The sequence below is a fragment of the Cupriavidus sp. Agwp_2 genome (assembly GCF_040784895.1).
Classification (GTDB): domain Bacteria; phylum Pseudomonadota; class Gammaproteobacteria; order Burkholderiales; family Burkholderiaceae; genus Cupriavidus.
This window is the reverse complement of sequence record NZ_CP088084.1, coordinates 345,212-401,987: the sequence shown is the minus strand read 5'-3', so window position 1 is coordinate 401,987 and position 56,776 is coordinate 345,212. Positions and strand designations below refer to the sequence as shown.

Below are 56,776 nucleotides of genomic sequence, written 5' to 3'. Positions count from 1 at the left end.
GCGTCGCTGTCGTGCCCGTGCAGCGCCTCGACCAGCATGTCGTGATGCCTGACCGCGACGCGCTCTTCCACGCGGCGCGATCCGGAGCGCAGGTCGTGGTTCAGGATCGGCCCGATGCGCAGCCATTGCGACTCGATCATCTGCAGCAGGATCGGCATTTGCGCCGCCGCGTAGACGGCAAAGTGGAACGCCTGGTTGGCGGCGATGACCGCGGCGCCGTCGGGCCGGGGCTTCGACATCTCGGCCGCGAACCGGCCGCGCAGCGACTCGACCTGCGCCAGTTCGGCATCGGTGATGCGCTCCGCGGCGGTGGCCGTCGCCAACCCCTCCAGCTGGATCCGGATCTTGGTGATTTCCTCGAACTGGCTGACGCTCATGCGCGGCACGCGCAGCGCGCGGTTGGGCGTCAGTTCCAGCGCCTGCTCGGCGACCAGGCGGTGGACCGCCTCGCGCACCGGCATCACGCTCACGCCCAGCGCGGCAGCAATATTGCGCAGCGAAATCTGCTCCCCCGGCATCATCTGGCCGGTGATCAGCAGTTCCCGCAACTGGGTGTAGACGTCACGGCTCAGCGTTTGGCGGGTCAGCGGCGTTACGAGTTCGTTCAGTGGCATGCGGTGAAGCATATCACATAGGGTTATCCGCTATATGCGATCTGTGATCACAGTTTTAATCTTGCTTCTGAAGGCAGGCGAACGCCTGTCGCGAGAACTTTCAAGCACGGGAAGCAAGGAGACCGGAAACATGTGGAAGGATGAATCGCTGGTGGGCAAACGCGTATTGGTGACCGCCGGCGCCGACGGGATCGGCCTGGAGATCACACGGGCTTTCGTGGAAGCCGGTGCCCGCGTTGCGGTATGTGACGTCTCGGGCGCGAGCCTGGAGCGGATTGCGGCGGAGTTGCCCGGCGTGCTGGCGCTCAAGGCCGATGTATCCCGCGAGGACGATGTCGACGCGCTGTTCCAGGCGCTCGATGCGGGACTCGGCGGCCTCGATGTGCTGGTCAACAACGCCGGCGTGGCCGGCCCGACCGGCGGCGTCGAAACGCTGTCACTGGCCGACTGGGAGCGCTGCCTCGCGGTCAACATCACCGGCCAGTTCCTGTGCACCCGCGCCGCGGTGCCGCGCCTGCGCCAGGGACGCGCGCCGGCCATCGTTAACCTGTCATCGGCGGCCGGCCATCTCGGCATGCCGGGCCGCTCGGCCTACTCCGCGTCGAAATGGGCCGTGGTGGGTTTCACCAAGTCGCTGGCGCTGGAGCTGGGCGCGGATGGTATCCGGGTCAACACGGTGCTGCCCGGCGCGGTCGACGGCCCGCGTATCCGCGCGGTCATTGCAGCCAAGGCGGAGTCGCTCGGCAAGCCGCTCGACGAAGTCACGCGCAACTACACGTCGCAGGCGGCGCTGGGCCGCATGGTGACGATGCGCGATATCGCCAACATGGTGCGCTTTGCCTGCAGCGACCAGGCAGCCAACGTTCACGGCCAGGAACTGGTCGTCGACGGCCTGACCCAGGCGCTCAGCTAAGGCGCCCTGCCCTGCACGCGCCGCCCGCATCCCCCAAACAACGCCAGACAAAAGGAACCACCATGGCCAAGCGAGCCAAAGCCATCATCACCTGCGCGCCGACCGGCGCCATCCACACCCCGAGCATGTCGCCGCACCTGCCGGTGACCGCCGACGAGATCGCACAGGCGGCCATCGACGCCGCGCGCGCCGGCGCCGCCATCCTGCACCTGCATGCGCGCGACCCCAAGGACGGGCGCCCGTCGCAGGACCCCGAGCTGTTCCGCCCCTTCCTCGCCAAAATCAGCGCCGAGACCAACGCGGTGATCAACATCACCACCGGCGGCAGCCCGCACATGACGGTGGAAGAACGCATGCTGCCGGCCACGACCTTCAAGCCCGAACTGGCCTCGCTCAACATGGGCTCGATGAACTTCGGCCTGTTCCCGATGCTGGAGCGCTTCAAGGACTTGCGCCACGACTGGGAGCGCGAACATCTGGAGAACAGCCGCAACCTGATCTTCAAGAACACCTATCAGGACATCGAGAACATCCTGCGCATCGGCAATGCCAACGGCACGCGCTTCGAGTTCGAGTGTTATGACATCAGCCACCTGTACAATCTGCGGCACTTCCTTGACCGCGGCCTGGTCAAGGGCCCCGTGTTTATCCAGTCCGTATTCGGCATCCTGGGCGGCATCGGCCCCGATCCCGAAGACCTGATGCACATGCGCCGCACCGCACAGCGCCTGTTCGGCGACCAGTTCCGCTGGTCGATCCTCGGTGCCGGACGCGGCCAGATCCCGCTGGCGACGATCGGCGCGGCGATGGGGGCCAACGTGCGCGTCGGCCTGGAAGATTCCCTGTGGATCGGCCCGGGCCAGCTGGCGGCATCGAGCGCCGAGCAGGTCACGCGCATCCGCGCCGTGCTGGAAGCGCTGAACATCGACGTGGCCACGCCGGACGAAGCCCGCGACATCCTCGACCTCAAGGGCGCGGCAGGCACCGCGTTCTGAACGCCGGCGGGGCCGCAGCGGGCCGGCTCCGCGCCACCATCGACACCCGCCATCCACTGGCGGGCACCGAACACATCAACCAGGCAGGACGGCAGCCGCGCGGCCCGCGAGGCGCAGCGCCGTATCCGCCAATGGAGACCACGCTCATGCAGACCGTACCCGCTCCCGGCGCGCCATCGCTGGCCGCGCCGACAGACCGCCCGCTGACCGGGCTGCTGTTCCGCAAGCTCATGCCCTTGCTGGTGCTGTCGTACGTGATCAGCTTTCTTGATCGCACCAACATTGCCCTGGCCAAGACCCATATCGCCGTCGACCTGAACATCTCGGCGGCCGCGTACGGCCTCGGCGCAGGCCTGTTCTTCCTGAGCTACGCCCTGCTCGAAGTCCCGAGCAACCTGATCATGCATCGGGTCGGGGCGCGCTTCTGGATCACCCGCATCATGGTGACCTGGGGCTTGTTGTCCGCAGCAATGGCCTTTGTCCAGGGCGAGACGTCGTTCTACATCATGCGGGTGCTCCTTGGCGCGGCCGAGGCGGGCCTGTTCCCCGGCGTGATGCTGTACCTGACCTACTGGTTTGGCCGCGAGGACCGCGCGCGGGCAGTCGGCTATTTCCTGCTTGGCGTCTGCATCGCCAACATCGTCAGCGGCCCGCTCGGCGGCGCACTGCTGGGCATGGACGGCATGTGGGGCTTCAAGGGCTGGCAATGGATGTTCGTGCTCGAAGGCCTGCCGGCCGTGTTCCTGGCCGCGGTAGTGTGGAAGAAGCTGCCCGATGGCCCGGAAAGCGCGCCGTGGCTGACGCCGGCGCAGGCGCAGCAAGTCCGGCGCCAACTGGCCGCCGAAGCCGCAGACGGCAGCGCGGGCGCTGGTGGCCACTCGTTCCTGGGCGCCATCCGCGATCCGCAGGTCTGGCTGGCGATCTTCATCTACTTCTGCCACCAGATCGCGATCTATACGGTGATCTTCTTCCTGCCGGGCATTATCGGCACGTACGGCAAGCTCACGCCGCTGGAGATCGGGCTGCTCAACTCCCTGCCGTGGATTGCCGCCGCTATCGGTGCGGCCTTGCTGCCGCGCCACGCCAACACCCCGCAGCGCGGACGCCGCCTGCTGTGCCTGGGCCTGGTCGTGATGGCGGCCGGCCTGCTGATTGCCGCGTTCTCGGGCCCGGTGCTGGCACTGGTCGGCTTCTCGATGACGGCGCTGATGTTCTTCGTGGTGCAGTCGATCGTGTTCCTGTTCCCGTCGTCGCGGCTCACCGGCGTGGCGCTGGCGGGCGGGCTGGCACTGATCAATACCTGCGGCCTGGTCGGCGGCTTTATCGGGCCGTCGACGATGGGCCTGATCGAGCAGGCGACCGGCAGCACGCGCAATGGCCTGGTGATCATGGCCGTGCTGCTGCTGGTAGCCTGCGCGGTGGCGCCGCGCCTGCGCCAGGGGCAGGAACGCTGAGTCTTCAGCGCGCGGGCCCGTCAGGGCTCGTGCGTTGCTGCAGATCCTGCGCCTGCCGGGTGAAACACCGGCAGCCGGAACATGAATTCGCTGCCGCCACTGCGGCGGCGCCTGGCCACCAGCGTACCGCCGTGCGCCTCGACGATCGAGCGGCAGATCGCGAGCCCCATCCCCATGCCGTCGACCTTGGTGGTGAAAAAGGCGTCGAAGACCCGCGGCAGCACGTCTTCGCCAATGCCGGTCCCGTGATCCTGCACGCTGACCACCACGTCGTCCTGCTCGCGGCAGGAAGCCACCAGCAGCTCGCGCTGTTCGACCGGTGTGCCGGCCATGGCGTCGAGCGCGTTGGTGACCAGGTTGAGCACCACTTGCTGGAGCTGCACGCGGTCCGCTTCGACCTGCGCGGCGCCTGCCGCCAGCCGGGTCACCGCCCTGACGTTGTGCGCGTCCAGCTCGGGCCGCACCATGACCAGCACCTCGCGCAGTACCTCGTCCGGCGACAGCGCCGCGAGCACCGCGGGAGTCTGCCGCGCCAGTGCGCGCAGTGCGCGCACGATGTCGGCGGCGCGCAGCGCGTGCTGGCGGATAAAGGCAAAGCCCTCCAGCGCCTCGCCGAGTTCCGGCTGCGGCCGCTTCAGCCAGCGCACGCTGGCATCGACGGTCGCGACAATGGCCGTCAGCGGCTGGTTGACTTCATGGCCGATCGACGCTGCCAGCGTTCCCATCACGGTGAGGTGCGAGGTGCGGGCCAGTTCGGCGCGCGCATCGCGCAGGCTGATCTCGGCGGCCACGCGGCGGTTGTTCTCGCCGATCAGCTGCTCATACAGCCGCGCCGTTTCCAGCGAGAGCGCGACCTGCGGCGCCAGCATTTCCAGTTCGGCGACGTGGTTGGCGCCAAACACGCCGGGGGCGTTGTTGTTCTCCAGGTAGACCGCGCCGATCAGGCTGTCGCCGCGCACCAGCGGCAGGCACAGTACCGAGCGCACCCCGGTGGCAATGGCTGCCTTGGTGCGGATCGACGGGGCGTCGACCATGGCGTCGGCGAGCACCAGCGTCTGGCGCGTACGCAGCACGCTGTTGAGCACCCCCAGCGGCAGCGCATGCTCGGTGGGTGGCGCCGAACCAAGTGCCACCGTCACCTTGCCGTCGAGCACGCGGCCCGAGGCCTCGATCATCGGCTCGCCGTCCCGCATCAGCACCAGCAGGCCGTAGCGGGCACCCGCGTGCAGGATTACGGTGCTCAGCAGGCTTTCGACCAGGCGATCCATCACGATCTCGCTGGACAAGGCACGCGCCGCCTGCCTGCCAAGTTCCCAGCCGACGGCTGGCGGCGCGTACAGCGTGTCGCCGGCCCCTGTCGCGTCGAGCTGCGGATATTGCGCGGCCAGCAGCGTTGCCTTGTGATCGGCGCCCCAGCGCTGGTAGCACGCGCGCGCCAGCCGCAGGTGCTGCCGGGCCCCCGTATGCAGGCCGTGCCCTGCGCACAGCATGCCGGCCAGTTCGTGCGCCAGCGCCTGCTCATGCACGAAGCCCGCCGCGGCGGCCGCCTCCGCCGACTGCTCGTAGCAGGCCAGCGCGCGCAGCGGATCGCCATCCGCCTGTGCCAGCGCGGCATCGACCAGCAACAGCTTGCTGCGGAACGTCAGCGGATTGAGTGCGGCCCAGCGCGCGAAGCAGGCGCGGTGTGCCGCGATGCCGGCGGCGGCCTGCGGTGCCTGCGCGTGCGCCAGCGCAATGCTGAGGAACAGGCGGCAGTCGGCCACGTTGATATGCGCGGGCGCGGACCAGACCAGCGTCTCGGCGTGGCGCAGGCTGTGCACCGCCTGCGCCCACTGCCCCAGGAACGCCGCGGCCATGCCGTCGTACAGGTAGATCCAGAAGCGCGTCGGCAGCGAGTTGCTGCGTGCCAGCCGCTGCGCGGCGGTCCCGCAGTGCGCGACTTCCTCCTGCCACCCGCCCTCGCCGCCCGCCTTGCCGTCCCCGCTGCCGTCCCCGCTGCCGCCCCCCCTGCCGCTCTCCCCACGTTCATCGCCCACGCGCAGCCGCTGCACGAAATGCAGTTGCGAATGCAGGATCAGCTCGATGTCCCGGTACTGGACCTGGCGCGTCAGGGCCAGGCCGCGCGCGATTTCTTCCGCCACCAGGCACAACTGCTCGCCCATGACCAGCAGGTCGGAGGCGATATGGTTGCAGGCATAGCAGGCCATGCCGATATCGCCGGAAGCCCGGCCCAGCGTCACGGCTTGCTGCGCATGGCCAAGGGCATAGGACAGCGGACGCGTCCAGGCGCTGACCTGGTCCACCGCGACCAGCGTTGCGATGCGTCCCGCTTCATAGCCGTGGTGGTCGATCAGCGCCATCGCCGCCTGCCCGTAGGCGAGCCCGTCCTCATACGCCTCGTACAGGCTGGCGATAAACACGCCATACCATGACAGCCCGTACGGAGACTCCGGCGTGGCGCCGTGATTGAGCGTCAGCTCGACCATCTTTGCCACATGCAGGAAGCTGATGCCATCGCGCACGAACAGCGAAGAAATCAGCGTCGACAGCAGCCCCATCACGGCGTGGATGCGCGGGTCTTCGGTGGCGGGCAGCGCCGCCAGGCTGGCGATCGGGCGCGTGCCCAGCGCGGCGCGCACGGCGTCACAGGCGTCGCGCATGCGCTGCGCCGACGGCGCGCGCTCCAGGTGCACATCGAGCAGCGCCAGCCCGGACAAGGCGGCGTTGATCGCGCCTTCGTAGTCCGAGCGCACGGTCTGCAGGCTCGCCCGGAGACGGTACACAGCGGCCTGGTCCAGCGCGTTTTGCGCGCGCGCCAACAGCGCGTCGATCCCGTCCGAGGCCGCTTCCACCCGGGCCTGTGCCAGCAGGCATTCGCAACGCAGCAGGTTGACGGCATAAGCCAGCGCATAGTGCGTTTCCCACCAACCTGGCAGCATCAGCGCCTGAGCCGTGCCCGTGTAGTGCAGCGCCTGGCCGATGGCGCCCGAGCGCCAGGCGCGCCGCCCCGCCACCAGCAGCACCTCGACGAAGGCTTCGCGCTGCGGTACCGGCAACGCATGATTGGCGCGGACGGCCACGCGCTCGATCTGGTTGCAGATCTCGAACGCATGGTCCGCCAGATCGCCTCGCCAGTGTTCGATCATGATCTGCGCGATGCGCGCGTGCTCGGCCGGGCGCGCATGCGGCTCGATCATCGAGTACGCGGATTCCAGCACGCGGTCATGCTGGAACGCGTAGCCGCTCGGCACCTGCACCAGCAAGCCGGCCTCGACGAACGGCTGCAGCTGGCTGGCCAGCTGTGCGGCACTGATACTGGCCACGCGGGCCAACAGGCCGGCATCGCCGCGCAGCCCGACGCAGGCCAGCTGCTGCAGCAGTTCGGTGCCGGCGCGGGGCAGCCTGGCAAAGCGGCGGATCATCAGATCGACGACGTTGCCGGTGTAGTGCTGGTCGTCGACCTCGTCCGCGCGCCAGTCCCAGCCGGCGCCGCCGGCACGGCGGGTCAGCACGCCGTCGTCGACCAGTGTGCGCAACAACTGGTAGGAAAAGAACGGGTTGCCCGCGGTCCTGTCGTGCACGGCGTGCGCCAGCGCAGCGATGCGCGTAGGCGGCTCATCGAGCGCTGCACCGACCAGTTTGGCCAGGTCATCGGGTGCCAGCGGCCTGACGGCGATGCGCGTGACCGCCAGCGCGCCGCTGCGGTTGGCATGCAGCAGCCACGAGAAGCGCTGCTCGACGTCCTGGCCGTGGTCGCGGTACGCGGCGACCAGCAGGATGCCGCCGGGACGCTGCACGGTGAAGGCCTCCAGCAGCGCGATGGTAAAGGCATCGGCCCATTGCAGGTCATCGAGGAACAAGACCAGCGGCATGCCCGGTGCGGCAAAGGCGGCAAAGGTCGCCAGCAGCGCAGCCTGCGCGCGGGCCTGCGCCTGCTGCGCGGGCACGTTGGCCAGCGGCGTGGTGCGGCCCAGCACATGCTCGACCTCGGGCACGAGTTCTGCCACCGCCTTGCCCTGCCCCGCCAGCGCGCCGAGCCAGCGCTCGCGCATCGGCGCCAGCGTGGCCGGCGGCGCGTCCAGCAAGCCGAGCGTGAGCGCGTGGATAGCCTGCGCCACTGGCGCGTACGGAATATCGAGCTGGAGCTGGTCGCTCTTTCCGGCGGCAGTGCGGGCGCCGCTCTGCGCGGCGGCCTGGCGCGAGAATGCGCTGGCCAGCAAGGACTTGCCGGTGCCAGCGGCGCCGGCGATCAGCACCAGCTCGGATTTGCCGCCCTGGCACACGCGGCCCAGCGCGTCGGTCAGCAGCGCCATCTCGCGGGCGCGCCCGACCAGGTGCACAGGCGCTTGCAGCGCCGGCTTGTCCGTCACTGCCCGACCTGGCAGAGGCCGAGTTGCTGGGCCATCAGCACCAGTTCGGCAAAAGTGCGCGCCTTCATCTTGCGCATGGCGTGGCCACGATGGATCTTGACCGTCACCTCGCTGATGCCGATCTCCGCCGCGATCTGCTTGTTCAGCAGGCCCGACACCGCCAGGCCCATGACCTCGGCCTCACGCGGCGAAAGGGTCTCGTAGTTGATGCGCAAGGCGTCGGCCTTGCGCGCGCCTTCGCGGCGCAGGCGGTCCTTGGCGAGCGCGGCGCCCACGGCGTCGAGCAGGTCCTGGTCGCGGTACGGCTTGGGAATGAAGTCCACGGCGCCCGCCTTCATCGCGGCCACGCTCATGGCGATGTCGCCATAGCCCGTCATGAAGATGATGGGCAGCGGCACGCCCATTTGCGCCAGCCGGCCCTGCAGGTCCAGGCCGCTGGGGCCGCGCAGCCTGACATCGAGTAGCAGGCAGCATGGCGTATCCGGCAAGGGAAAGGCGAGCAGTTCGGCGGCGGACGCGAACAGCACCGCGTCCAGGCCGACCGAGCGGAACAGGTTGCCCAGCGCATGGCGCACGCCGGCATCGTCGTCGACGACCAGTACGGTCGCGTCATCGCAGGCACTGTCGTCGGCAGGCTCCAGGCTTTGGGATGTCACGGTCTGATCTCCAGTGCATGCGTGCGTGGCCGCACGAGCAGCGGATTATAACCAGCAGACCGCCATCGGCAACGACCGCCATTCCAGCATGGGGAGATGTACAGGTCACTCATACCATTGTGTTAGTCCGACGCGCGCCGGTGCCGAACCGTGCGCCCGATTCCGGTGCAATCCGGTGCAATCCGGTGCAATCGGCCGGTGCAATCGTGTCCGGGCCGACTAATACCATCATGCAATGGCGATCCCTGCGCTTGCCGTCTAGTCTTCTATCCGGGCTGCGCTGCCGTGCCGTCCGCCGGTCGAAGTCCTGACCCCGCAAAACAGCGGTCACCCCGGCGGCGCGCAAGCCGGCTCCCCCGGCACCCGCGAGGTGCCTTCATCCTGCTTCCCGATTCCAGGAGGGATTGATCGATGAAAACCATCACCACCCAAGACGGTACCCGCATCTTCTACAAGGACTGGGGCGCGGGCCAGCCGGTCGTGTTTTCGCATGGCTGGCCACTGAATGCCGATGCATGGGACGCGCAGATGCTGTTCTTCGAGCGCCAGGGCTTCCGCGTGATCGCCCATGACCGCCGCGGGCACGGCCGCTCGGACCAGCCCGCGCAGGGCAACGACATGGACACCTACGCGGACGACCTCGCCGCGCTGATCGAGGCGCTGGACCTGCGCGATGCGGTGCTGGTCGGCCACTCCACCGGTGGCGGCGAGGTGACGCACTACCTCGGCCGCCACGGCACCGGGCGCGTGGCGAAGGCAGTGCTGATCGGCGCGGTGCCGCCGCTGATGCTCAAGACCGACGCCAACCCGGGCGGCCTGCCGCTGGACGTGTTCGACGGCATCCGCAAAGGCGTGGCCGATAACCGCTCGCAGTTCTACCAGGACCTGGCGCTGCCGTTCTTCGGCTTCAACCGTCCGGGCGCCAAGGTCTCGCAGGGCACCATCGATGCCTTCTGGGCGCAGGGCGTGGCCGGCGGCATTGTCGGGCAGTACGCCTGCATCCGCGAATTCTCTGAAGTCGATTACACCGAAGACCTGAAGAAGATCGACGTGCCCACGCTGATCCTGCATGGCGACGACGACCAGATCGTGCCGATCGACGCCTCGGCCAGGCGCGCCGCCGAACTGGTCAAGGGTGCGACGCTCAAGGTCTACCCCGGCGCGTCGCACGGCATGTGCGTGGTCAATGCCGACCAGGTCAATGCCGACCTGCTCGCCTTCGTGAAGGGCTGAGCAACGATGTCGTTGAGAACGGTTACCCGCCGGCAATTCATTGGCACCGCGGCCGCGCTTGGCGCGGCCGCATCTCAGGATATCTTCGGCATGCAGCCCGGCACCGCACCCGACCTCATCCTCGTCAACGGCAAGTTCACCACGCTCGACAAGTCCAACCCGCAGGCAGACGCCGTGGCCGTCCGCGACGGGCGCTTCGTGGCCGTCGGCACGCGCCAGGACGTGATGAAGCTGGCCGGCGCGCAGACGCAGGTCGTGGACCTGAACGGCCGGCGGGCCATCCCCGGGCTGATCGACAGCCACATGCACATCATCCGCGGCGGCCTGAACTACAACATGGAGCTGCGCTGGGACGGCGTGCGCTCGCTGGCTGACGCCATGCGCATGCTGAAGGACCAGGTCGCGCGCACGCCGGCACCGCAGTGGGTGCGCGTGGTCGGCGGCTTTACCGAGCACCAGTTCGCCGAGAAGCGGCTGCCGACCATCGACGAACTGAACGCGGTGGCGCCCGATACCCCGGTGTTCATCCTGCACCTGTACGACCGCGCCATCCTGAACGGCGCAGCACTGCGCGCGGTCGGCTATACCAAAGACACGCCCAACCCGCCAGGCGGCGAAATCGTGCGCGATGCGCGCGGCAACCCGACCGGGCTGCTGCTGGCCAAGCCGAACGCCACCATCCTGTATGCGACGCTGGCCAAGGGCCCCAAGCTGCCGCCCGAGTACCAGAAGAACTCGACGCGCCATTTCATGCGCGAGGTCAACCGGCTGGGCGTGACCGGCGTGATCGATGCGGGCGGCGGATACCAGAACTATCCCGAGGACTACAGCATCATCGAGGAACTGCACAAGGACGGGCAGCTGACGGTGCGGCTGGCGTACAACCTGTTCACGCAGAAGCCCAGGGAAGAACTGAACGACTTCAAGACCTGGACCGCCAAGGTCAAGCCGGGCCAGGGCGACGACCTCTACCGCCACAACGGCGCGGGCGAGATGCTGGTCTACACCGCGGCCGACTTCGAGGACTTCCGCGTCGAGCGCCCCGACATGGCGCCGTCGATGGAAGCTGACCTGGAGCCCGTGATCCGCCTGCTGGCGGAGAAGCGCTGGCCGTGGCGGCTGCATGCCACCTATGACCAGACCATCTCCCGCGCGCTCGATGTCTATGAGAAGGTGGCCAAGGACATTCCCTTCGACGGCCTGAACTGGTTCTTCGACCACGCCGAGACCATCTCCGACCGCAATATCGACCGCATCGCCGCGCTCGGCGGCGGCATCGCCGTGCAGCACCGCATGGCCTACCAGGGCGAGTACTTTGTCGAGCGCTACGGCGCACGCGCCGCCGAGGCCACGCCGCCGGTGAAGAAGATGCTGGAAAAAGGCGTCAAGGTCGGCGCCGGCACCGATGCCACGCGCGTGGCCTCGTACAACCCGTGGGTTTCGCTGTACTGGCTCACCACCGGCAAGACCGTGGGCGGCATGGCGATGTACCCGCAGGCCAACCTGCTCGACCGCGAGACCGCGCTGCGGCTGTGGACCGAGGCGAACACGTGGTTCTCCTCGGAAGTCGGCAAGAAGGGCCAGATCAAGGCCGGCCAGCTCGCCGACCTGGCGGTGCTGTCCTCTGACTACTTCAGCGTGCCCGGCGACGAGATCCAGGACATCACCTCGGTGCTGACCATCCTCGGCGGCAAGGTGGTCTATGGCGATTCGGACTTCAGCAAGCTGTCGCCCGCGCTGCCTCCCGCCATGCCGGACTGGTCGCCGGTGCGGCACGTCGGCGGCTACCAGCCGCGGCCGGAAGCGCGCAAGCTGGCGCTGAACACGGCGTGCGGGTGCGCGAGTTCGTGCGGTGTCCACGGCCACGCGCATGCCAAAGCCTGGACCTCGGGCGTCCCGACCTCGGACGAGAGCACGTTCTGGGGTGCGCTGGGCTGTTCCTGCTGGGCGTTCTGACCTGCTGCCGACCGCAGCCAACCGAGACCGGCCATGCCTGAACCGATGACTTCCCTTCCCCTGGCGCCAGCCAGTGCCGCCGGATTGCCGCGCTGGATGCGCTGGATGCGCTGGATGCGCTGGCTGCGCTGGCTGCGCTGGGTAGGCCTGCTGCTGCTGTGCGCGGCCTACCTGCAGGGCGGCCTGTTCAAGCTGGCCGACTTTCCCGGCGCGGTGGCCGAGATGCGGCACTTCGGGCTGAACCCGCCGGTGCCGCTGGCAATCGCCACCATCGTGCTCGAGCTGGGCGCGTGCGCCATGATCCTGCTGGGCTGGCGGCGCTGGCTGGGCGCGCTGGCGCTGGCGGCGTTCACGGCCGGCGCGACCTTCATCGCCAACCGCTTCTGGGAAGCGCCGCCAGAAGCCCGCTTCATGATGACCAACGCGTTCTTCGAACACCTGGGCCTGGCCGGCGGCTTCCTGCTGGTCGCCTGGCACGACCTGCGCGAGCGCGCAACCCGGCACGGCTGACCAAGATGGCAGAGCAAGCAACGCACTCCCCTTCCCGCCCCGCCGACGGCGGCACCTTCGCGCCGCTGGCGCAGGCGACGTTTGCCGTGCTGTGGGCGGCGACCATCCTCGGCAACGTCGGCAGCTTCATGCGCGACGTGGCCAGCGCCTGGCTGGTCACCGACCTGTCGTCGTCGCCGGCCGCGGTCGCCACGATCCAGGCCGCGGCAACGCTGCCGGTGTTCCTGCTGGCGATCCCGGCCGGCGTGCTGTCCGACATCCTCGACCGGCGCCGCTTCCTGATCGCGATCCAGGTCGGGCTGGCGCTGGTCAGCGGCACGCTGATGATGCTGGCCTGGCGCAATGCGCTGACGATCGAGATCCTGATCGGCATGGCCTTCCTGGGTGGCATCGGGGCGGCGCTGATGGGGCCGACCTGGCAGTCGATCGTGCCTGAGTTGGTGCCGCAGCAGGAACTCAAGCGCGCGGTTGCACTCAACGCGCTGGGTGTCAACATCGCCCGCGCCATCGGCCCGGCCGCGGGCGGCCTGCTGCTGGCGGCGTTCGGCGCGGCCGTTACTTATGGCATGGACCTGCTCAGCTATGTCTTCGTGGTCGCCGCGCTGCTGTGGTGGAAACGCCCGGCACGCGCCGCCGACCCGCTGCGCGAGCATTTCCTCGGTGCGTTCCGCGCCGGGCTGCGCTTTACCCGCGCCCACAGCAAGCTGCATGTCGTGCTGGCGCGGGCCGCGGTGCACTTTGCCTTCGGCAGCAGCATCTGGGCGCTGTTGCCGCTGGTGGCCAGGCAACTGCTGAAAGGCGGCGCCAGCCTCTATGGCGTGCTGCTGGGCGCGGTCGGGCTGGGCGCGATCCTCGGTGCGCTGGTCATGCCGCGGCTACAGCGGCGCCTGGACGCGGACGGGCTGATGTTGCTCTCTGCCTGCACCACCGCGGTGGTGATGGCCGGGTTATGCGTGGCGCCGCCGGTCTGGATCGCGCTGTTGCTGCTGCTGTTCCTGGGTGCGGCATGGATCATCGCGCTGACGACTTTGGGCGGCGTGGCGCAGGCGATCCTGCCCAACTGGGTGCGCGGGCGCGCGCTGGCGGTCTACCAGATGGTGTTCAACGGCGCGATGGCGGCGGGCAGCCTGGTGTGGGGCTTTGTCGCGCAGGCACTGGGGACGCCCGGCGGGCTGCTGGTGGCCGCGGCCGGCATGCTGGTGGCAGCGCTGCTGCTGCACCGGCTGCGCCTGCCCCGCGGCGAAGAGGACCTGGGACCGGCGCGGCACTGGCCCGAACCCGAAGGCGCCGCGGATATCGCGCATGACCGCGGCCCGGTCATGATACTGATCGAATACTGCGTGCGTGCGCCCGACCGCGACGCCTTCCTGCGCGCGGTGCACCAGCTTTCCGAAGAACGGCTGCGCGACGGGGCCTTCAACTGGGGCGTGATGGAAGACCCGGCCGACCCGGAGTTGCTGACGGAGTGGTTCCTGGTCGAATCGTGGGCCGAGCATTTGCGCCAGCACGAGCGCGTGCCCCACGCCGATGCCGACCTGCAGCGCGAGGTGACGCGCTTCCATGTCGGCGACAAGCCGCCGCGCGTGCGGCACCTGCTGGGCGTCGGATTGCCGCCGGCTCCTGCGGCGCGCCACTGATTCCCATGCTCTTGTTGTCACGCGCCTGCCTCAGGGAATCCGTGTGAATGCCATCCCGGTCATTGCCATCGTCGACGACGACGCTGCCGTGCGGCATGCAATGGGCGGGCTGGTGCGCGCCTTCGACATGGCGGTGGAGTTGTACGCGGGTGGGCCGGCGCTGCTGCAGTCGTCATCGATCGACTGCATCGACTGCGTGATCACGGATGTGCAGATGCCCGGCATGAATGGCTTCGCACTGTGCGAAGCGCTGCGTGGGCGCGGGTTGCGCATGCCGGTCATCTTCATGACGGCGTACGACCTGCAGGACCTTGCGCGGCGCGCGCAGGCCGTGGGGGCGGCCTGCTTCCTCAGCAAGCCGTTTGACGATACCGAGGTACTCCGGTGCATCGAGCGTGCGCTGGCGATGCACCGGGGATCATTACGCCCCGGGCCGGATCAGGCCAGCGCCGGATAGTCGACGTAGCCATGCGGGCCGCTTCCGCCATAGAGCGAAGCGTCCTCGAACGGCTTGTTCAGCGGCTGGTTCTCGCGGAAGCGGCGCGGCAGGTCGGGGTTGGTGATCATCTTGCGGCCGAACGACACCATGTCGGCGCGGCCGCTGCGGATGGCTTCCTCGGCCATCTCCTTCGAATAGCCGTTGTTGACCATCCACACGCCGCTGTACAGGCGGTGCAGCGCTTCGTAGTCGAACGGCACGTTGTCGCGCGGGCCGCCGGTGTGGCCTTCCACGACGTGGATATACACCGGGTGCAGCTTTTCCAGCTCGCGCACGACATGCTCGAACAGCGGCTGCGGGTTGCTTTCCAGCGCGTCGTTGACCGGCGACACCGGCGCCAGGCGCACGCCGACGCGTTCGGCACCGATCTCCGCGATCACCGCGGCCATGACTTCGAGCAGGAAGCGCGCGCGGTTTTCGATGCTGCCGCCATAGGCGTCGGTGCGCTTGTTGGTGCCGTCGCGCAGGAAGGCGTCGAGCAGGTAGCCGTGGGCGCCATGGACTTCCACGCCGTCGAAGCCGGCACGGACGGCGTTGGCCGCGGCGGTGCGGAAGTCATCGACGATGCCGGCGATCTCGCTCGCCTCCAGCGCGCGGGGCAACGAGCATTCGACGTAGCCCTGGCCATTGATAAAGGTCTTGGCATTGGCCGCGATGGCCGACGGTGCACCGGCGCCTGGTTGTCCGGCTGGAAATGCGTGTGCGACATGCGTCCGGTGTGCCAGATCTGCAGGAAGATCCTGCCGCCCTTCGCGTGCACCGCGTCGGTCACCTGCTTCCACGCTGCAATCTGCTCGGGCGTGTAGACGCCCGGCGTATTGGTGTAGCCCTGGGCCGTGGTCGAGACCTGCGTGGCCTCGGCGATGATCAGGCCCACGCTGGCGCGCTGGCTGTAGTACTCGACCACCATGTCGGTCGGCACCAGGTCGTCGTCGGCGCGGCTGCGCGTGAGCGGTGCCATGGCCATGCGGTTGGCGAGTTCGAGCTTGCCCAGCCTGGCCGGCTGGAACAGCGCATCTGCGAGAAAGGCTTCGTTCTGTGCACCCATGAATCGCTTACTCCGAGGTTGGTGAATGGCCGGCCGCAGCAGCATCAGCAGCAGCGGCCGGCTGGAACAGGTGGTTGAACATCAGGTCGACGCTGCGGCGCAGCGGCTCGACCGAGCGTTCGAGCTTCATGCGCAGCAAGGCGCCTTCCCAGGTATCCCAGGCCAGGCCGGACAGTTCGGCGGCCGCGATATCCGTGCGGATGGCGCCGTCCGCCTGGGCTTCGGCAATCATCCCGGCCAGGCGCTCGCGCCAGGCCAGTTGCGCGGCCTGCAGCGCGGCACGGCAGGTCTCGCTCGACGAGGCGATCTCCGCCGCGAAGTTGCCGACCAGGCAGCCGGCCCGCTCCGTCCTGGATTCATGGTGGGCAACCATCTGGTCGAACACATAGCGGATTGCCGCCATCGGCTGCGGGGGTGCCGCTTCCATCATGGCTTCCCACGACCGCTGCAGGTACGCCGCGTACTGCGCGATGATCGCCGCGGCGAACGCTTCCTTGCTGTCGAAATGGTTGTAGAACGACCCTTTCGGCACGCCGGCATGGTCGGTGATCTGCTGGATGCCGGTGGCGTTGTAGCCATGGCGCGAAAACAGTTCGCGCCCCGCCTTGGTCAGGCGGTTCGGGATGTCGGTCTTGTCTGCGGTGCGGGCCATGGGATGAATAATATGACCAGTCGTCTTAAAAAGTCAAACACCAGAAAAGCGGCGAATTCGCCACCCAAAATGCAGTCTGTCTGGTGAAGATGCCGTTCCCTCTACCTTGGTTCGGCAGGCCGCACTTCATAGAATGAAGTTGCCTCTTGGAAAAAGCGGCCCGGATCCCGCCGCAGCAACCGCCATGCAAGCTGTCGCTTATCCCTACCAGCCGGTGCCGGAACGGGGCACCACGCGCTGCTTCGTGCTGGCCCTGCTGATGCACCTGTTGCTGGGTGCCCTGCTCTACTACGGCGTGCGCTGGCGCAACGCAGTGCCCGAGGGTGTGACAGCCGAATTGTGGGAAGCCGTGCCCGAAATCGTCATGCCCCCGCCCGCGGTCAAGCCGGCGCCGACGCCAAAGCCGGTCGAGGAAGACGCCGATATCTCCCTGCAGGAAAAGCAGCGCAAGGCCGAACGTGCCGCCCGCGACGACGCCCAGCAGGCACGCCAGCGCGAAAACCAGGCCCGCGCCGATGCGGCCCGCAAGGGGGCACAACGCAAGGCACAGGAAGAACAACGCCAGGCCGACAGCACGCGGCGCCAGGGCGAACTCGCGCGCCTGCAGGCCCAGGCAGGCCACGCCAACGCGGGAACGGGTTCGGGCACGTCCGCACGGCCTTCGTCCGGCTATGCCGAGCGGGTCCGGCAGCGGGTCAAGCCAAACATCATCTTCAACGAGGATGTCCCCGGCAATCCGGCGGCGGTGGTGGCGGTGCATATGGCGCCGGACGGGTCGGTGCTGTCGACGCGGCTGGCCAAGTCAAGCGGCAACGCCGGCTGGGACAACGCCGTGCTGCGCGCCGTTGCGCGCTCGGACCCGCTGCCGCGCGACGAGAACGGTGTCGCGCCCTCTAACATCAACATCACGTTCTGGCCCAAGGACCAGGGCGGCTAGCCGCGGCGCCGTGCGCAACGAAAGGGAAAAACAGAAGGGGAAACAAGAGGGGGTGGTGCCCATGGGCAGGATCGAACTGCCGACCTCTCCCTTACCAAGGGAGTGCTCTACCACTGAGCCACATGGGCATACACGCTCCGGCGAAAACCGGAAGGATTTGGAGCGGGAGACGAGTCTCGAACTCGCGACCTCAACCTTGGCAAGGTTGCGCTCTACCAACTGAGCTACTCCCGCGTACTTTGGCTCCCCGACCTGGGCTCGAACCAGGGACCTGCGGATTAACAGTCCGTCGCTCTACCGACTGAGCTATCGGGGAATTCATCGCGTTTTCAGCGAAGCGCGGATTCTACAACAACTTTGACGCATTGTGTAAGGGGGTAGCGAAAACTATGCGATGGACACAGCGATTGCGCATCCGGCAACTGCACGTCCTTGTCGAACTGCACCGCATCCGGAACCTGAGCCGGACCGCCGCGAACCTCGACATGACCCAGTCCGCCCTGTCGAAGTGGCTGGCTGAACTGGAGGACGACCTCGGCGTCCCGTTGTTCGAACGGGAGCCCAAGGGCATCAGGCCGACCGCGTGGTCGCCTGACGGTTCGCCCGCCAGGCGGACGCATTCCATGAATGCCCGGCGCGGTCCGTAAGCCTCGTCGTCAGCGCGCGTGAGAAGGCCGATGTTGCCCCTGCCGGCATGAAAGAACGCAGTCCGGTTTTTCGACGAAGTCGCCGCCGCACCGCAAGCCGAAGCCGAAGCCCCCAGCCCGTCGGCTGTGCATAATGTGCACAATTGACGCCGGCGCCCTTGTCCCCGCGGACCCGATACGCTTGAATCGGGTCACCCTTCCGGCAGAGGAAGGATGGAGACAAAGATGCCTATTCCCAACACGGCGCGGCCACCGGTACGCGCCGATCGCACCGCACTGGCGCAGCTGCTTGAGCCCGCCTCGATCGCCATCATCGGCGCCTCGCGCGATACCAGCCGCATCGGCGGCGTGGCGCTGGACCACCTGCAGCGCCTCGGCTACCAGGGACAGGTTTATCCGGTCAATCCGCGCTATGCGGAGATCGCCGGGCTGGCCTGCTATCCCGATGTAGAGTCCCTGCCGGCGGTGCCGGACGTGGCGGTGCTGGCGCTTGGCGCCGACGAAGTGCTCCCGCAGCTGCAGCGCTGCCATGTCCGCGGCATCCGGGCCGCCATCCTCTATGCGTCGGGTTTTGCCGAGGCCGGAGAGGCCGGTGTCGCGCGCCAGGCCGCGCTGACCGCCTTCGCGCGTGAAAGCGGCATGGCCATCGCCGGGCCCAACTGCATGGGGCTGGCCAACCTGACCACGCGCGCCATCACCGCCTTTGCCACCACCTTCCGCGCCTACCCGCCGCAGGACGGCCCCGGCGCCGTCAGCCTGCTGACGCAGAGCGGCAATGTCTGCGCCATCGTCTATGCCACCGGCCGGCAGATGGACGTGGGCTTCCACCAGTTCATCAATACCGGCAACGAAGCCTGCCTGGACTACGCCGACTACCTCGACTACCTGGCCGACGACGCCCGGACCGGCGCCGTGGTCGGCTACGTGGAGGGCCTGCGCAGCGGCCCGCGCTTTATCGACGCCGCGGCGCGGCTGCGCGCGGCGGACAAGCCACTGGTCGTGCTCAAGGCCGGCGAAAGCGAGGCCGGTTCGGCGGCCACGCAGTCGCACACGGCCGTGCTGGCCGGCAACCAGGCCATCTACCGCGCCGCCTTCGCCCAGGTCGGCGCGATGCAGGCGACCGATCCCACCCACCTGACCGACCTGGCCTACCTGTCGGGCTTCCGCCAGCGCAGCGCGGGCCGCCGCGTGGTGGTGGCGTCGGTGTCGGGTGCGATGGGTGCGCTGTCCGCCGACCTGCTCAGTGCCGCCGGACTGGACGTGCCGTGCCTGGCCGAGCCGGTGCAGCAGCGCCTGCAGGCGGCCGTGCCGGAGATCGGTTCGGTGGCGAATCCGGTCGACCTGACCGGCCAGCTGTTCAACCGCAGCGGCCTTGCCTATACCGTGCTCGACAACCTGGCGGCGGTCGACGGCGTCGACGTGATCTTCCTGTACGCGACCGCCTACCTGCTCGACCGCGTGGCGGACGAACTGATCGACGTGGCGGGCAAGACCGGCCGGCTGATCGTCGTCGCCACCACCGGCGAGCCGGCCAGCCGCGCCCGGCTGGCCGCGGCCGGCGTGGCGCTGTTCCCGGATGTGGCGCGTGCGGCCAAGGCCCTGGGCACGTACGTCGGTTGGCTGGGCACGCGGGCCCCGACCGCGCATTGGATGGCGTTGCGTGCGCAGGCCGCCGGCCACGCGCCGGCCAGCGACGCGCCCGGCGCCGCCATGGACGAGTACCAGGCCAGGCACTGGCTGGCCGGCTTCGGCGTGCCGACAGGCGTGGAAGCGGTCGCCGCCACTCCCGCCGATGCCGCGCGCGCCGCCGAGAGCCTCGGCTTCCCGGTGGCGGTCAAGGTGCTCAGCCCCGACATCGCCCACAAGACCGAAGTCGGCGGCGTGCAACTGGGACTGCGCGACGCGCAGCAGGTGCAGGACGCCGCCGCCGAAGTGGTCGCCGCCGCGGCGCACGCCAGGCCGCAGGCACGCCAGCGCGGCGTGCTGGTGCAGCAGATGGCCAGCGGCGTCTGCGAGCTGATCGTCGGCGTGACGCGCGACCCGGTGTTCGGCCCGGCCATGACGGTCGGCCTGGGCGGGATCTTTACCGAAGTCTTCCACGACGTCGCGCACCGCTTGCTGCCGGTAGACCGCGCCATGGCCCGCGAGATGCTTGCCAGCCTGCGCGGCTACCGGCTGATGACCGGCTTCCGCGGCAAGCCCCCAGCCGATATCGACGCGGCCGCGGACGCCATCGCCGCGCTTTCCGACGCTGCAATGGCGCTCGGCGACTCGCTCGCTGAACTGGAAGTGAACCCCCTGCTGGTGCGCGAGGCTGGCCGCGGCGCGGTCGCGCTTGACGCGCTGGTGCTGACGCAGCAACCGAACCACGACGGAGACCGGCAATGAGAGACGACACCATCGACACCCGCCGCCGCGACACGCTGGGGCTGCTGGGCCTGGGCGCGCTGGCGCCGCTGGGCACGCTGGGCACGCTGGGTATGCTGACCTCCGGCGCCGCGCGGGCGGCTGATTTCCCCGCGCGGCCGGTCACGCTGATCGTGCCGTTCGCGGCCGGCGGCGCCACCGATACGCTGGTGCGCACGCTGGCCGACAGCGCCGGCAAGACGCTGGGCCAGCCGGTCGTCGTGGAGAACAAGCCCGGCGCAGCCGGCGTGCTGGGCGCCAACGTGGTCGCGCGCGCCAAACCCGACGGCTACACCCTGACAGTGATCCCGGAGCCGGTGTTCCGGCTGCCGCACCTGCAAAAGACGCAATACGACCCGCTGCGCGATTTCACCTATGTGATCCACCTGACCGGCTACACGCTGGGCGTGGCGGCGCGCGCCGACGCGCCGTGGAAATCGTGGCAGGAAATGGTTGACGATGCGCGGCGCCGTCCGGGCAAGATCAGCTACGGCAGCACCGGCACCAACGGCACCATGCACGTGACCATGGAAGAGATCGGGCAGAAGCTCGGCGTCCAGTTCAACCATGTGCCCTACAAGGGCGAGTCCGAGATCATCGCCGCGCTGATGGGCGGGCATATCGACCTGGGCGTCACGGCCGGCGGCATCGGCCCCTATGTCGACAGCGCCAGGGCGCGCTGGCTGGTGCTCTGGACCGCCGAACACTCGCGCCGCTGGCCGCGCGTGCCGACGCTGCGCGATGTCGGCATCGACATCGTGTCCACCTCGCCCTTCGGCATCGCCGGCCCGCGCGACATGGACGCGCAGGCCGTGCAGCTGCTGCACGACGCCTTCCGCAAGGCGCTGAACGAGCCGGCGATGCAGAAGCTGCTGGAGCGGCTCGACCAGGAGAACGCCTACCTGAACAGCGCCGACTACGCCGCCTTCGCGCGCCAGCGCTATGAAAGCCAGGGCAAGCTGGTCAAGCGCCTGGGCCTGACTGCCAACCCCTGACGCCTGATTTCGGAGCCCGCATGCAATATCGATCCGTCTTCCACGCCGGCCTGTTCGCCGGCCGTACCGTGCTGGTCACTGGCGCCGGCAGCGGCATTGGCCGCTGCACCGCGCATGAACTGGCCAGCCTGGGCGCGCGCGTGGCGCTGGCCGGCCGCAAGCTGGAAAAGCTGGAACAGGTCCGCGAGGAAATCATCGACGCCGAGCCAGACGCCGCAGACCGGCTGACGCTGCACAGCTGCGATATCCGCGACGAGGCGCAGGTGCGCGAGACCGTGGCCGCGGTGCTGGCGGCGCACGGCAGCATCGACGGCCTCTTCAACAACGCCGGGGGGCAGTTCCCGTCGCCACTGCGCGACATCAGCCTGAAGGGCTGGGAAGCGGTGGTGCGCAACAACCTGACCGGCGGCTTCCTGGTGGCGCGCGAATGCTTCACGCAATGGATGGAAGCCAACGGTGGCGCCATCGTCAACATCATCGCCGACATGTGGAACGGCATGCCGGGCATGGGCCATTCCGGCGCGGCGCGTGCCGGCATGCTGTCGTTCACCGAGACGGCGGCGTGCGAATGGGCCGCCGCAGGCGTGCGCGTCAACGCCGTGGCGCCGGGCTGGATCGCCTCCAGCGGCTTTGACACCTATCCATCCGAATTCCAGGCCAAGATCCGCCAGCTGGCCCGCAAGGTGCCGCTGCAGCGCCTGGGCACCGAGGCCGAGGTTTCCGCGGCGGTGGTGTTCCTGCTGTCTCCGGCGGCGGCCTTCATTACCGGCTCGACCCTGCGCGTCGACGGCGGCGTGCCCAATGCCAAGCACACCTGGCCGCAGCCACAGCACCAGCGCTCGCAGCCTTACAACGGCTTCCCGCTCTACACGCTGCCGCAATGCCTGACGCCGTCCAACGAGTAAGCGAACACCATGACCCTGCAACCACCCAACCCGCGCTACTACAGCGCGGACCATGAAGCGTTCCGCGCCAGCGTGCGGCGCTTCTTCGAAAAGGAAGTCGCGCCCAACGCCGAGGCCTGGGACGAAGCCGGCAGCTTCCCGCGCGAGCTGTACCGCAAGGCGGCGCAAGCCGGCCTGCTGGCGCCCGGTTTTCCCGAGGAGTACGGCGGCGCGCCATGCGACGCCTTCTACCGCATGATCCTGTTCGAGGAGCGCGCCTGGGGCGGCTCGGGCGGGATCGCCTCGGGGCTGTTTTCGCACACCATCGGCGCGCCGCCGATCGCCGCGGTGGGCAGCGAGGCGCTGAAGGCGCGCGTGCTGCCGCAGATCCTGTCGGGCGAGAAGATCTCTGCGCTGGCGATCACCGAGCCCGACGCCGGCTCCGACGTGGCCCGGCTGTCGACCAGCGCGCGCCGCGAAGGCGATCACTACGTCGTCAACGGTACCAAGCTCTATATCACCTCCGGCATGCGCGCCGACTACTTCACCGTGGCCGTGCGCACCGGCGGCCCGGGCGCAAGCGGTGTCTCGCTGCTGCTGATCGAGGGGGACACGCCGGGCCTGAGCCGCACGCCGCTGAAGAAAATGGGCTGGTGGGCGTCCGACACCGCGCAACTGTTCTTCGAGGACTGCCGCGTGCCGGTGGCAAATCTGGTCGGCGAGGAAGGCAAGGGCTTTGCCGCCATCACCCGCAACTTCAACCACGAGCGCCTGGCGCTGGCGGCGGCGGCCTGCGGCTATGCCCAGGTGTGCTTCCACGACGCGCTGGCGTGGGCACGCGAGCGCCATACCTTCGGCAAGCGGCTGGCCGACCACCAGGTGGTGCGCCACCAGCTGGTCGACATGGCTACGCGCATCGAATCCACGCGCGCCCTGCTCGACGACCTGGCCGCGCGCCTGGACGACGGCGCCGCACCGGTGGCGCAGATCGCGATGGCCAAGAACATGGCCACGCGGACCTTCCAGTTCTGCGCGGACCGGGCGGTGCAATTGCTGGGGGGGATGGGCTATATGCGCGGCAGCCGCGTGGAGCGGCTGTATCGCGAAGTCAAGGTGATGATGATCGGCGGCGGCGCCGAGGAAATCATGAAGGACCTGGCGGCAAAGCAACTGGGGCTGTAAGCGCCAAGCGCCCGCGGCTTCCGCTGCGGGCGCTTTCCCCGGGCAAGTCCTGCTTATTCCAGCTTCACACCGCTCTTCCTCACCACCTCGCCCCAGCGCACCGCTTCCGTCCTGATAAAGGCCTGGAACTGATCGGGCTTGCCGCCGACCGGATCGATGCCATAGTCGATCAGCCGCGCGCGCACGTCGGGCTGGTGCAGCACGGCGTCCATGTCGGCCGACAGCTTCGCCAGCACCGCCGGCGGCGTCTTCGCCGGCGCCAGCAGGCCGATCCAGCTGCCCGCCGTCACCGCAGGGAAGCCGGCTTCGGCCATGGTCGGCACGTCCGGCGCGGCCGGCCAGCGCGTCGGGCTGGTGATCGCCAGCGCGCGCACCTTGCCTGCCTTCACCTGCGGCATCATGGTCTGCACCGAATCGAAGATCACCGCAACCTGCCCTGAGAACAGGTCGGGCAACGCCGGCGAGATGCCCTTGTATGGCACGTGCGTCATCTTCATGCCGACCGCCTGCGCGAACAACTCGCCCGCCAGGTGCGCGCCGGAGCCGGTGCCACTAGACGCAAAGGTCATCTTGTCCGGGTTCGCCTTGCCCCAGCCCACCAGCTCCCTGACGCTGGTCGGCGGCAGTTGCGCGCTGCCGACCAGCAGCAGCGGGATCCGGCCGATCATGCTGACGCCGGTCAGGTCCTTGACCGGGTCATAGCTCATCCTGGCGTACAGGCTCGGGTTGATGGCGTGGGCGGCGACCACGACCAGCAGCGAGTGGCCGTCCGGCGCGGATCTGGCGACGTTCTCCGAGCCGATCATGCCGTTGGCGCCGCCACGGTTTTCCACCACCACCGGCTGGCCGATGCGCTCGGACAGCTTCTGCATGACCAGCCGCGTCACGGCGTCGGACACGCCGCCGGGCGTATATGGCACCACCACGCGGACCGGCCGGTTCGGATAGGCGTCGCCCTGCGCCAGTGCCGGGATGGCGCCGGCAAGGCTGCCGGCGAGCAGGCTCAGCGTCAGCAGGCGGCGTACGTGCGCGTTGCGCTTGGATCGGGTCATGTGTCTCCTCCTTGTCACGGGTGGCCGGGTCTATGCCCAGCTGCGCGGTACGGAAAGCGGGAAATCGAGCAGCATCTGCGCGTAGCTCTTGCCCAGCGGGTCGGAGCGCAGGCTGGCCACGCCGCCGCCGCCCAGCGCGCCATGCATCAGGAAGTTCAGCGCATGCAGGCCGGGCACGTCGAAGCGCTCGACCTCGCCCTCCACCAGGTGGGCAAAGTACGCGCGCACGGCCTGCGGCGTCAGTTGTTCACGCAGCAACGCCAGGTATTCCGGCTTGCGCGCAATCACGCCGATGTTCTCGTCGTCGCCCTTGTCGCCGCTGCGGGCGTAGGCCAGCGCGACCAGCGGCAGTCGCACGCGCGGCTCGTCGGGTACCGGCGACAGTGCCGGGCCGCTAACCACGGCGGGCGCCTCCGGTGCGGCGCTGGTTGCGGCGCTGGTTGCAGCATCGGGCAGCATGATCACGCCCCCCTCGAATTCCACCCGCATCGGCACGTCCGCCTTGGGCACGAGGAACGAAAACACCTTCACCACCGGCTGGATATCGACACGCCCGGCAAAGGACGAGCGCGTGCCGGCCGCCATCGACGTTCCCGCCGACGAGCATTCGCGCTGCAGGAAGCTCAGGCCCCGCGCCAGCGGGTGGCGCGCGCCGATGCGCAGCACCACCTCGCGCGTTGGCAGCGCCCGCGCATGGGCGCCGTATTGCGATTCACAGCCCAGCAGCTCCACCACAGTCTCGCTGTAGTCAGGCATGCCGCGTTCGGCCAGCATGGCGCGGGTGCGCGCCAGCAGCGCGTCGGCGGTGCGGCGGGCCTTGGCCGGGGCGTCGATGCCGCGGATTGCCATCATCAGGCTGATCTGGAAGCCGTCCTGCCAGGTGGCATTGCCCTTGTAGTGGGTGCCGGGCGCCCGGCCGCGTGCGCCATCCACGCGCACGCGGCCGGGTTCGACCAGCTTGGTGCGGACCATGCGGAAGTCGCAGGTCACGTCCGGCATCAGGTAGTTGGCGGGGTCGCCCACCTCGTACAGCACCTGCTCGGCGACCGCGGCGGGGTCGACCAGCCCGCCGGTGCCGTCCGGCTTGCTCAGCACGAAGCTGCCGTCGTGCGCGCAGTCGATCACCGGGTAACCCATCCGGTCCCAGGCAGGCACCCGCTCCCAGTCGGTAAACAAGCCGCCGGTGGCCTGCGCGCCGCACTCGATCACATGGCCCGCGAGCGTGCCGGCGGCGAGGCGGTCCCAGTCGGTCCAGTCCCAGCCGAATTCGTGCGCCAGCACCCCGACCACCACGGCGCTGTCGACGCAACGGCCGGCGATGACGATGTCGGCGCCCAGCGCCAGCGCGCGGGCAATGCACTGCGCGCCGGTGTAGGCGTTGGCCGACCACGGTTCGGTGGTCGGCACGGCGTCGCCGGCCAGGTCGGTCAGCCCGTCGGCGCACCATTGCGCAAAGCGGGGCTGCACGTCGTCGCCGGTGACCACGGCGATGCGCGGCTTCAGGCCCTGCTGCGCGGCGATCTTGAGCAGCGCGTCGCGGCAGGCTTCCGGGTTGAGCCCGCCGGCGTTGGCAACTACCCGGACGCCGCGCTGCAGGATCCCGGCAAGGTTGGGCCCCATCGCCGCCTGCACGAAATCGGTGGCGTAGCCCAGCGCCGGGTCCCTGGCGCGGGCGCGCGCCAGGATCGACATGGTGGTCTCGGCCAGGTAGTCGTAGACCAGGTACTGCAGGCCTGGAACGGCCAGCAGTTGCGGCGTGGCGATAGCGGAATCGCCCCAGAAGCCGGACGCGCCACCGATGCGCACGGTCTTGCCGGTGCGTGCCTCCGCGGCTTCGGTATTTGTCAGTTCGCTCATGCCGGCTCCTTCGCCGCAACATCGGCATCGACGCGCGCCAGCAGCGAACCGGCGCTGGCCTGGCCGCCCGCGCGCGCGGGCAGTTCAGCGACCACGCCGGCAAACGGCGCGGCAATGGTGTGCTCCATCTTCATGGCTTCCAGCACGACCAGCGGCTGGCCGGCTTCCACGCGCTCGCCCTCGGCCACATGGACCGCGACGATACGCGCCGTCAGCGGTGCCTGCAGGACCCCGTCGGCTTCACCGGCATCGCGGCGGCGGCGCGGGTCGTGCAGCGGGAATTGCCAGGCGCGGCCGGCCTGGAACAGGTGCAGCACCTGCTTGTCGGCGGCGAACACCAGCGGATAGGCCACGCCGTCGCACTCGACCAGGGCCGTGCCGCTGTCGCCGTCGGCGCGCAGCACGCGCAGCGCGCAGGCGACCGGCTGCTGGCCGGGCAGTTGGTCACTTTCGCGCTGGCGCAGCATCACGCGCCAGCCTTCGGCAGCGACGCGCAAGGTGGCTTCCCACGCCGTGCCGGCCGCGTACAGCACCACGCTGGCCGCGGCACGTGCGAGCGTGGCCGGCTTGCCGTTGTCGCCAAGCAGCCCCGACGCGGCCAGCGCGGCGCTGGCCATCACGTGCAGCGGCGGCTGCGGCGCCTGCAGCGCGCCCTGCATGTGCGCATCGACGAATCCGGTGTGCACGTCATTGCCCGCGAAGGCCGGATGCGCGAGGCAGTCGGCAAGGAACCCCTGGTTGCTCGGCACGCCCAGCAGCGCGCAGTCTTCGACCGCGCGCAGCAGCTTGCGGCGCGCTTCCTCGCGGTCGGCGCCATGGGCGACCAGCTTGGCGACCATCGAGTCGTAGTGCGTCGGGATGGCGCCGCCCTCTTCCAGGGCATGGTCGACGCGCACGTCGCGGCCTGCGGCGGGCGGGCGCCAGCGCATCAGCGGGCCGCCCTGCGGCAGGAATCCGGCCGGCACGTCTTCGGCGGTGAGACGGACCTCGATGGCATGGCCGTTGAGTTTCACCTGTTCCTGCGTCACCGGCAGCGGCTCACCAGCGGCCACGCGCAGTTGCCATTCGACCAGGTCGAAACCGGTAATGGCTTCGGTCACCGCATGCTCGACCTGCAGGCGCGTGTTCATCTCCATGAAGTAGAAATTGCCGTCGGCATCGAGCAGGAACTCCATGGTGCCGGCGCCGACGTAGCCGATCGACTTTGCCGCGCGGACCGCGGCCTCGCCCATGCGCGCGCGCAGCGCCGGGCCAACGGCGGGCGACGGGGCCTCTTCGATGACCTTCTGGTGGCGGCGCTGCACCGAGCAGTCGCGCTCGCCCAGATGGATGACATGGCCGTGCGTATCGGCGAAGACCTGGATTTCGACGTGGCGCGGCGCGATGACGGCGCGCTCCAGGATCAGCTCGTCGGAGCCGAACGCGGCCGCGGCCTCGGAGCGTGCGCTGGCCAGCGCGATGGGCAGCGCCGCTGCCTCCCGCACCAGCCGCATGCCGCGCCCGCCGCCGCCCGCCGCGGCCTTTACCATCAGCGGAAAACCGATCGAACCGGCTTCGGCCAGCAGCGTGGCGTCGTCCTGTGCCGCGCCCTGGTAGCCCGGCACGCAGGGCATGTCGGCGGCCAGCATCAGGCGCTTGGCCTCGGCCTTGTTGCCCATGGCGCGGATTGCCCCGGCAGGCGGGCCGACAAAGACAAGGCCCGCCGCCGCGACGGCTTCGGCAAAGGCCGCGTTCTCGGCCAGGAAGCCGTAGCCGGGGTGGATGGCGTCGGCGCCGCTGGCACGGGCGGCCTCGATGATGGCGGGGATGTTCAGGTACGACTCGCGTGGCGCCGCGGCGCCGATGCAGACCGCGCGGTCCGCGAAGGCCACGTGCGGGCTGTGGCGGTCGGCCTCGGAGTAGACGGCCACGGTGGCCAGCCCGAGGCGGCGCGCGGTGCGCATGATGCGCACCGCGATCTCGCCGCGGTTGGCGACGAGCAGCGTATGGAAGGGTCGGCTGGTTGCAGACATGGGGGAATCCTGTGAATTTCCGGGAATTGGCTGGCGGCAGTCGTCAGCTCGCCGATTGGGCGCCGCGCACGGCATCGGCATCGAAGCGCACCGTCCAGTTCGCGTCGCGCTTCTCGCGGAAGGCCGCGACGCCTTCTGCACCCTCGCTGCGCATGCACTGGGCGAACAGCCGCGAGGCTTCGTCCAGCAGCGGCCCCGCCGGCTCCTGGCCGCAGCGGCTGACCAGCGTCTTGAACACGCGGTTGGCATTGGGCCCGCAGCGGCCGATGCGCGTCAGCCATTCGGCGACCAGCGCGTCCAGCTCGGCGCTGTCGGCGGCCAGCTGGTCGACCAGCCCGATCGCCACCGCGGCCTCGCCGCTGATGCGTTCGCCGGTGAGGCCCAGGCGGCGCGTGGCGGCCGCGCCGATGCGCTGCACCACGAACGGCGCGATCTGCGCGGCGATGATGCCCAGCGTGGTTTCAGACAGCGCGAAGCGCGCGTCCCGCGTGGCCAGCACGATGTCGGCGGCGCACGCCAGGCCCATGCCGCCGCCCATCGCGGCGCCGTCCACGGCGGCGATGACCGGCACCGGCAGCGCGCCCAGCCGCTGCATGAAATAGCCGAACTGGCGGTTGCGGGTGGCGACCGGGTCTTCCCGGCTGGCATCGGCATCGAGCCGCGCCTGGAAGTTGCCGACGTTGCCGCCGGCGCTGAACATGCCGCCGGCGCCGCGCAGCACCAGGGCGCGCACCTCCACGTCGGCTTCTGCCTGCTCGACCGCCGCGGCCAGCGCGGCAACGACCTCGGGCGCCAGCGCATTGCGCGTGGCCGGGATATTGAGGGTGGCGAACAGCACGCCGCCGGCGCGGCGCACGATCACGGGTTCGGTTTGCGTTTGCTGGGTCATGGCGGTTCCTGCCTGTCAGCCGCGGGACTCGCGCGACATCAGGCCCATCTGCTTGGCGATGACCTGCAGCATCACTTCATCCGCCCCGCCGCCGATCGAACCCAGGCGGAAGTCGCGGTACGCGCGCGACGCGTGGTTGTCCCACGTGTAGCCCATGCCGCCCTGGAACTGCATGCACCAGTCAGCCACTTCTCGCGACAGGCGCCCGGCCTTGAGCTTGGCCATTGATGCCAGCTCGACCACGTCGCCGCCGGCGATATAGGTCTGCGTGGCCAGGTAGACCAGCGCGCGCAGCGCCTCCATCTCGGTCTTCAGTTCGGCCAGCTTGAACTGGATGAACTGGTTGTCCAGCAGCGGCTTGCCGAAGGCGACGCGCTGGCGCAGGTACTCGGCGGTTTCCTCGATCAGCGCGGTGCAGGCCAGCCGGCGCGCCGCGCCGTTCAGCCGCTCTTCCTGGAACTGCTTCATCTGGTAGATGAAGCCCATGCCCTCCTCGCCAATGCGGTTGCGTACCGGCACGCGCACTTCGTCGAAGAAGATCTGCGCGGTGTCCGAGCACCACATGCCGAACTTCCTGATCTTCTGCACTTCCACGCCGCGCACGCGCTTGCCGTCTTCCCTGAGCGGCACCACGATCAGCGATTTGTTCTTGTGGACCGGACCGTCGGAGGTGTTGCACAGCAGGCAGATCCAGTCCGACTGGGTGCCGTTGGTGATCCACATCTTGGAGCCTGAGATGACATAGTCGTCGCCGTCGCGCACGGCGCGCGTCTTGAGTGAGGCCACGTCGGAGCCGGCGCCCGCCTCGGACACGCCGATGGAGCACACCATGTCGCCGGCGATGGCAGGTGCCAGGTAGTTGCGCTTGAGTTCTTCCGAGCCGAACGCGGTCAGCGCCGGCGTGGCCATGTCGGTCTGCACGCCCACGCCCATGCCGACGCCTTGTGCGCGCGCATAGCCGAGCGCCTCGGCGGCGGCGACGGCGTAGGAGAAGTCGAGCCCCATGCCGCCGTACTCCACCGGCTTGGTGATGCCGAGGAAGCCGAGGCCGCCCATCTTCTTGAACAGCTCGTGCGCCGGGAACACCTCGGCGGCTTCCCATTCATCGACGAAGGGATCGATCTCCGCCGAAACGAAGCGGCGGATGCTGTCCATGATGTTGCGGTGGTCTTCGGTGTAAAGCATGCTGGTCTCCTGGATTTCGTTGCGTTCTGTTTGTCTGTGGGGCGGCGGCGCTCAGAAGCGCCCGACGCCGAACTGGATGGCATGCGGCTGGCGCAGCGCCGCCTCGCGCGCGGTGGCCAGCACAAAGGCCAGCACGGCGCGCGTGTCGCGCGGATCAATCACGCCGTCGTCCAGCAGCAGCCCGCTGGTGACGAAGGCGCTCGCCTGGCGCTCGAAGTTGGCGACGATCTCGGCGGTCTGGCCGGCCAGTTGCGCCTCGTCGACCGGCTTGCCCTTGCGCGCCGCCTGCTGGCGCGCCACGATCTCCAGCGTCATGGCGGCCTGTTCGCCGCCCATCACCGCCGTGCGCGCGTTCGGCCACGAGAAGCAGAAGCGCGGCCTGAAGCCCCGCCCGCACATGCCGAAGTTGCCCGCGCCGAACGAGGCGCCACAGTACAGCGTAATCTGCGGCACTTTGGAGTTGGACAGCGCCTGGATCATCTTGGAGCCGTGCTTGATCATGCCGGCCTCTTCCGAGGCGCGCCCGACGATAAAGCCAGTGGTGTTCTGCAGGAAGACGATCGGCGTGCCGGACTGGTTGCACAGCTGGATGAACTGCGCGGCCTTGGTCGCCCCGGCCGGGTCGATCGGACCGTTGTTGGTGATGAAGCCGACGGTATGGCCTTCGATGCGGGCATGGCCGCACACGGTGCCCGGGCCGTAGTCGGGCTTGAACGGCAGCCACGCCGAATCGTCAACGATGCGCGCGATCACCTCGCGCATGTCGACCGGGCGCTTCATGTCCAGTGTCATGACGCCGTCCAGTTCCGACGCGTCGAGCCGCGGCGCACGGGCCGGCTGCGCCGGCTGGGGCTCCACCTTGGGCCAGTCCAGGCTGGCGACGATGTCGCGGGCGGTGGCGATGGCGTGTTCGTCATCCTCCGCCAGGTACTCGGCCAGCCCGGTGGCGGTGGCGTGCAGGTCGGCGCCGCCCAGTTCCTCGTCGGTGGCGATCTCGCCGGTGGCGGCCTTCAGCAGCGGCGGGCCGGCCAGGAAGGCGCGGGCGCGGTTGCGCACCATCACCACGTAGTCGGACAGGCCGGGCATGTAGGCACCGCCGGCCGTGGACGAGCCGTGTACCACCGTGATCACCGGCAGGCCGGCCGCGGACAGCCGCGCCAGGTTGTAGAAGATGGCGCCGCCGCGCACGAACTTGTCGACGCGGTACTTGCGCAGGTTGGCGCCGGCCGACTCCACCAGGTGGATGAAGGGCAGCCGGTTTTCCAGCGCGATTTCCTGGCAGCGCACCAGCTTCATGTTGCCGGCCTCGGTCATGGCGCCGGCGTCGATGCCGGAATCGGTGGCAAGCACCATGCAGCGCACGCCGCACACGAAGCCGATGCCGGCCACCAGCGAGCCGCCGGGAATCGACGTCTCGGGGTCCGGATCGTCCATGCCAAATCCCGCCAGCGTGGACAGCGGCAGGAACGGCGCGCCCGGATCGAGCAGGCGGCCGACCCGCTCGCGCGGCAGCAGCGCGCCGCGCCTGGCGAAGGTGGGCCGGGAGCGCTCGGAAGCGGCGACGGCGCGCTGCTCCAGCCCATGCAGGCGGTCGATCAGGGCCTGCATGCCGGCGCGCTGGCCGGCGAAGGCGTCGGAGGACGGGTCAATGCGGGATTCGATGGGGATCATGGCGCGTGCCTGTGGGTCCGTGATGGATGGATTGCAAACCACGGCGCCCCGCGCGACAACCGCAATCGCGCAGATTGTGCATAATGTGCACAATCTGTCTACCCTGGGAGTGTCTTCCGATGCTCCGCCGACGCTTCCGCCCATGCCCACCAAACCCTCCGCCCCCGGCGGCGTCCAGAGCCTGGCGCGTGCCTTCACCCTCCTGCAATTGCTGGCTGAACACCATGACGCCGGCCTGGCGCTGCCCGACCTGGCCGCGCTGGCCGGCATCGACCGCACCACCGCGCATCGCATGGCGCGCTTCCTGGAAGCCGGCGCGTATATCGAGCGCGAGTCGGCCGGCAAGCGCTATCACCTCGGCACCGCCGCAATGGCGCTCGGGCTGCGCGCCATGAACCGGCCGCCGCCGAACAGCGCCCTCGTCAGCAGGATGAAGGCGCTGGCCCGCCTGACCGGCGACGCGGTCTTCCTGATCGTGCGCATCGGCGACCACGGCCATTGCCTGCATACGGAGGAAGGCAGCCACCGCATCAAGAGCTTCCACATGCTGACCGGCACCTCGCGCCTGCTGGGCCAGGGCACCGGCAGCATGGCGCTGCTGGCCAAGATGGACAACGAGGCCGTCCGCGCCCACTACGAGCGCCACCGCGCCGAGTACGAAGCCGGCGGCCTGAGCCTGCTCAAGCTGATGCGCGGCGTCGAACGCAGCCGCAAGCTGGGCTATGCGCTGGCCGGCGCAGAAGGCGTGGCCGGCGTGGGCTACGCCTTGCCGCTGGCAATGGGCGCGGATGCGGCCATCAGCATCGTCTCGACTGCGTCGCGGATGTCGGCGGCGCGCCGGCATGAAATGGGCGGGATCATCGTGGCGATGTTCGCGCAGCAAGGGTGACGCGGCGGCGGACGCGCAAACCGCGGCTCTGCACGACCTGGTGGCGCACTGAGCGGCCGCGCAGCTCGGTTTTGAAACGCGTCTCTGTCAGGGGCCGCACAGAGACGCACCGGCTCTATGGCGTTCAATGGTGACGCAAACAGAGATACGCAAGAACGCGCCCGCTGCCCTGGCATCGGCCGGGCGAGCCGCCTTCATGGGAAGGCGGAATCAGTCCTGGTGCCAGAACAATAAATTCCCCCGCCGGCCAGAGGGAGGGTCGGCATTCCGGGCCACGCCCCGATGTCGGAGCGTGGCTCCTTTTTTTCCGGCGCCAGGCATTCCGCACCACGCCACCGAGGCGCATATGGAATGCCGGTTTTATTCGTTGGATTTCGCCTGCCGCGCGCGTACGGTCATGGGTTCCCACGTTTCCAGCGAGTGCCATGACCGCTTCACGACGCCAGTTCCTGCGCCACGGCGCCGCCGCCACGGCGGCCCTTGCCTCCGGCCCGATCCTTACCTTCACCACACTCGCCAGCGGCAACGCGCAGGCGCAGGGGCGCCCCGTGCTGAAAGCCGGCGACCAGAAAGGCGGGCTGCGCGCGCTGCTCGAATCCGCCAACGCGCTCGAAGGGCTGGCCTATGACATCCAATGGACCGAGTTCCCCGCCGCGGCGCCGCTGGCGGAGGCGTTGAACGCCGGCGCCGTCGACAGCGGCCCGATCGGCGACGGTCCGGCAATCTTTGCGCTGGCAGCCGGCACCCGGATCAAGCTGATCGGCGCCAACCGCTCCGATCCGTTCGGCACCGCGATCCTGGTGCGGCCCGATTCGCCGCTGCGGCAGGCGGCCGACCTCAAGGGCAAGAGCATCGGCACCAACCGCGGCTCGATCGGGCACTTGGTCACGCTGAAGGCGCTGGAGTCGGCCGGGCTCAGGCCGGAGGACGCGAATATCCGCTTCCTGCCGCCCGCGGATACCAAGCTCGCCTTGAGCAACGGTTCGGTCGATGCCTGGGCGACGTGGGAGCCGTACACCGCGATGGCCGAGACCAGCGGCCACGCGCGCGTGTTGGTCAGCGGGCGCGGGCTGTGGTCCGGCCTCAGCTACCTTGCCGCCACCGATGCGGCGCTGGCGACCAAGCGCGCCGTGCTGCAGGACTTCCTGGCCCGCGTGGTGCGCGCGCAGCGGTGGTCGTACCAGCACGTGCCCGAGTTCTCGGCAACACTCGCGCGCATTATCGGCATCACGCCACAGGCGGCGCGGCTGCAGTTCGAGCGGCGCCACACGCAATGGCGCAACATTGACGCCGAACTGATCGCCGAACAGCAGCGCACCGCGGATTTCTACCAGAAAGTGGGCCTGCTCAAGCAACGGCTCGACGTACGGCAGACCTTCGACACCGGCTTTCCGATCGCCTCCTGAACCGCACGCCCGCACGCACGCACGCACGCACGCACGCACGCGTGCAAGCAGCATCACGCCCGCTTGCGGCGGTTGTTGCCTGGCATTGCCGCCGGTACCGGCGCGGCCAGCGCTTCGCGCTTGTCCACCAGGAAATCCACCAGCGCGCGCACCTTCGCCGGCATTTGCTCGCGCGAAGGCGCGTACAGGTAGAAGCCGGGAAACGGCTTGCTCCACGCCTGCAGCACGCGCACCAGCGTGCCATCCCGCAAATGCTCGCGCAAGGCGAGCTCCATGTGCTGGATCAGGCCGACGCCCTGCAACGCCGCCCGGATCATGCCGTCGTCGTCGTTGGTGATCACGCTGCCCTGGGGCTCCACCACGAAGTCGTGGTCCTTGATCGTCGGTGACGTGAACTCCCAGCGAAAGATCGCGCCGCTCGAGGCATGGCGGTAGCACAGGCAGTTGTGGCGGATCAGGTCGGCCGGCTCGCCCGGCTTGCCATGCCGCGCGAAGTAGTCCGGTGTCGCGGCCACCGCCATTTCCAGCATGGGCGTGATCGGCACCGCCACCATGTGCCCGGCCAGGCTCTCCCCCAGCCGGATGCCCGCGTCGCAGCCGTCCGCGATGATGTTGGACAGCCCGTCATCCATCACCAGTTCGAGCCGCAACTGCGGATAGCGCGCCATGAACTCGCCCAGGTGCGGCTCGACCAGTGTCTTTGCGGCGATCCGTGACGTGTTCACGCGCAGCAGGCCGGTGGGCTCATCGCGCACCTCATGCAGGTTGCGCACCGCGCTGTCGATGGTGAGCAGCGCCGGGCGCAGTGCGTCGAACAGACGCTGGCCGGCTTCCGTCAGCGACATGTCGCGCGTGGTCCGGTAGAGCAGCCTGACGTCGAGTTGCCGCTCCAGCGCTTTCAGGTTCTGTGACAACGCGGCGCGCGACACCCCCATTTCGGCCGCTGCCCTGGTAAAGCTGCGGTGATGGGCGATGTGGGCGAACCAGGCAAGGGATGGCAGCTGGGAAGGGTCCATGGCAGGGATCCATGATTGATTGTTAAGCTGTGCTTACCACTATAGTCCAAATTATGCGCTTGTTTAGCGCCAATCCGGGCTCTACATTCAGTCTACGCAGCCGCCGCGCTCCGGACCTCGAAGGTTCCGGGATGCCGGAGGGCCTGGCCTCTCCCCCCTGTCAAGGCACACCGAATGAAGACCGTCAAGATCAAGCATCAAACCTGGGACATCGCCGCCGATATCCATTTCCCGCCCGGATTCGACGAAAGCAGGCAGTACCCGGCCATCATCAGCGCGCACCCGATCGGCAGCTGCAAGGAGCAGACCGCGGGCAGCGTCTACGGCGCCGCGCTGGCGCGCGAAGGCTTTGTCGTCATCGCCTTCGATGCGAGCTACCAGGGCGCCAGCGGCGGCGAGCCGCGCTTCATCGAAGACCCGACGCGCCGGGTCGAAGACTTCCGCGTGGTGGTTGATTACCTGGTCACGCTGCCCTACGTCGATGCAGGTCGCATCGGCGTGCTCGGCATCTGCGGTGGCGGCGGCTACGCCATCAACGTCGCCATGACCGAGCGCCGCATCAAGGCCGTGACGTCGATCACCGGCGTCAATTTTGGCCGCCTGATGCGCGAGGGATTCAGCGGCTACGACCCCATCGCGGCACTGGAAGCCATGGCCACGCAGCGCACCGCCGAAGTCCGCGGCGCCCAGCCGCGCGTCGACAACTTTCTGCCGGCCTCGGTCGAAGCAGGCAAGCAGCATGGCATCACCGACATCGACGTGCTGGAAGCGACCGAGTACTACAAGACCCCGCGCGGCCAGCAGCCACATGGCGCCACCAGTGCGCGCTATTCGCGCAATGCGGCGGCGGTCGGCTGGGACGCGTTCCACCTTGCCGAAGTGCTGCTCACCCAGCCGTTGCTGGTGGTGGTCGGCGACAAGGTCGGCGGCTTCGGCGCGTACCGGGATGGCTGCGAAATCATCGGCCGTGCCGCATCGAAACAGAAGGAACTGGCAGTCGTGGCCGGCTGGTCGCACTACGACCTCTACGACAAGCCCGAGCCGGTGCGCCAGGCGCTGGCCAGGGTGGTGCCCTTCTTCAAGGAAAACCTCTGAGACATGACGTGCGCGGCAAAGCCTGCCGCCATCGCAGCGCAAGCGCAGGAACCTGACATGGAAAAGATCCGCTTCAAGAACCGCAACGGCGCCGACATCACCATGGCCGCCATCATCCACTTCCCCACCGGCTTTGACAGCAGCAGGCAATACCCCGCCGTGGTCGTCGCGCACCCGGGTGGTGGCGTCAAGGAACAGACCGCCGGCCTCTATGCCAGCAAGCTGGCCGAGCAGGGCTTCGTCAGCATCGCCTTCGATGCCTCCTACCAGGGCGAAAGCACCGGCGAGCCGCGCCAGCTGGAAGACCCCCATGTGCGCACGCAGGACATCAGCGCGGTGATCGACCACCTGACCACGCTGCCGTACGTCGACCGCGAGCGGGTCGGCGCGATGGGCATCTGCGCGGGCGCCGGCTATACCGCCAACGCGGCCATCAACGATCGCCGCATCAAGGCGGTCGGCACGGTCAGCGCGGTCAATATCGGCTCGATGTTCCGCAATGGCTGGGACAACAACGTCAAGTCAGCCGACGCCATCCCGCTGCTGGAGCACGGCTCGCAGGCCCGCACCACCGAGGCCGGTGGCGCCGGCACCGTCACCATTCCGCTGGCGCCGCTGCGCAAGGAAGATGCGCCCAACCAGGAACTGGAAGAAGCCTGGGAGTACTACCACACCCCGCGGGCCCGGCACCCGACCGCGCCGGGCTTCGCCACCGCGCGCAGCCTGAACCAGATCATCACCTACGCTGCCTACAGCATGGCCGATGTCTTCCTGACGCAGCCGCTGCAGATCGTGGCCGGCAGCGAGTCAGGCAGCAAGTGGATGAGCGACGACCTGTTCCACCGCGCGGCGAGCCAGGACAAGCATTTCCACGTGGTCGAGGGCGCCAGCCACATGTCCCTCTATGACGTGCCGCAGTACGTCGACGAAGCTCTCTCGAAGCTCGCGCCGTTCTTCCGGTCGCATCTGTAAGCGGGCCGCGCCGCCCGTCTCACCGGGGGCTGCAGTGCGCCAGTTGTGTGGCGCACCGTAGCCCCTCTCTTCAGCTTTCCCGGATTCGAGTCGATTGCGGCAAGCCTGCGCGGCAGGATCGCGCTCGTCCCGCGTTCGTGGCAAAGCCTTCCCAAAGTACGGCACAGATGCGTGAACGTGCTTGCCGCGCGGGCCATCCGTCGATGAAATGGCCCGCTATCCCCTTATCGCCCCTTATGGCCCCGCTCTTATGGCCCTTATGGCCCTTATGGACCTTATCGCCCTTTTCGTCCATATGGCGCGCCGATGCGGATCCAGCCATTGCCCCCTCACCGCCAGACAAGGAACCAAGAATGGCCACTGACACCCCTACCGCAAATCTCCCGGACACCGGCCTCTCCCGCGCCCGCGCGTGGATCGACGCCCGCCCCAAGCGCCTGCTGATCGGCGGCCGCTGGGTGGAGGCAGCTTCCGGCAAGACTTTCGACGTCATCAATCCCGCGACCGAGGCGGTGCTGTGCCGGGTGGCCGAGGCGGACAGCGCCGATGTCGACGCCGCCGTGGCCGCGGCGCGGCAGGCCTTCGACAAGTCCCCTTGGGTCGGCCTGTCGCCGCACGCGCGCACACGCGCGCTGCTGCGCATCGCCGACCAGGTCGAGCGCCATGCCGACGAACTGGCCGCGATCGAGACCCTCGACAACGGCATGCCCTTGTGGTTCAGCACCGCCGTGGCCAATAACGCCGCCGATATCTTCCGCTACTACGCGGGCTGGTGTTCGAAGGTGCTGGGCAGCACGATCCCTTCCGACGCCCAGACCTTCATCTATACGCTGCGCGAGCCGCTGGGCGTGTGCGGGCAGATCATCCCGTGGAACGTGCCGATCCTGATGGCGTCGATCAAGCTCGCCAACGCGCTGTGCTGCGGCAATACCCTGGTCCTCAAGCCCGCGGAACTGGCCTGCCTGTCGTCGCTGCGGCTGGCCGAACTGGCACTGGAAGCCGACCTGCCGCCGGGCGTCATCAACGTGCTGCCGGGTTTCGGCACCACCGCCGGCGCTGCGCTGGCGCTGCACCCGGACGTGGACAAGATTGCCTTCACCGGCTCCACCGCGATCGGCAAGCAGATCGTGCGCGACTCGACCTCGAACCTGAAGAAGGTGACGCTGGAACTCGGCGGCAAGTCGCCCAACGTGATCTTCGCCGATGCCGACCTGGACAAGGCGGTGCAGGCCGCGGTCAAGACGTTCTGCGGCAATTCCGGCCAGGTCTGCTCCGCCGGCACCCGGCTTTTCGTCCATGAGAGCGTGCATGACGAAGTTGCCGAGCGCGTCACCCGGCTGGCCGCCACCTACACGGTCGGCGATCCGCTTGCGCCAGACACGAAGCTGGGGCCGCTGATCTCGGCCCGCCAGCGCGACCGGGTGCGCTCCTGCATCGATGCCGGCCAGTCCGACGGCGCGGCACTGCGCCTGGGCGGCAAGCCGTGGCAAGGCAGCGGCTACTTCGTCGAGCCGACGGTGTTCGACGGCGTGCGCAACGGCATGCGCATCGCGCAGGAAGAGATTTTCGGGCCGGTGCTGTCGATCATCCCGTTCCGCGACGAAGACGATGCCGTGTTCCAGGGCAACGACACCACCTACGGCTTGTCCGCCGCGGTCTGGACGCGCGACGTTGCCCGCGCCCACAAGGTCGTACGTGCACTGAAGGCCGGCCGCGTATGGATCAACACCTACGGCGAGTCCGATCCCGTCATGCCGTTCGGCGGCTACAAGCAGTCCGGCTGGGGCCGCGAGTTCGGCCAGGAATCGATCGACGCCTACACCCAGGTCAAGGCCGTGATGCTGCGGATGTAAGCGTCAGCAACGACATGACCATCGCCCGCGAGGAAATCTTCGGCCCGGTCGCCGCGGTCATGCCGTTCGACACCGCGGAGGATGCGCTGCGCATCGCCAATGACACGCTGGTGCGTCGGGGCACCTGAAACGCCAGCGTTAGCGCTCAGGGCCGGTATGCACAAGCCGGCGCGCAAGCGCGCTGGCCCGAAGCGGCATCGGCGGCCGCCCTGCCCGCTCAGAACGAGCGCGGCAGGCCCAGGATGTGTTCCGCGACGTACGAATAGATCAGGTTGGTCGAGATCGGCGCAACCTGGTACAGGCGCGTCTCGCGGAACTTGCGTTCGACGTCGTATTCGCAGGCAAAGCCAAAGCCGCCGTGGAACTGCAGGCAGGCGTTGCCGGCTTCCCAGCTGGCCTTGGCCGCCAGGTACTTGGCCATGTTGGCCTGGGCGCCCATCGGCTCGTGCTTGTCGAACAGTTCGCAGGCCTTCCAGCGCATCAGGTTGGCGGCTTCCAGTTCGATGAAGGACTCGGCGATGGGGAACTGCACGCCCTGGTTCTGGCCGATCGGGCGGCCGAAGACTTCGCGCTCGCTGACGTACTTGGTGACGCGGTCCATGAACCAGTAGCCGTCCCCGATGCACTCGGCGGCGATCAGCGTGCGCTCGGCGTTGAGGCCGTCGAGGATGTACTTGAAGCCCTTGCCTTCCTCTCCGATCAGGTTTTCCTCGGGGATTTCCAGGTCTTCGAAGAACAGCTCGTTGGTCTCATGGTTGACCATGTTCGGGATCGGCCGCACGGTCAGGCCCTTCTTCTGCGCTTCGTGCAGGTCCACCATGAAGATGGACATGCCTTCGCTTTTCTTCTTCACGTCGGCCAGCGCGGTGGTGCGCGCCAGCAGGATCATGAAGTCGCTGTGCTGTACGCGGCTGATCCACACCTTCTGGCCGTTGACGACATAGCGGCCGTCCTTCTTGACCGCCGAGGTCTTGATCTTGGTGGTGTCGGTGCCGGTGGTGGGCTCGGTCACGCCCATCGACTGCAGGCGCCATTCGCCGGAGGCGATCTTCGGCAGGTATTTGTCCTTCTGCGCCTTGGAGCCGTGGCGCAGCAGCGTGCCCATGTTGTACATCTGGCCGTGGCAGGCACCGGAATTGCCGCCGCTGCGGTTGATTTCTTCCATGATGACCGAGGCTTCGGTCAGGCCCAGGCCCGAGCCGCCGTATTCCTGCGGGATCAGCGCCGCCAGCCAGCCGGCCGCGGTCAGTGCGTTGACGAAGGCCTCGGGGTAGGCGCGCTGCTCGTCGACTTTGCGGAAGTACTCATCCGGGAATTCGGCGCAAAGCGCGCGCACGGCGTCGCGGATTTCTTGGTAGTTGTTCGATTGGGTCTGTTCGATCATGGCGCGTCGTTGGCGTAGGTACGGACGAAATTGCGGACGGAGTTTGCGGCGCTTCGGTCCCACGGATGGCTCATGGGGACGACCGAGGCTGTCTTGGCCGCAATAGTCGCTGCGATCGCCGCCTCGGGCAATCAGCCATTGCGAAAGCGCGCCTTCCACTGCGCTTAAGGCCGGCATCCCGGGCCCGAGGTGCCGTTTTCGCAAACGCCGAAGCCGACCATTGGCATTGTCAAATAGCGCAAAACCCACTTTGGCGACATTCTCACGGCTATCTCCTGATGAAGACATAGGACCCGCACATGGCAGTGAGCTACCAGCACCTCAAGCAGCGCCCGTTCGCCCCCGTACGCCAGCGCTATACCGAGCGCGACACCATGCTGTATGCGCTCAGCCTGGGGCTGGGCAACGATCCGCTGGACGCGGCCGCCCTGCCCTTCGTGTTCGAGGGCGCCGCCGGTGGGTTGCGCACGCTGCCGTCGCAGGCCGTGGTGCTGGGCTATCCCGGCTTCTGGGCACGCGAGGCCGATACCGGCATCGACTGGGTCAATCTGCTGCACGGCGAGCAACGCATGCGGCTGCACCGCCCGCTGCCGGCCAGCGCCGACATCGTCGGCCACAACCGCATCACGCACCTGACCGACAAGGGTGAAGGCAAGGGCGCGATCATGGTGACCGAGCGCCGGCTCGAAACGGCAGACGGCGAACTGCTGGCGACGGTGCAGCAGGTCAGCTTTCTGCGCGGCGACGGCGGCTACAGCCAGCGCGACGGCGGCCAGCCCAGCGACGATCCGCTGCCCGCTCTGCGCCCCACCCCGGAGGACCGCGCGCCGGACTTCACCGACATCCAGGCGATCCGCCCCGAAGCCGCGCTGCTGTATCGCCTGATGGGCGACTTCAACCCGCTGCATGCCGACCCGGCAGTCGCCAAGGCAGCCGGTTTCGAGCGTCCGATCCTGCACGGCCTGGCCAGCTACGGGCTGGTCGCGCATGCACTGGTGCGCCAGTGCGCGGACCACGATCCGTCCCGCCTGCGCGCGCTGGATATCCGCTTCACCGCGCCGGTATTTCCCGGCGAAACGCTGGTCACCGAGATCTGGCGCACGCCGCGCACGTCCGGAAGCCCGAACCACTTCCAGGTGCGTGCCCGCGTGGCCGAGCGCGACAAGGTTGTGCTCAGCCACGGCTGGGCCGAGATCGCCTGAGTTCGCAGCGCCCCATGCACCCTATGCATCCCGCTACCGTGGACAACAACAACCTGGCCGCCGCGCTGCAGGCACTGCTGCACCCCGGCGACCATATCTGGTGGGGCCAGGCCACCGCCGAGCCGCTGACGCTGACGCGCGCGCTGGTCGAGCAGCGTCACGCGCTCGCTAAAGGTGGCAGGCTCAGCGTGTTTGTCGGCATCGGCCAGTCCGACACGCTGCAGCCGGCGCAGGCCGACGTGATCGACTTCTTCGGCTATGCCGCCAGCGGCCCGCACCGTGCGCTGGCCAGGGCCGGCGTGCTGGACATCGTGCCCAGCCACTACTCGCACCTGCCCGGCCTGATCCGCGACGGCGCGCTGCGCGCCGACGTAGTGCTGGTACAGGTGTCGCCGCCCGACGAGGAAGGCCGCTATAGCATGGGCCTGGTGCATGAGTACATTCCCGCGGCGCTCGACCGGGCCCGCGTGATCGTCGCCGAGGTAAACCCGGAAGTGCCATGGACCTATGGCAGCCGCCACCTCACCGCTGACGAGATCGACCTGCTGGTCGATGCCGCGCATGCGCCGATCAGCCTTGACCGCAGCGCTCCCGGCGCGGCGGAACAGGCGATCGCCCGCCATATCGCGGGCTGGGTCGAGGATGGCGCAACGCTGCAGATGGGCATCGGCAACCTGCCCGAGGCCGTGGTGGCCGCGCTGCACGACCGCCGCGACCTGGGCCTGCACAGCGGCGCGGTCGGCGACGGCATTGCCGCGCTGGCCGAGGCCGGCGTGCTGACCAATGCGCGCAAGAGCATCGATACCGGCATCGGCATCGGCGGCATCCTGATGGGCAGCGAGCGCCTGCGCCGCTGGGCCCACCGCAACCCGAAGCTGCAGCTGCGCGAGACCAGCTACACGCATCATCCCGAGGTGCTGGCCAGCATCGACAAGCTCACGGCGATCAATTCGGCGATCGAGGTTGACCTGACCGGCCAGGTGAATGCCGAAGTGGCGGCTGGCGTTTATGTCGGCGCGGTTGGCGGCGCGGTGGACTTCCTGCGCGGCGCCGCGCGCAGCCGCGGTGGCCTGCCCATCGTCGCCCTGCCCGCGACCGCCAAGGGCGCGAGCCGCATCGTGGCCCAACTGTCGGGCCCGGTCAGCACGCCGCGCTCGGATGCCGGCCTGATCGTCACCGAACACGGCGTCGCCGACCTGCGCGGCCAGACCCTGTCGCAGCGCGTGCGCCGCATGCTGGACATCGCCGCGCCGGAACACCGCCAAGACCTGGAGCGCCAGGCCCACGCCCTGCTGCGCCAGTGCGGCGCGGTTTTCGTTGCCACCGGGGCACGGCCTGACCGGGCCCCAGCTTCGCTACCCAACAGAATTTCCAAGGAGACTTCCATGCGCCGAGCCGCAATCGTCACCCCCCTCCGTACTCCCGTCGGCACCTTCGGCGGCAGCCTGCGCCCCGTGTCCGTCGAGGAACTGGCCGCCACCACCGTGCGCGCCGTGGTCGAACGCAGCGGCATCGACCCCGCCCGCATCGACGACGTGGTCTTTGCCCAGTCCTACGCCAACAGCGAAGTGCCCTGCGTGGGCCGCTGGGCCGCGCTGCAGGCTGGCCTGCCGGTCGAAGTGCCGGGCATGCAGCTGGACCGCCGCTGCGGCGGCGGCCTGCAGGCCATCGTCACGGCGTCGATGATGGTGCAGAGCGGCGCTGCCGACGTGGTCATCGCCGGCGGCGTCGAGAGCATGAGCAATATCGAGTACTACACCACCGACATGCGCTGGGGCTCGCGCTCGGGCAACGTGAAGTTCTACGACCGCCTCGACCGCGGCCGCGAGCGTTCGCAGCCGGTCGAGCGCTTCGGCAAGATCTCCGGAATGATCGAGACCGCCGAGAACCTGGCGCGCGACTACGGCATCAGCCGCGAGCAGGCCGACGCGTTCTCCGTGCGCAGCCACGAGCGCGCAGCGGCGGCGTGGGAATCGGGCCGTTTCGACGCCGAGATCGTGCCGGTGCAAGTGCCGCAGCGCAAGGGCGACCCGGTCACGTTCGCGCGTGACGAGGGCTTCCGTCCCGGCACCTCGATGGAAAGCCTGGGCAAGCTGCGCGCGCTGATGCCCAATGGCACCGTCACGGCCGGCAACGCCAGCCAGCAGAACGATGCCTCGGCCGCCTGCCTGATCGTGGCCGAAGACAAGCTGGCCGAACTGGGCCTGACCCCGATGGCGACGCTGGTGGGCTGGGCCGCCGCGGGCTGCGAGCCGTCGCACATGGGCATCGGCCCGGTGCCGGCGGTGAAGAAGCTGCTCAAGCGCCTGAACCTGACGCTTGACCAGATGGACCTGGTGGAACTGAACGAAGCCTTTGCCTGCCAGGTGCTGGCCGTGCTGAAGGGCTGGGAATGGAACGACCAGGACGCGATCGAGCAGAAGCTCAACGTGAACGGCTCGGGCATCTCGCTGGGCCACCCGATCGGCGCCACGGGCGTGCGCATCCTGGCCACGCTGCTGCACGAGCTGCAGCGCCGTGGCGGCCGCTATGGCCTGGAAACCATGTGCATCGGCGGCGGCCAGGGCATCGCCGCGGTATTCGAGCGCTGCTGATCGCGCGCTTTCGATCTGCCTTACCTGTCCGCAGTACCGCACGGCCCCATCGGGAGCGAGGAGCCGTGCCTGCCTGCTTGCATGGCTGTCTGCATTATCCGCATTACGTATTACGCATTACGTAGGAGAAGTATCTTGATTTCCACCTCACGCCGCCACCTGCTGTTGTCCGGACTGGCCCTGTGCGCCGCAACCCTGGCCAGCGGCCCTGCCGCCGCGCAGGGCAACGGCCAGCCGGTCCGCCTCGTGGTCGGCTATGCCGCGGGCGGCCCCGCAGACCAGGCCGCGCGGCTGTTCGCGGTATCGCTGGGCAAGGCGCTCAACGCCACCGTCATCGTCGACAACAAGCCCGGCGCCAATGCCACGCTGGCCGGGTATGAAGTGGTGCGCGCCAAGGCGGACGGCGCCACGCTGTGGTTTGCCGCCAGCGCCGCGCTGACGGTGGCGCCGAACATCATGAAGAGCCTGCCCTTTGACCCGGCCCGCGACCTGACGCCGGTGGCCCCGGTGGCGCGCTACTACAACATGCTGGTGGCCAACACGAAGGAGCCGTTCAAGACCACGCAGGAACTGGTGGCGTACGCCAAGGCCCATCCGGGCAAGCTCAGCTACGGCTCCTCCGGCGTGGGCAGCTCCAACCACGTCGCCATGGCGCTGTTCGCGCGGCAGGCGCAGGTCGATCTGAACCACATCCCGTACAAGGGCAATGCCCCTGCCATGACCGACACCATCGGCGGCCAGATCGACATGATGTTCGACATCATCAGCACCGCCAGCGGCTATGTGCAGAGCGGCAAGGTCAAGCCCATCGCCGTGGGTTCGCCCAGGCGCAATCCGTCGCTGCCCAACGTGCCGACCTTCCGCGAAGCCGGCATTCCAGCGCTGAAAGACTACGAGGCCGGTGGCTGGTATGCCATCTACGCGCCCAAGGGGCTGGCGCCGGAACTGACGCAGAAGCTGGCGACCGCGGTGCGGCAGGCCGTGGACGATGCCGAACTCAAGAAGCGCTACGCCGAACTGGGCTACGAGCAGTGGAGCGGCACCACGCAGGACGTCGTCAACACCGCCGCGCGCGAGCGCACGCAGTGGGCCGGCGTGCTCAAGGGCGTGACGCTGGACTGAGCCTCCTTCTCGTCCCGCACATTGCCCCCCCCTATGCCGCGCACATTGCCCCCCACTCGCCCCCGCACCGACCCGACACTGAGGAAACCCCGACATGATCCGCGATAACGACACCCTGGAAGCCCTGCTCGACAGCGTGCGGCGCTTCGTGCGCGAACGCCTGGTGCCCGCCGAGGCACTGGTTGCCGAAACCGATGAAATCCCGCAGGACATCGTGCAGGACATGCGCGAGATGGGCCTGTTCGGCATGACCATTCCCGAGCGCTTCGGCGGCCTGGAACTGACCATGGAAGAAGAAGCGCGCGTGGTCATGGAGCTGTGCCAGACCTCGCCGGCGTTCCGCTCGCTGCTGGGCACCACCGTCGGCATCGGCTCGCAGGGCATCCTGATGGACGGCACGCCCGAGCAGCAGCAAGCCTGGCTGCCGCGCCTGGCCACCGGCGAGATCCTGGCCTCGTTCGCGCTGACCGAGCCGGATGCGGGTTCGGATGCTGGCTCGCTGCGCACCACTGCCGTCAGGGACGGCGACCACTACGTGGTCAACGGCACCAAGCGCTTCATCACCAACGCGCCGCAGGCCGGGATGTTTACGCTGATGGCCCGGACCAATCCGGACATCAAGGGCTCGGCCGGGGTCTCGGCCTTTATCGTCGACGCGAAGACGCCGGGAATCAGCTTCGGCAAGCGCGACGTCAAGATGGGCCAGAAAGGCGCGCATACCTGCGACGTGATCTTCGAGAACGTGCGGGTGCCGGCGTCCAACCTGATCGGCCTGAAGGAAGGCCAGGGCTTCAAGACCGCAATGAAGGTGCTGGACAAGGGCCGGCTCCACATCTCGGCGGTCAGCGTGGGCGTGGCCAGACGCGTGCTGCGCGACGCGCTCAACTACGCGCTGGAGCGCCAGCAGTTCGGCCAGCCGATCTGCGAGTTCCAGCTGATCCAGGCCATGCTGGCCGACAGCCAGGCCGAACTCTACGCCGCCGAATGCATGGTGATCGACGCCGCGCGCCGCCGCGACGAAGGCAAGAACGTTTCCACCGAAGCCTCATGCTGCAAGATGTTCGCCACCGAGATGGTGGGCCGCGTGGCCGACCGCGCGGTTCAGATTCTCGGCGGTTCCGGCTATATTTCGGAATACGGCATCGAGCGCTTCTACCGCGACGTGCGCCTGTTCCGCCTGTATGAAGGCACCACGCAGATCCAGCAGGTCATCATCGCCCGCAACATGATCCGCGAGGCGCGCGGCGCCTGAGGGCCGAGCTGCCGAGATGCCCCCACGCTGCCCGCCCCGCAACATCCCGCACCGGGCAGCAACGACGCAACCGCCACGATTTCCATGACCGATTCCGCCACCAACTCCCTTCCCGACCTGCCGCCCCCTTCGCCGCGCACGGGCGCGCTGAGCCACCTGCGCGTGCTCGACCTGTCGCGCGTGCTGGCCGGGCCGTGGTCCACCCAGAACCTGGCGGACATGGGCGCCGATGTCATCAAGATCGAAAAGCCCGGCGAAGGCGACGATACCCGCCACTGGGGCCCTCCGTTCCTGTCGGGCGACGATGGCGCGCCCACGCGGCAGGCGAGCTATTTCACCGCGGCCAACCGCAACAAGCGCTCGGTCACCGTGGACATGTCTAAGCCGGAAGGCCAGGCACTGATCCGCGAGCTGGCCCGCCACAGCGACGTCGTGGTCGAAAACTTCAAGACCGGCGGCCTCAAGCGCTATGGCCTGGACTACGAGAGCCTGAGCGCGATCAATCCGCGCCTGGTCTATTGCTCGGTGACCGGCTTTGGCCATACCGGGCCGTACGCCGCCCGCCCCGGCTACGACCTGCTGATCCAGGCCATGAGCGGCCTGATGAGCATCACCGGCCATGCCGACAGCGAACCCGGCGGCGGCCCGATGAAGGTGGGCGTGGCGGTGATCGACCTGTTCACCGGCATGTACGCCACCACCGCGATCCTGAGCGCGCTGGAAGCGCGCCACTACACCGGCCGCGGCCAGCATATCGACATCGCCCTGCTGGACGTGGCGATGGCGGTGCTGGCCAACCAGGGCGCGGGCTTCCTCAATGCCGAGGACGTGCCGCGCCGCCAGGGCAATATCCACCCGAGCGTGGTGCCCTACCAGGACTTCCCCACCGCCGACGGCAACATGCTGCTGGCGATCGGCAACGACGGCCAGTTCGCGCGCTTCTGCGAGGCCGCGGGCGTGGACTGGGCCCGCGACGAGCGCTATGCCACCAACACCGGCCGCGTCAACAACCGCAAGGTGTTGATCGCGATGATGATGGAGCTGACGCGCACCCGCACCACCGCCGGATGGGTCACGCTGCTCGAAGCCAATTCCGTGCCGTGCGGCCCGATCAACAACATCGCGCAGGCGTACGCCGACCCGCATGTGCAGTCGCGCGGCTTGCGCATCGAGCAGTCGCGCTATCCGGGCGAGCAGCCGCCCGCCGGCCAGAGCGTCAATCGGGTAGTGACCGCCGCCAGTCCGCTGCGCCTGTCGGAGACGCCGCCCACGCTGCGCTATGCCCCACCGGCGCTGGGCCAGCACACCGAGGAGGTGCTGCGCGACTACCTGAAGCTCGATGCGGAACAGGTGGAGGCGCTGCGCACCAGGGGCGTGGTGTAAGCCGATACGACGACAAGGCGCTCAGGCGCTTACACGGTTGCCCGAAGACCATGCGCATCGAACTCCAGGCTTTCTCGCATATGCATGTGTCGCGGCTCTTGCCGGCCTTCCCGCTGGTGATCGCCGCGGCGCAGGGCAAGACCCTGGTACGGCGCCGCGGCTTCGAGCGCGTGGTCGTTCCCGGGCAGCCTTTGGTGGTGGCACCCTTCGAAACCGTCGACCTGTACCTCGACGGCGGCGCGATGCAGCCGGCCTGCTGCAGCCTGCAAATGCGGTTGCGGCCCGGCGGCGCGCCCGGCACGTCGCTGCATCACCGGCTGTCGCGGCGCGTCTTCATGCAGCCGCAGCATACATGGAGCGCGGCCTTTATCGCCGGCTTGCTGCGCGCTTCGCCCACGCAGGTGCGGCGCACGCTGTTCTCGGAAGGTGCCGCATTGACGGAACTGTGCCGCACGCAGCGGCTGATGCGGGCCTTGTTCGAGGTCCTGCATGACAATCCCGGCGCCGAGGAACTGAAGCGCCGCATCGGCTGGTTGCCGCGCACCGACCTGGAGGCCGCCTTCTACGACTGGTTCGGCGTCTCGCTGCACGCGCTGGCACGATCCGGCGCCCGGAGGCCTGCCGCCGATGCCACGCGCGCCGCGGCGTTCGTACCGCGCTGGCTGGAACAGCAGATGGCCTGACCCACGCGCTTTCGGCAACCTCGAAAGGGGCCTTTGCCGATGCGCGATTGCAGCGCACCAGCCGCGCACATACACTGGCGTCGTCCGCTTTGCCGGACGGTTTTCTACCCCGCACAAGGACTTTCCGCGCGATGCCCCCGGACCGAGCCAACCTACAACGGATCAGCGACATCCCCCGCCACTGGGCCACCGAGGCCCCTGACCGCGCGGCGGTATTCGAGGATGGCCGCATCGTCACCTTCGCCCAACTGTGGCAGGGAATTGAAGATGCCCAGGCCTGGCTGCAGGCGCAGGGCGTCGGCACCGGAGACCGGGTGCTGGTCGTTGCCGAGAACTGCCTCGCCGTGATCACGCTGGTATTCGCCTTGTCCGAACTGGGCGCGTGGCCGGTGGTGGTCAACGCGCGCCTGTCGGAACGCGAGATCGAGGTGATCCGCTCGCACTGCCAGCCGCGCCTGATGCTGTTTACGCACGCAGCATCGCCCGACGCGCTGCGGCACGGCGTGCGTTACCGTGCCCGCGAGATCGCGCCCACCGGCCTCGGCCCGCTGATGGCCAGCGCGGCCGACAACGCCAGCGAGCGCGAGCCCGAAGCCCTGGCACGCGAGGTCGCCGTGCTGATCTACACCTCCGGCACCACCGGGCAGCCCAAGGGCGTGATGGTGACGCACCGCGGCCTGCTGCACTTTGCCCGCGTCACGGTGGAATCGCGCCGCATGCAGCCTGACGACTGTGCCTATGCGGTCATGCCGATGTCGCATGTCTTCGGACTGGGCACGCTGCTGGTGTCGACCTTCCAGGCCGGCGCGAGCCTCTACCTGAGCGCGCGTTTCAACGCGGCGGACGTCACCGCGGCGATCCGGAAAGGGGCGATCACCCTGCTGCAGGGCGTGCCGACCATGTTCAGCCGCATCCTCGCGCATGTGCGCGCCAGCGGCATGCCGCTGGCGCCGTCACCCAGGCTGCGCTACCTGTACACCGGCGGCGGGCCGCTCGATCCCACGCTCAAGCAGGAAGTCGAAGCGATGTTCGGCCAGCCGCTGCACCATGGCTACGGCATGACCGAATACGCGGGCTCGCTGTTCGTCACGCGCATGAACCGGCCGCGCGCCGATTGCTCGGCGGGTGAGATCGTCGAAGGTGCCGAACTGCAAGTGGTCGGGCCAGAAGGCCAGCCGGTGCCGGCCGGCGAACCCGGCGAGCTGTGGGTCAGGGGCCCCGGTGTCATGCGCGGCTATTACCGGGCACCGGCGCTGACCGCCGAGGCGCTGCGCTCCGGTGGCTGGCTCAATACCGGCGACCTCGGCCGGCTGGGGCCCGACGGCGCACTGTTCATCGTGGGCCGCACCAAGGACCTGATCATCCACTCGGGCTTCAACGTCTATCCGATCGAGGTCGAATCGGTAATCAACACCCATCCCTCGGTGCGCGTGTCGGCCGTGATCGGCCAGCCCGCCGCGGACGGTAACGAGCAAGTGATTGCCTTTGTCGAGATCAAGGACGGCGAGAAGTTCGATGCGGAGGCACTGCACGACTACCTGGTCGACCGCCTGTCGCCGTACAAGCGCCCGGAGAAGATCCTGCGCGTCGCCAGCATCCCGACCACGGCCAGCGGCAAGCTGCTCAAGCACCAGCTCAAGCAGATGGTTTCGCAGCAGAAATAGTGGTAGCGGTAGCGGCGGCGGGGGCGATCAGGCGGGGGCGATCAGTCCTGCCGCCCGAGTCCGTCCTCGACCAGCAAGTCGACCAGCTTGCGTGCGAACAGCGGCAACGCGCCGACATCCGCCACGCACACCTGCAGCTTGCGCTCGGCCCATTCGTCGTTGAGCTGGATGATGCGCAGCGCCATCGTGCCGGCATGCCGCGCGGCCGTGCTCTCGGGCAGCACGCCGACGCCGACATTGGCCTCGATCATGCGGCAGGCAGTCTCGAAATTGCTGACCTGGACACGCCAGCGCAGCTCACGCTGCAGGTCGACCGCGGCACGCTTGAGGAAATTGTGGATGGCACTGGCTTCCGGCAGGCCGATAAAGTCGTAGTCGAGCGTATCGATGAAATCGACGGTGTCGCGCTCGGCAAGTGGGTGGCTCAGCGCGGTCGCGAGCACCAGCCGGTCACGCCGGTAAGGCATGACCTCCAGTCCTTCGGTGCGCACGTTGCCGGCGATGATGCCGATGTCGACCATCCCCTCCTGCACTGCACGCACGATATCCGGGCTGAGCCGCTCCTGCATGTCGATGGTCACGTCGGGATTGTTCACGAGGTAGGTGCGCAGCACCGCGGGCAAAAACTCGCTCATCGCCGTGGTGTTGGCAAAGACGCGCACATGGCCCTTCACGCCGGCCACGTATTCCTGCAGATCGCCACTGAGTTGCTCCAGCTGGCGGATCACGCGGCGCGCGTGGGCCAGCAAGGTCTCGCCGGCACCGGTGACCTTCACGCCCTGGCTGCTGCGGCTCAGCAGCTTGACGCCGACGTACTCTTCCAGGTTCTTGATCCGGGTGCTGGCCGCGGCCAGCGACAGGTGGGAACGCTGCGCGCCGCCGGTCAGGCTCTGGGCCTCGGCAATATGCGTAAACAGTTTCAGATCGACCAGATCAAAGCGCATTACATCGTTCCCTAGCGTGGTACGGGATTATCGCGCAAAGGCGCCGCCCGTACACGACGCCGGTGCGAATGCCGCACTGCGGGGGCGAATATCGCCCAGCGATGGTGGCCTGTGCTGAGGGCTGACAGACGTTAGGTAGAATTTGCGTTGCTGTCGCGGCGCAGCATCCGCCACATTGGCGGCCTGCCCGCGATTTCCCGACAACATCCCCCCATCATGCCCAAGCGCAACGACAACGCCCTCCCCGTCGACACCCGCGAAAAGCTGCTGCGCCTGGCGGCACGCGCCTTCGGCACGCAGGGCTACGCCGCCACCACCATGCGCGGCATCGCCGACCAGGCCGGCATCGAGGCGGCCAGTATCTACTATCACTTTGCCTCCAAGGAAGAGTTGCTCGAAGCGGTGATGGAGCATGGCGCGCAGAGCATCGTCGCCCATACGCGCGCGCGCATCGCGGCGCTGCCGCCCGGCGCCGACGCCGAGCAGCGTTTCCGCGCCGGACTGCTGGGACTGCTGGGCGCCATGGTCGAGTATGGCGACTACACCCTGGCCCAGGGGCGCCAGCTGGCCGAGTTGCCGGACAAGGTGCGCGAGCGCCAGATCCGGCGCCGGGCCAGGCACCAGGAGTTCTGGAACGGCTTGCTGGAAGACCTGCGCGCCGAAGGCCGCTTGCGCGAGGAGGTCGATATCGCGCTGTGCCGCGTCCTTATCCTCAGCACCATTGCCTCGGCGCAGACCTGGTTCAATCCCAAGAAGGGCACCGCCGAAAAAGTCGTCGACCAGTTGTGCGGCATCCTGTTCGAGGGGATCCGGCCGAGACCGGCACGCAAGCCCGTGCGGCGCGGGCCCCGGCCTCGGGCTGGATAGCGGGCTCCAGCCCCTGGGTGGCGCCGAACTCCTTGAAGGCTTGTGTTCCGGCAGCCTTGGTCATGGCCGTGGAAAGCTGGCTGACGATGGCCTGCCTCATACCCCTTCAGGCCAACCTCGTCCAGCGTGGGCGCGTCCGGGAAATACGCGGACCGGCGCGCGCTGGTGACTGCCAGCACGCGCAGGCGCCCCGCCTTGACCAGCGGCAGCGACGTCGCCACCCCGCCAAAGCCGGCGTAACAGCGAGCCATATGGCCCAGCCAGTGCCACGGTCAGGTCGAGCACCCGGATCCCTTCGAGGGGCCGCGATTGATTTGCTGCCACGACTGTCTCCTTTTTCTTGCGCCGGACCGCGTGGCCGGCGCCATGTGTGTGGATTCGATGCTAGTGGAGCGCCCCGGTTGCGCTCAAGTCATCACTGGCGAACCGGTGATTCGCATTGCGCGAATCGCCCTCGCGCGGGCGCGCTCAGACGATGCCGGCCTGGCGCATCGCCTGCACCTGCACGCGGTCGTAGCCGACCTCGGCCAGCACTTCTTCGGTGTGTTCGCCAACGGTAGGCGGCCGCCGCGCCACATCGGGAGGCGTGCGCGACAGCATGGCGGGGGGTGCAACGATGGGCGCCTTGCGTGGCAGCCCGGGATAGTCGAGCCAGATATAGGCGCCGGAATCCTGGATCGAGGCATCGTCCAGCGCCTCGCGCGGTGAATAGATCGGGGCGGCCGGGATCCTGGCCTGCTCCAGCGCCTGCAGCGCTTCGGCGCGGGTGCGGCCGGCGCACCACTTTCCCATCAGGCCGCTGAGGAATTCGCCGTGCTCGCCGCGCCCCAGGTCATCGCCGAAGCGCGGATCGTCGGCCAGTTCCGGCATGCCGACCAGCGTGGCCCAGCGCCGGAACAGCGACTGCCCGATCACCTGGGCAATGATCCAGCCATCGGTCACGCGGAAGATGTCGGAGGGGCCATAGGACGGGCTACGGTTGCCGATCGCCCGCCGGTCGAGGGACAGCGCGGCTTCCTCGATCAGCGCGCCGCTGGACAGGTTCAGCGCGGTCTGCAGCAGCGAGGCCTCGACGCATTGCCCGCGCCCGCTCATGCGGCGTTCATACAGCGCCATCACCGTGCCGAGCGCGCAAGACAGCGCCGTGGAGAAATCGACCACCGGCACCATCGCCTTGGTCGGGCTGTCGGGCGTGCCCGACATATACACCGCGCCACTCATCGCCTGGCCGACGCCATCGAAGCCGACGCGGTGGCCCGCACCTTCATGCGAGCCGAATGCGGTGGAAGCGGTCAGGATGATGGCGGGATTGATCGCGCTCAGCGTGGCGTAGTCCAGCCCGAGATTCGCCAGGGTCCGGGGCGGCATGTTGGCCACCACCACGTCGGCGGTCTCGACCAGGCGGCGTACCACCTCGCGGCCTGCGTCGCTGTCGATGTCCAGCGTGATCGAGCGCTTGTTGCGGTTGCACTGCAGGAACAGCGCGCCCTCACCCGATTCCGTGACCGGCACGATAAAGCGGTCTTCACTGCCGCCGACCCGGTCGATGCGGATCACATCGGCGCCGTAGTCGGCAAGCAATGCCGCGCAGAACGGCCCGGCGATAAAGCGTCCGAAATCGAGGACGCGGATTCCTTCAAGCACCTTGGACATCTTGTTCGTTTCCATGTTGACTTCACTGCCATGCTGGAAACGATCGTGGCCGCCGCACGCCTGGCAGTCAACGCAGATACCCGCGGTGTTCCGTGCTTCGAAAATGCAGTGCCGGGTGGCGGGGAAGCGACCGCGCCGTGCGGCTCAGGCTACCGAACGGTGCCGTTCCGGGGCGCGAGGCAGCGCGAGCCGACGTGCCGCATGCATGGACAGGCCAAAGCGGTCGTAGAAGGCGCAGTCGAGGTCGCTATTGGCGGGCCAGCCGGCAAAGCGCGCCAGGTTGGCCGTCGCCACATGCCCCGACATGGCTTCGAACAGCACGCGCATCAGCCGCTGCGTCCGGCACAGGTCGGTCAGCGCCGTGCCCTGCGCGAACAGCGTGCGCCGGACCTGCGCGGCAGACATGTCGAGCCGTCCGGCGATGAACGCGGCGCTCCAGGCGTATTGCGGCTGCAGGAACACCCGCTTGCAGATGCGGTGATGCAGCGGCGCCTGTGGCGCGGCGGGCATCACGCCGTGGAGTTCGAGGTAGCATGCCGCGGGCTGCGCGCCGCAGCCGTCAAGATGGAGATCAACGGCTTCGAACGGCGCGACCGCGATCTCCTGGCCCGGCAGCAGCACGCGTTCGTAGCCGCGCCGCCTGACCACCGCCCGTCCCTGCGTGGCGGCGACCGACAGCGGGAAGGCCAGCAGCAGCCGCTGCAGGCTGACATGCATGGGGGACTGCAGATGGACTTGCATGATGGCTCGGAAAGCGGTCTGTGACGATGACTATCATCGCCGCCCGCGAGAATTCCTGCCTCTGCAATTTCCGAACGCCCCATTCGCCGCCACCGCACGGGGCGCTCGCAGATGCTGCCGGATTCAGCCGCGGGACCGGTCGCGGGACCGGCCGAGGAAGGCTGCTACGCAAGCACTCAGGCTGACGTCGTGGTCGGGAACACCGGCGCGCGCTTCTCCCGGAACGATGCCACGCCCTCCTTGACCTCCGGGCCGCCGAAGCCGAACATCTCCAGCGCCAGCGACGCGTCGAAGGTCGGGCCCGCCTGGCGCAGCCAGTTGTTCAGCGAATACTTGGTCCAGCGGATCGCAGAGGGTGCGCCATTGGCCAGGCGCGTGGCGATCGACACCGCGGTGTCCTGCAGTTCCGCCTCGTCAACGGCCAGCGACACCAGTCCCATCTGTTCGGCCTTCTCGCCGCTCACCGGTTCGCACAGCAGCAGGTGGTACTTGGCCTTGGCCATGCCGCACAGCAGCGGCCACACGATCGCGGCGTGGTCGCCGGCGGCAACGCCCAGCCGCGTATGCCCGTCCACCAGCCGCGCGGTGCGTGCCGCCACCGAGATATCGGCAAGCAGCGCCGCGACCAGCCCCGCGCCGACGGCGGAGCCGTGGATGGCCGAGACGATCGGCTTGGCGCAGTTGATGATGTTGTAGACCAGGTCCTTCGACTCACGCCAGACGCGCGCGCGCGCCTCGAAGGAATCGATCATCTCCTCGACCATATCGAAATCGCCGCCGGCGGAGAATGCCTTGCCGGCGCCGCACAGCACCACGGCGCGAACGCTGGGATCGGCGTCGATATCGCGCCAGACGCGGGCGATCTCATCATGGCCGCGCGCATCCAGCGCGTTGAGCCGCTCGGGGCGGTTCAGCGTGATGCGCAGCACGCCATCGCCGGGGCGGTCGAATGCCAGGCTGGAATAGTGCTCGTAGGCCGCGCCAGGCGCGGTGTTGCTCTTCGACATGGAATCTCCTGAATAAAAAATGCGGGACGTGTGCAGCGAACAAGGAAATGCACACGCCCCGCGAGTCAGTACGCGCTCAATGCGCCGCGGCGGCGCGGATCTCTTCCAGCGCGGGCGGGTTGTCCAGCGCGGACAGGTCGCCCGCGGGCAGGCCGGTATAGACGCTGCGGATCACGCGGCGCATGATCTTCGAGCTGCGCGTCTTGGGAAGTTGCGCGACCACGTGGACCACCGACGGGCGGAACGGACGTCCCAGCCGGCCGTCGACATGCGTGCTGACGGCCGCTGCCAGCGCCTCATGCGACTGCGTCATGGCAGCCGATGGCACCAGGAACACCACCAGCTTCTGTCCCTTGACCGGGTCGTCGACCCCGATGGCGGCGGCTTCGGCGATGTCGGGCAGTTCCAGCAACACGTCTTCGATCTCGGCCGGGCCGAGGCGCTTGCCGGCAAGCTTGATGGTGTCGTCCGAGCGGCCCATCATGAACCAGCTGCCGTCTTCGCGGCGCAGCGCCAGGTCGCCATGCACCCAGATGCCCGGCACGGTGTGCCAGTAGGTGTCGAGATAGCGTTCATCGTCCTGCCAGAACGACTGCGTCATGCCGACAAAGGGCCGGCGGATCGCCAGTTCGCCCACGGCGTTGGTGAGCGGCTTGCCATCCGCGTCGACCACGTCGGCCGCCACCGATGGCGACGCGGTATTGAATCCGGCCGGGCTGATCGGCTTGACGATCACGCTGGACAGCAGCGCGCCGGAGACCTCGGTGCCGCCGGTGTAGTTGATGACCGGGCTGC

General features: G+C 68.5%; 45 protein-coding genes, 3 tRNA genes and 3 pseudogenes (2 of these 51 cut by a window edge). 29 read left to right on the top strand and 22 right to left on the bottom strand.

What is annotated here, in order from left to right:
- Positions 1-614, bottom strand: partial view of a GntR family transcriptional regulator gene (locus LPA45_RS19590; RefSeq protein WP_317924801.1) — the 5' portion only. Its footprint begins 154 nt before the window's first position; the window shows 614 of its 768 coding nt (coding positions 1-614); it begins with the start codon at positions 612-614; its stop codon lies beyond the left edge, outside the window.
- A gap of 130 nt (positions 615-744) precedes the next feature.
- Here LPA45_RS19590 and LPA45_RS19585 point away from each other — a divergent pair, with 130 nt between their 5' ends.
- From LPA45_RS19585 to LPA45_RS19575, 3 genes are all read left to right on the top strand, one after another.
- On the top strand, positions 745-1,527 hold the full coding sequence (locus LPA45_RS19585) for an SDR family oxidoreductase (RefSeq protein ID WP_317924803.1): 783 nt from the start codon (positions 745-747) through the stop codon (positions 1,525-1,527).
- 62 nt (positions 1,528-1,589) lie between these two features.
- Complete coding sequence (locus LPA45_RS19580; RefSeq protein ID WP_317924804.1) at positions 1,590-2,522, top strand: 3-keto-5-aminohexanoate cleavage protein; 933 nt, start codon at positions 1,590-1,592, stop codon at positions 2,520-2,522.
- Between the two features lie 146 nt (positions 2,523-2,668).
- Positions 2,669-3,976 (top strand): MFS transporter, encoded by a 1,308-nt coding sequence (locus LPA45_RS19575; RefSeq protein ID WP_116321731.1) that lies wholly within the window; start codon positions 2,669-2,671, stop codon positions 3,974-3,976.
- Between the two features lie 20 nt (positions 3,977-3,996).
- Here the strand turns inward: LPA45_RS19575 and LPA45_RS19570 are convergent, their stop codons facing one another.
- Together LPA45_RS19570 and LPA45_RS19565 are read right to left on the bottom strand one after the other, a co-directional pair.
- Positions 3,997-8,346: an AAA family ATPase gene (locus LPA45_RS19570; protein WP_317924805.1), complete on the bottom strand. Its 4,350-nt coding sequence runs from the start codon at positions 8,344-8,346 to the stop codon at positions 3,997-3,999.
- Positions 8,343-9,002 (bottom strand): response regulator transcription factor, encoded by a 660-nt coding sequence (locus LPA45_RS19565; RefSeq protein WP_317924806.1) that lies wholly within the window; start codon positions 9,000-9,002, stop codon positions 8,343-8,345. Before LPA45_RS19565 ends, LPA45_RS19570 begins: the two co-directional genes overlap by 4 nt.
- A gap of 411 nt (positions 9,003-9,413) precedes the next feature.
- Here LPA45_RS19565 and LPA45_RS19560 point away from each other — a divergent pair, with 411 nt between their 5' ends.
- The 5 genes from LPA45_RS19560 to LPA45_RS19540 all read left to right on the top strand — a co-directional run bounded on the left by LPA45_RS19560 (position 9,414) and on the right by LPA45_RS19540 (position 14,795).
- Positions 9,414-10,235 carry an alpha/beta fold hydrolase gene (locus tag LPA45_RS19560; protein WP_317924807.1) on the top strand — a complete coding sequence of 274 codons (822 nt, stop codon included), beginning with the start codon at positions 9,414-9,416 and terminating at the stop codon, positions 10,233-10,235.
- 90 nt (positions 10,236-10,325) lie between these two features.
- Positions 10,326-12,191 carry an amidohydrolase gene (locus tag LPA45_RS19555; RefSeq protein WP_367395089.1) on the top strand — a complete coding sequence of 622 codons (1,866 nt, stop codon included), beginning with the start codon at positions 10,326-10,328 and terminating at the stop codon, positions 12,189-12,191.
- A 96-nt stretch (positions 12,192-12,287) separates the two neighbouring features.
- Complete coding sequence (locus LPA45_RS19550) at positions 12,288-12,701, top strand: DoxX family protein (protein WP_376790687.1); 414 nt, start codon at positions 12,288-12,290, stop codon at positions 12,699-12,701.
- A gap of 5 nt (positions 12,702-12,706) precedes the next feature.
- Entirely contained in the window at positions 12,707-14,338 is a 1,632-nt protein-coding gene (locus tag LPA45_RS19545; protein ID WP_317920623.1) for an MFS transporter, read from the top strand.
- A gap of 43 nt (positions 14,339-14,381) precedes the next feature.
- A complete protein-coding gene (locus tag LPA45_RS19540) occupies positions 14,382-14,795 on the top strand; it encodes a response regulator transcription factor (protein WP_233528350.1) in 414 nt (137 codons plus the stop codon).
- Here LPA45_RS19540 and LPA45_RS19535 read toward each other — a convergent pair.
- Positions 14,777-15,885 (bottom strand): annotated as a pseudogene (locus LPA45_RS19535) (alkene reductase). The gene LPA45_RS19540 and the pseudogene LPA45_RS19535 sit on opposite strands and share 19 nt — an antisense overlap.
- Before the next feature lie 7 nt (positions 15,886-15,892).
- Positions 15,893-16,537, bottom strand: a complete 645-nt coding sequence (locus tag LPA45_RS19530) for a TetR/AcrR family transcriptional regulator (RefSeq protein ID WP_116322687.1) — start codon at positions 16,535-16,537, stop codon at positions 15,893-15,895.
- 184 nt (positions 16,538-16,721) lie between these two features.
- On the opposite strand from LPA45_RS19530, the gene tolA reads away from it, so the two are divergent.
- Positions 16,722-17,474, top strand: coding sequence for a cell envelope integrity protein TolA (gene tolA, locus LPA45_RS19525; protein WP_317920619.1), 753 nt, complete (start codon positions 16,722-16,724; stop codon positions 17,472-17,474).
- 53 nt (positions 17,475-17,527) lie between these two features.
- Here tolA and LPA45_RS19520 read toward each other — a convergent pair.
- From LPA45_RS19520 to LPA45_RS19510, 3 genes are all read right to left on the bottom strand, one after another.
- Positions 17,528-17,602: transfer RNA gene (locus LPA45_RS19520), tRNA-Thr, on the bottom strand.
- A gap of 30 nt (positions 17,603-17,632) precedes the next feature.
- Positions 17,633-17,708, bottom strand: a tRNA-Gly gene (locus tag LPA45_RS19515).
- A gap of 6 nt (positions 17,709-17,714) precedes the next feature.
- Positions 17,715-17,790 (bottom strand) — tRNA-Asn (locus LPA45_RS19510).
- Positions 17,791-17,881: 91 nt separating this feature from the next.
- Here LPA45_RS19510 and LPA45_RS19505 point away from each other — a divergent pair.
- The 5 genes from LPA45_RS19505 to LPA45_RS19485 all read left to right on the top strand — a co-directional run bounded on the left by LPA45_RS19505 (position 17,882) and on the right by LPA45_RS19485 (position 23,588).
- A complete protein-coding gene (locus LPA45_RS19505) occupies positions 17,882-18,121 on the top strand; it encodes a LysR family transcriptional regulator (RefSeq protein ID WP_233528351.1) in 240 nt (79 codons plus the stop codon).
- A 225-nt stretch (positions 18,122-18,346) separates the two neighbouring features.
- Entirely contained in the window at positions 18,347-20,509 is a 2,163-nt protein-coding gene (locus LPA45_RS19500; RefSeq protein WP_317920618.1) for an acetate--CoA ligase family protein, read from the top strand.
- Complete coding sequence (locus LPA45_RS19495; protein WP_317920617.1) at positions 20,506-21,522, top strand: tripartite tricarboxylate transporter substrate binding protein; 1,017 nt, start codon at positions 20,506-20,508, stop codon at positions 21,520-21,522. The genes LPA45_RS19500 and LPA45_RS19495 overlap by 4 nt, the downstream gene beginning before the upstream one ends.
- Before the next feature lie 20 nt (positions 21,523-21,542).
- Complete coding sequence (locus LPA45_RS19490; RefSeq protein WP_317920616.1) at positions 21,543-22,427, top strand: SDR family oxidoreductase; 885 nt, start codon at positions 21,543-21,545, stop codon at positions 22,425-22,427.
- A gap of 9 nt (positions 22,428-22,436) precedes the next feature.
- A complete protein-coding gene (locus tag LPA45_RS19485; RefSeq protein ID WP_317920614.1) occupies positions 22,437-23,588 on the top strand; it encodes an acyl-CoA dehydrogenase family protein in 1,152 nt (383 codons plus the stop codon).
- Between the two features lie 53 nt (positions 23,589-23,641).
- Here the strand turns inward: LPA45_RS19485 and LPA45_RS19480 are convergent, their stop codons facing one another.
- Genes LPA45_RS19480 through LPA45_RS19455 form a run of 6 tightly spaced genes read right to left on the bottom strand, consistent with a single transcriptional unit; the run spans position 23,642 to position 32,254 of the window.
- Positions 23,642-24,640: a tripartite tricarboxylate transporter substrate binding protein gene (locus tag LPA45_RS19480; protein WP_317920613.1), complete on the bottom strand. Its 999-nt coding sequence runs from the start codon at positions 24,638-24,640 to the stop codon at positions 23,642-23,644.
- A gap of 30 nt (positions 24,641-24,670) precedes the next feature.
- Positions 24,671-26,497, bottom strand: a complete 1,827-nt coding sequence (locus tag LPA45_RS19475) for an acyclic terpene utilization AtuA family protein (protein ID WP_317920611.1) — start codon at positions 26,495-26,497, stop codon at positions 24,671-24,673.
- Positions 26,494-28,509, bottom strand: a complete 2,016-nt coding sequence (locus LPA45_RS19470) for an acetyl-CoA carboxylase biotin carboxylase subunit (protein ID WP_116322696.1) — start codon at positions 28,507-28,509, stop codon at positions 26,494-26,496. The genes LPA45_RS19475 and LPA45_RS19470 overlap by 4 nt, the downstream gene beginning before the upstream one ends.
- 43 nt (positions 28,510-28,552) lie before the next feature.
- The gene (locus tag LPA45_RS19465; protein ID WP_317920608.1) at positions 28,553-29,398 is read right to left on the bottom strand and encodes an enoyl-CoA hydratase/isomerase family protein; all 846 of its coding nucleotides are present in this window, start codon (positions 29,396-29,398) and stop codon (positions 28,553-28,555) included.
- A 15-nt stretch (positions 29,399-29,413) separates the two neighbouring features.
- A complete protein-coding gene (locus LPA45_RS19460) occupies positions 29,414-30,583 on the bottom strand; it encodes an acyl-CoA dehydrogenase family protein (RefSeq protein ID WP_317920606.1) in 1,170 nt (389 codons plus the stop codon).
- 51 nt (positions 30,584-30,634) lie between these two features.
- Positions 30,635-32,254 carry a carboxyl transferase domain-containing protein gene (locus LPA45_RS19455; RefSeq protein ID WP_317920604.1) on the bottom strand — a complete coding sequence of 540 codons (1,620 nt, stop codon included), beginning with the start codon at positions 32,252-32,254 and terminating at the stop codon, positions 30,635-30,637.
- Between the two features lie 142 nt (positions 32,255-32,396).
- Between LPA45_RS19455 and LPA45_RS19450 the strand changes: the two genes are divergently transcribed.
- Both LPA45_RS19450 and LPA45_RS19445 read left to right on the top strand, forming a co-directional pair.
- The gene (locus LPA45_RS19450; protein ID WP_317920602.1) at positions 32,397-33,143 is read left to right on the top strand and encodes a helix-turn-helix domain-containing protein; all 747 of its coding nucleotides are present in this window, start codon (positions 32,397-32,399) and stop codon (positions 33,141-33,143) included.
- A 425-nt stretch (positions 33,144-33,568) separates the two neighbouring features.
- Complete coding sequence (locus tag LPA45_RS19445) at positions 33,569-34,549, top strand: ABC transporter substrate-binding protein (RefSeq protein WP_317920601.1); 981 nt, start codon at positions 33,569-33,571, stop codon at positions 34,547-34,549.
- Positions 34,550-34,602: 53 nt separating this feature from the next.
- Here LPA45_RS19445 and LPA45_RS19440 read toward each other — a convergent pair whose 3' ends face one another.
- Positions 34,603-35,565 (bottom strand): LysR family transcriptional regulator, encoded by a 963-nt coding sequence (locus tag LPA45_RS19440; protein WP_317920600.1) that lies wholly within the window; start codon positions 35,563-35,565, stop codon positions 34,603-34,605.
- Positions 35,566-35,739: 174 nt separating this feature from the next.
- On the opposite strand from LPA45_RS19440, the gene LPA45_RS19435 reads away from it, so the two are divergent.
- The 4 genes from LPA45_RS19435 (at position 35,740) to LPA45_RS19420 (ending at position 39,613) form a co-directional block, all read left to right on the top strand.
- Positions 35,740-36,660 carry an alpha/beta hydrolase gene (locus LPA45_RS19435; RefSeq protein ID WP_317920599.1) on the top strand — a complete coding sequence of 307 codons (921 nt, stop codon included), beginning with the start codon at positions 35,740-35,742 and terminating at the stop codon, positions 36,658-36,660.
- A 57-nt stretch (positions 36,661-36,717) separates the two neighbouring features.
- The gene (locus LPA45_RS19430; protein ID WP_367395088.1) at positions 36,718-37,632 is read left to right on the top strand and encodes an alpha/beta hydrolase; all 915 of its coding nucleotides are present in this window, start codon (positions 36,718-36,720) and stop codon (positions 37,630-37,632) included.
- A 353-nt stretch (positions 37,633-37,985) separates the two neighbouring features.
- A complete protein-coding gene (locus LPA45_RS19425) occupies positions 37,986-39,485 on the top strand; it encodes an aldehyde dehydrogenase family protein (RefSeq protein WP_317920597.1) in 1,500 nt (499 codons plus the stop codon).
- Between the two features lie 14 nt (positions 39,486-39,499).
- On the top strand, positions 39,500-39,613 hold the full coding sequence (locus tag LPA45_RS19420; RefSeq protein WP_116322706.1) for an aldehyde dehydrogenase family protein: 114 nt from the start codon (positions 39,500-39,502) through the stop codon (positions 39,611-39,613).
- Between the two features lie 89 nt (positions 39,614-39,702).
- On the opposite strand, the gene LPA45_RS19415 is transcribed toward LPA45_RS19420, so the two are convergent.
- On the bottom strand, positions 39,703-40,869 hold the full coding sequence (locus LPA45_RS19415; protein WP_116322707.1) for an acyl-CoA dehydrogenase family protein: 1,167 nt from the start codon (positions 40,867-40,869) through the stop codon (positions 39,703-39,705).
- Between the two features lie 299 nt (positions 40,870-41,168).
- Between LPA45_RS19415 and LPA45_RS19410 the strand changes: the two genes are divergently transcribed.
- From LPA45_RS19410 to LPA45_RS19375, 8 genes and pseudogenes are all read left to right on the top strand, one after another.
- Positions 41,169-42,071, top strand: a complete 903-nt coding sequence (locus tag LPA45_RS19410; protein ID WP_317920596.1) for a MaoC/PaaZ C-terminal domain-containing protein — start codon at positions 41,169-41,171, stop codon at positions 42,069-42,071.
- 23 nt (positions 42,072-42,094) lie between these two features.
- Positions 42,095-43,387 (top strand): annotated as a pseudogene (locus LPA45_RS19405) (acetyl-CoA hydrolase/transferase family protein); the annotation flags it as partial.
- Positions 43,388-43,456: 69 nt separating this feature from the next.
- On the top strand, positions 43,457-44,665 hold the full coding sequence (locus LPA45_RS19400) for an acetyl-CoA C-acetyltransferase (protein ID WP_317920632.1): 1,209 nt from the start codon (positions 43,457-43,459) through the stop codon (positions 44,663-44,665).
- A gap of 135 nt (positions 44,666-44,800) precedes the next feature.
- A complete protein-coding gene (locus tag LPA45_RS19395; RefSeq protein WP_317920595.1) occupies positions 44,801-45,787 on the top strand; it encodes a tripartite tricarboxylate transporter substrate binding protein in 987 nt (328 codons plus the stop codon).
- Between the two features lie 94 nt (positions 45,788-45,881).
- Positions 45,882-47,039 carry an acyl-CoA dehydrogenase family protein gene (locus LPA45_RS19390; protein WP_317920594.1) on the top strand — a complete coding sequence of 386 codons (1,158 nt, stop codon included), beginning with the start codon at positions 45,882-45,884 and terminating at the stop codon, positions 47,037-47,039.
- An 84-nt stretch (positions 47,040-47,123) separates the two neighbouring features.
- Positions 47,124-48,422, top strand: a complete 1,299-nt coding sequence (locus LPA45_RS19385) for a CaiB/BaiF CoA-transferase family protein (RefSeq protein WP_317920593.1) — start codon at positions 47,124-47,126, stop codon at positions 48,420-48,422.
- Between the two features lie 50 nt (positions 48,423-48,472).
- Positions 48,473-49,105, top strand: a complete 633-nt coding sequence (locus tag LPA45_RS19380) for an AraC family transcriptional regulator (protein ID WP_317920592.1) — start codon at positions 48,473-48,475, stop codon at positions 49,103-49,105.
- A gap of 131 nt (positions 49,106-49,236) precedes the next feature.
- Positions 49,237-50,769: a class I adenylate-forming enzyme family protein gene (locus LPA45_RS19375; protein ID WP_317920591.1), complete on the top strand. Its 1,533-nt coding sequence runs from the start codon at positions 49,237-49,239 to the stop codon at positions 50,767-50,769.
- A gap of 41 nt (positions 50,770-50,810) precedes the next feature.
- Here LPA45_RS19375 and LPA45_RS19370 read toward each other — a convergent pair whose 3' ends face one another.
- Entirely contained in the window at positions 50,811-51,713 is a 903-nt protein-coding gene (locus LPA45_RS19370) for a LysR substrate-binding domain-containing protein (protein WP_116322715.1), read from the bottom strand.
- Positions 51,714-51,929: 216 nt separating this feature from the next.
- Here LPA45_RS19370 and LPA45_RS19365 point away from each other — a divergent pair, with 216 nt between their 5' ends.
- The gene (locus LPA45_RS19365; protein WP_317920590.1) at positions 51,930-52,580 is read left to right on the top strand and encodes a TetR/AcrR family transcriptional regulator; all 651 of its coding nucleotides are present in this window, start codon (positions 51,930-51,932) and stop codon (positions 52,578-52,580) included.
- Between the two features lie 89 nt (positions 52,581-52,669).
- On the opposite strand, the pseudogene LPA45_RS19360 reads toward LPA45_RS19365, so the two are convergent.
- The 5 genes and pseudogenes from LPA45_RS19360 to LPA45_RS19340 all read right to left on the bottom strand — a co-directional run.
- Positions 52,670-52,789: pseudogene (locus LPA45_RS19360) on the bottom strand (tripartite tricarboxylate transporter substrate-binding protein); the annotation flags it as partial.
- A 259-nt stretch (positions 52,790-53,048) separates the two neighbouring features.
- Positions 53,049-54,248 (bottom strand): CaiB/BaiF CoA-transferase family protein, encoded by a 1,200-nt coding sequence (locus tag LPA45_RS19355; protein WP_317920589.1) that lies wholly within the window; start codon positions 54,246-54,248, stop codon positions 53,049-53,051.
- 129 nt (positions 54,249-54,377) lie between these two features.
- The gene (locus LPA45_RS19350; protein ID WP_116322718.1) at positions 54,378-54,974 is read right to left on the bottom strand and encodes an AraC family transcriptional regulator; all 597 of its coding nucleotides are present in this window, start codon (positions 54,972-54,974) and stop codon (positions 54,378-54,380) included.
- Positions 54,975-55,150: 176 nt separating this feature from the next.
- Positions 55,151-55,981, bottom strand: coding sequence for an enoyl-CoA hydratase/isomerase family protein (locus LPA45_RS19345; RefSeq protein WP_116322719.1), 831 nt, complete (start codon positions 55,979-55,981; stop codon positions 55,151-55,153).
- Positions 55,982-56,057: 76 nt separating this feature from the next.
- On the bottom strand, positions 56,058-56,776 hold the 3' end of the coding sequence (locus LPA45_RS19340; RefSeq protein WP_317920588.1) for an AMP-binding protein. Its footprint extends 1,222 nt past the window's final position; 719 of the gene's 1,941 nt are visible here — the last part of the coding sequence; the start codon falls outside the window, past its right edge — the gene reads right to left on this strand; it ends in the stop codon at positions 56,058-56,060.

What these genes read in the sequence shown, in the direction of transcription:
- LPA45_RS19585 (WP_317924803.1), top strand. Translation starts at nt 745, where the DNA reads ATGTGGAAGGATGAATCGCTGGTGGGCAAACGCGTATTGGTGACCGCC.
- LPA45_RS19580 (WP_317924804.1), top strand. Translation starts at nt 1,590, where the DNA reads ATGGCCAAGCGAGCCAAAGCCATCATCACCTGCGCGCCGACCGGCGCC.
- LPA45_RS19575 (WP_116321731.1), top strand. Translation starts at nt 2,669, where the DNA reads ATGCAGACCGTACCCGCTCCCGGCGCGCCATCGCTGGCCGCGCCGACA.
- LPA45_RS19560 (WP_317924807.1), top strand. Translation starts at nt 9,414, where the DNA reads ATGAAAACCATCACCACCCAAGACGGTACCCGCATCTTCTACAAGGAC.
- LPA45_RS19555 (WP_367395089.1), top strand. Translation starts at nt 10,326, where the DNA reads ATGCAGCCCGGCACCGCACCCGACCTCATCCTCGTCAACGGCAAGTTC.
- LPA45_RS19550 (WP_376790687.1), top strand. Translation starts at nt 12,288, where the DNA reads ATGCGCTGGATGCGCTGGATGCGCTGGCTGCGCTGGCTGCGCTGGGTA.
- LPA45_RS19545 (WP_317920623.1), top strand. Translation starts at nt 12,707, where the DNA reads ATGGCAGAGCAAGCAACGCACTCCCCTTCCCGCCCCGCCGACGGCGGC.
- LPA45_RS19530 (WP_116322687.1), bottom strand. Translation starts at nt 16,537, where the DNA reads ATGGCCCGCACCGCAGACAAGACCGACATCCCGAACCGCCTGACCAAG.
- tolA (WP_317920619.1), top strand. Translation starts at nt 16,722, where the DNA reads ATGCAAGCTGTCGCTTATCCCTACCAGCCGGTGCCGGAACGGGGCACC.
- LPA45_RS19500 (WP_317920618.1), top strand. Translation starts at nt 18,347, where the DNA reads ATGCCTATTCCCAACACGGCGCGGCCACCGGTACGCGCCGATCGCACC.
- LPA45_RS19495 (WP_317920617.1), top strand. Translation starts at nt 20,506, where the DNA reads ATGAGAGACGACACCATCGACACCCGCCGCCGCGACACGCTGGGGCTG.
- LPA45_RS19490 (WP_317920616.1), top strand. Translation starts at nt 21,543, where the DNA reads ATGCAATATCGATCCGTCTTCCACGCCGGCCTGTTCGCCGGCCGTACC.
- LPA45_RS19485 (WP_317920614.1), top strand. Translation starts at nt 22,437, where the DNA reads ATGACCCTGCAACCACCCAACCCGCGCTACTACAGCGCGGACCATGAA.
- LPA45_RS19480 (WP_317920613.1), bottom strand. Translation starts at nt 24,640, where the DNA reads ATGACCCGATCCAAGCGCAACGCGCACGTACGCCGCCTGCTGACGCTG.
- LPA45_RS19475 (WP_317920611.1), bottom strand. Translation starts at nt 26,497, where the DNA reads ATGAGCGAACTGACAAATACCGAAGCCGCGGAGGCACGCACCGGCAAG.
- LPA45_RS19470 (WP_116322696.1), bottom strand. Translation starts at nt 28,509, where the DNA reads ATGTCTGCAACCAGCCGACCCTTCCATACGCTGCTCGTCGCCAACCGC.
- LPA45_RS19465 (WP_317920608.1), bottom strand. Translation starts at nt 29,398, where the DNA reads ATGACCCAGCAAACGCAAACCGAACCCGTGATCGTGCGCCGCGCCGGC.
- LPA45_RS19460 (WP_317920606.1), bottom strand. Translation starts at nt 30,583, where the DNA reads ATGCTTTACACCGAAGACCACCGCAACATCATGGACAGCATCCGCCGC.
- LPA45_RS19455 (WP_317920604.1), bottom strand. Translation starts at nt 32,254, where the DNA reads ATGATCCCCATCGAATCCCGCATTGACCCGTCCTCCGACGCCTTCGCC.
- LPA45_RS19450 (WP_317920602.1), top strand. Translation starts at nt 32,397, where the DNA reads ATGCCCACCAAACCCTCCGCCCCCGGCGGCGTCCAGAGCCTGGCGCGT.
- LPA45_RS19445 (WP_317920601.1), top strand. Translation starts at nt 33,569, where the DNA reads ATGACCGCTTCACGACGCCAGTTCCTGCGCCACGGCGCCGCCGCCACG.
- LPA45_RS19440 (WP_317920600.1), bottom strand. Translation starts at nt 35,565, where the DNA reads ATGGACCCTTCCCAGCTGCCATCCCTTGCCTGGTTCGCCCACATCGCC.
- LPA45_RS19435 (WP_317920599.1), top strand. Translation starts at nt 35,740, where the DNA reads ATGAAGACCGTCAAGATCAAGCATCAAACCTGGGACATCGCCGCCGAT.
- LPA45_RS19430 (WP_367395088.1), top strand. Translation starts at nt 36,718, where the DNA reads ATGGAAAAGATCCGCTTCAAGAACCGCAACGGCGCCGACATCACCATG.
- LPA45_RS19425 (WP_317920597.1), top strand. Translation starts at nt 37,986, where the DNA reads ATGGCCACTGACACCCCTACCGCAAATCTCCCGGACACCGGCCTCTCC.
- LPA45_RS19420 (WP_116322706.1), top strand. Translation starts at nt 39,500, where the DNA reads ATGACCATCGCCCGCGAGGAAATCTTCGGCCCGGTCGCCGCGGTCATG.
- LPA45_RS19415 (WP_116322707.1), bottom strand. Translation starts at nt 40,869, where the DNA reads ATGATCGAACAGACCCAATCGAACAACTACCAAGAAATCCGCGACGCC.
- LPA45_RS19410 (WP_317920596.1), top strand. Translation starts at nt 41,169, where the DNA reads ATGGCAGTGAGCTACCAGCACCTCAAGCAGCGCCCGTTCGCCCCCGTA.
- LPA45_RS19400 (WP_317920632.1), top strand. Translation starts at nt 43,457, where the DNA reads ATGCGCCGAGCCGCAATCGTCACCCCCCTCCGTACTCCCGTCGGCACC.
- LPA45_RS19390 (WP_317920594.1), top strand. Translation starts at nt 45,882, where the DNA reads ATGATCCGCGATAACGACACCCTGGAAGCCCTGCTCGACAGCGTGCGG.
- LPA45_RS19385 (WP_317920593.1), top strand. Translation starts at nt 47,124, where the DNA reads ATGACCGATTCCGCCACCAACTCCCTTCCCGACCTGCCGCCCCCTTCG.
- LPA45_RS19380 (WP_317920592.1), top strand. Translation starts at nt 48,473, where the DNA reads ATGCGCATCGAACTCCAGGCTTTCTCGCATATGCATGTGTCGCGGCTC.
- LPA45_RS19375 (WP_317920591.1), top strand. Translation starts at nt 49,237, where the DNA reads ATGCCCCCGGACCGAGCCAACCTACAACGGATCAGCGACATCCCCCGC.
- LPA45_RS19370 (WP_116322715.1), bottom strand. Translation starts at nt 51,713, where the DNA reads ATGCGCTTTGATCTGGTCGATCTGAAACTGTTTACGCATATTGCCGAG.
- LPA45_RS19365 (WP_317920590.1), top strand. Translation starts at nt 51,930, where the DNA reads ATGCCCAAGCGCAACGACAACGCCCTCCCCGTCGACACCCGCGAAAAG.
- LPA45_RS19355 (WP_317920589.1), bottom strand. Translation starts at nt 54,248, where the DNA reads ATGGAAACGAACAAGATGTCCAAGGTGCTTGAAGGAATCCGCGTCCTC.
- LPA45_RS19350 (WP_116322718.1), bottom strand. Translation starts at nt 54,974, where the DNA reads ATGCAAGTCCATCTGCAGTCCCCCATGCATGTCAGCCTGCAGCGGCTG.
- LPA45_RS19345 (WP_116322719.1), bottom strand. Translation starts at nt 55,981, where the DNA reads ATGTCGAAGAGCAACACCGCGCCTGGCGCGGCCTACGAGCACTATTCC.